40 protein-coding genes and 1 riboswitch (1 of these 41 running past the window's edge) are annotated in these 44,530 nt (G+C 63.4%); of the genes, 17 read left to right on the forward strand and 23 right to left on the reverse strand.

Going from position 1 to position 44,530, the window contains the following annotated elements:
• The 3 genes in view from LQ956_RS11030 to LQ956_RS11040 are tightly spaced (at most 37 nt apart) and all read right to left on the reverse strand, a layout consistent with a single transcriptional unit that may run on beyond the window.
• Positions 1-277 carry the 5' portion of a YggT family protein gene (locus tag LQ956_RS11030; protein ID WP_238630008.1) on the reverse strand. It extends 275 nt beyond the left edge of the window, so 277 of the gene's 552 nt are visible here — the first part of the coding sequence; the start codon lies at positions 275-277; its stop codon lies off the left edge, out of view.
• Positions 278-286: 9 nt separating this feature from the next.
• Positions 287-1,114 (reverse strand): pyrroline-5-carboxylate reductase, encoded by an 828-nt coding sequence (proC, locus tag LQ956_RS11035; RefSeq protein ID WP_238621526.1) that lies wholly within the window; start codon positions 1,112-1,114, stop codon positions 287-289.
• A gap of 37 nt (positions 1,115-1,151) precedes the next feature.
• Positions 1,152-1,838 (reverse strand): YggS family pyridoxal phosphate-dependent enzyme, encoded by a 687-nt coding sequence (locus LQ956_RS11040; RefSeq protein ID WP_238630009.1) that lies wholly within the window; start codon positions 1,836-1,838, stop codon positions 1,152-1,154.
• 132 nt (positions 1,839-1,970) lie between these two features.
• On the opposite strand from LQ956_RS11040, the gene LQ956_RS11045 reads away from it, so the two are divergent.
• The 3 genes from LQ956_RS11045 to LQ956_RS11055 are packed head-to-tail and all read left to right on the forward strand — an operon-like array spanning position 1,971 to position 5,425.
• Entirely contained in the window at positions 1,971-3,005 is a 1,035-nt protein-coding gene (locus LQ956_RS11045; RefSeq protein WP_238621524.1) for a type IV pilus twitching motility protein PilT, read from the forward strand.
• A 39-nt stretch (positions 3,006-3,044) separates the two neighbouring features.
• Complete coding sequence (locus tag LQ956_RS11050) at positions 3,045-4,211, forward strand: PilT/PilU family type 4a pilus ATPase (RefSeq protein ID WP_238621523.1); 1,167 nt, start codon at positions 3,045-3,047, stop codon at positions 4,209-4,211.
• 17 nt (positions 4,212-4,228) lie between these two features.
• Positions 4,229-5,425: a PilT/PilU family type 4a pilus ATPase gene (locus LQ956_RS11055; protein WP_238621522.1), complete on the forward strand. Its 1,197-nt coding sequence runs from the start codon at positions 4,229-4,231 to the stop codon at positions 5,423-5,425.
• A gap of 21 nt (positions 5,426-5,446) precedes the next feature.
• Here the strand turns inward: LQ956_RS11055 and LQ956_RS11060 are convergent, their stop codons facing one another.
• From LQ956_RS11060 to LQ956_RS11085, 6 genes are read right to left on the reverse strand one after another with little or no spacing between them, the layout of a single operon-like run.
• Positions 5,447-6,322: a dihydroorotate dehydrogenase electron transfer subunit gene (locus LQ956_RS11060; protein WP_238630010.1), complete on the reverse strand. Its 876-nt coding sequence runs from the start codon at positions 6,320-6,322 to the stop codon at positions 5,447-5,449.
• Between the two features lie 26 nt (positions 6,323-6,348).
• The gene (locus LQ956_RS11065; protein WP_238621520.1) at positions 6,349-7,641 is read right to left on the reverse strand and encodes a dihydroorotase; all 1,293 of its coding nucleotides are present in this window, start codon (positions 7,639-7,641) and stop codon (positions 6,349-6,351) included.
• Complete coding sequence (locus LQ956_RS11070; protein WP_238621519.1) at positions 7,638-8,660, reverse strand: aspartate carbamoyltransferase catalytic subunit; 1,023 nt, start codon at positions 8,658-8,660, stop codon at positions 7,638-7,640. The genes LQ956_RS11065 and LQ956_RS11070 overlap by 4 nt, the downstream gene beginning before the upstream one ends.
• A complete protein-coding gene (pyrR, locus tag LQ956_RS11075; RefSeq protein ID WP_238621518.1) occupies positions 8,657-9,166 on the reverse strand; it encodes a bifunctional pyr operon transcriptional regulator/uracil phosphoribosyltransferase PyrR in 510 nt (169 codons plus the stop codon). The genes LQ956_RS11070 and pyrR overlap by 4 nt, the downstream gene beginning before the upstream one ends.
• Positions 9,163-9,642, reverse strand: coding sequence for a Holliday junction resolvase RuvX (gene ruvX, locus LQ956_RS11080; protein WP_238621517.1), 480 nt, complete (start codon positions 9,640-9,642; stop codon positions 9,163-9,165). Before ruvX ends, pyrR begins: the two co-directional genes overlap by 4 nt.
• The gene (locus LQ956_RS11085) at positions 9,635-10,192 is read right to left on the reverse strand and encodes a YqgE/AlgH family protein (protein ID WP_238621516.1); all 558 of its coding nucleotides are present in this window, start codon (positions 10,190-10,192) and stop codon (positions 9,635-9,637) included. Before LQ956_RS11085 ends, ruvX begins: the two co-directional genes overlap by 8 nt.
• Before the next feature lie 287 nt (positions 10,193-10,479).
• On the opposite strand from LQ956_RS11085, the gene LQ956_RS11090 reads away from it, so the two are divergent.
• The gene (locus tag LQ956_RS11090) at positions 10,480-12,396 is read left to right on the forward strand and encodes a methyl-accepting chemotaxis protein (protein ID WP_238621515.1); all 1,917 of its coding nucleotides are present in this window, start codon (positions 10,480-10,482) and stop codon (positions 12,394-12,396) included.
• Between the two features lie 18 nt (positions 12,397-12,414).
• Here LQ956_RS11090 and LQ956_RS11095 read toward each other — a convergent pair whose 3' ends face one another.
• From LQ956_RS11095 to gshB, 5 genes are read right to left on the reverse strand one after another with little or no spacing between them, the layout of a single operon-like run.
• Positions 12,415-13,293 carry an energy transducer TonB gene (locus tag LQ956_RS11095; RefSeq protein WP_238630019.1) on the reverse strand — a complete coding sequence of 293 codons (879 nt, stop codon included), beginning with the start codon at positions 13,291-13,293 and terminating at the stop codon, positions 12,415-12,417.
• A 5-nt stretch (positions 13,294-13,298) separates the two neighbouring features.
• Positions 13,299-13,808: a Gx transporter family protein gene (locus LQ956_RS11100; RefSeq protein ID WP_238621514.1), complete on the reverse strand. Its 510-nt coding sequence runs from the start codon at positions 13,806-13,808 to the stop codon at positions 13,299-13,301.
• Entirely contained in the window at positions 13,808-14,170 is a 363-nt protein-coding gene (locus LQ956_RS11105) for a NusG domain II-containing protein (protein WP_238621513.1), read from the reverse strand. Before LQ956_RS11105 ends, LQ956_RS11100 begins: the two co-directional genes overlap by 1 nt.
• Positions 14,167-15,231: an FAD:protein FMN transferase gene (locus LQ956_RS11110; protein ID WP_430733419.1), complete on the reverse strand. Its 1,065-nt coding sequence runs from the start codon at positions 15,229-15,231 to the stop codon at positions 14,167-14,169. The genes LQ956_RS11105 and LQ956_RS11110 overlap by 4 nt, the downstream gene beginning before the upstream one ends.
• On the reverse strand, positions 15,228-16,193 hold the full coding sequence (gene gshB / locus LQ956_RS11115; RefSeq protein ID WP_238621512.1) for a glutathione synthase: 966 nt from the start codon (positions 16,191-16,193) through the stop codon (positions 15,228-15,230). The genes LQ956_RS11110 and gshB overlap by 4 nt, the downstream gene beginning before the upstream one ends.
• Before the next feature lie 248 nt (positions 16,194-16,441).
• Here gshB and LQ956_RS11120 point away from each other — a divergent pair, with 248 nt between their 5' ends.
• From LQ956_RS11120 to LQ956_RS11145, 6 genes are all read left to right on the forward strand, one after another.
• On the forward strand, positions 16,442-16,798 hold the full coding sequence (locus LQ956_RS11120) for a response regulator (RefSeq protein ID WP_050814207.1): 357 nt from the start codon (positions 16,442-16,444) through the stop codon (positions 16,796-16,798).
• Between the two features lie 115 nt (positions 16,799-16,913).
• Entirely contained in the window at positions 16,914-17,276 is a 363-nt protein-coding gene (locus LQ956_RS11125) for a response regulator (RefSeq protein ID WP_238621511.1), read from the forward strand.
• 11 nt (positions 17,277-17,287) lie between these two features.
• On the forward strand, positions 17,288-17,836 hold the full coding sequence (locus tag LQ956_RS11130) for a chemotaxis protein CheW (protein WP_238621510.1): 549 nt from the start codon (positions 17,288-17,290) through the stop codon (positions 17,834-17,836).
• Between the two features lie 64 nt (positions 17,837-17,900).
• Complete coding sequence (locus LQ956_RS11135; protein ID WP_238621509.1) at positions 17,901-19,967, forward strand: methyl-accepting chemotaxis protein; 2,067 nt, start codon at positions 17,901-17,903, stop codon at positions 19,965-19,967.
• A 50-nt stretch (positions 19,968-20,017) separates the two neighbouring features.
• On the forward strand, positions 20,018-25,465 hold the full coding sequence (locus LQ956_RS11140; protein WP_238630011.1) for a hybrid sensor histidine kinase/response regulator: 5,448 nt from the start codon (positions 20,018-20,020) through the stop codon (positions 25,463-25,465).
• Positions 25,462-25,935 (forward strand): chemotaxis protein CheW, encoded by a 474-nt coding sequence (locus tag LQ956_RS11145; RefSeq protein ID WP_238621507.1) that lies wholly within the window; start codon positions 25,462-25,464, stop codon positions 25,933-25,935. Before LQ956_RS11140 ends, LQ956_RS11145 begins: the two co-directional genes overlap by 4 nt.
• A 3-nt stretch (positions 25,936-25,938) precedes the next feature.
• Here LQ956_RS11145 and LQ956_RS11150 read toward each other — a convergent pair whose 3' ends face one another.
• The 3 genes from LQ956_RS11150 to ahcY form a co-directional block, all read right to left on the reverse strand.
• Positions 25,939-26,697, reverse strand: coding sequence for a 16S rRNA (uracil(1498)-N(3))-methyltransferase (locus tag LQ956_RS11150; protein WP_238630012.1), 759 nt, complete (start codon positions 26,695-26,697; stop codon positions 25,939-25,941).
• 67 nt (positions 26,698-26,764) lie between these two features.
• A complete protein-coding gene (gene metF / locus LQ956_RS11155; protein WP_238621505.1) occupies positions 26,765-27,628 on the reverse strand; it encodes a methylenetetrahydrofolate reductase [NAD(P)H] in 864 nt (287 codons plus the stop codon).
• A gap of 98 nt (positions 27,629-27,726) precedes the next feature.
• The gene (gene ahcY, locus LQ956_RS11160) at positions 27,727-29,142 is read right to left on the reverse strand and encodes an adenosylhomocysteinase (RefSeq protein ID WP_238621504.1); all 1,416 of its coding nucleotides are present in this window, start codon (positions 29,140-29,142) and stop codon (positions 27,727-27,729) included.
• 82 nt (positions 29,143-29,224) lie between these two features.
• A riboswitch (S-adenosyl-L-homocysteine riboswitch) is annotated at positions 29,225-29,298 on the reverse strand.
• Positions 29,299-30,546: 1,248 nt separating this feature from the next.
• Between ahcY and LQ956_RS11165 the strand changes: the two genes are divergently transcribed.
• The 4 genes from LQ956_RS11165 to LQ956_RS11180 all read left to right on the forward strand — a co-directional run bounded on the left by LQ956_RS11165 (position 30,547) and on the right by LQ956_RS11180 (position 33,687).
• The gene (locus LQ956_RS11165; protein WP_238621503.1) at positions 30,547-30,975 is read left to right on the forward strand and encodes a hypothetical protein; all 429 of its coding nucleotides are present in this window, start codon (positions 30,547-30,549) and stop codon (positions 30,973-30,975) included.
• A 173-nt stretch (positions 30,976-31,148) separates the two neighbouring features.
• Positions 31,149-31,883, forward strand: coding sequence for a hypothetical protein (locus LQ956_RS11170; RefSeq protein ID WP_238621502.1), 735 nt, complete (start codon positions 31,149-31,151; stop codon positions 31,881-31,883).
• A gap of 172 nt (positions 31,884-32,055) precedes the next feature.
• A complete protein-coding gene (locus tag LQ956_RS11175) occupies positions 32,056-32,988 on the forward strand; it encodes an endonuclease (protein ID WP_238621501.1) in 933 nt (310 codons plus the stop codon).
• 180 nt (positions 32,989-33,168) lie between these two features.
• On the forward strand, positions 33,169-33,687 hold the full coding sequence (locus LQ956_RS11180; protein WP_238621500.1) for a molecular chaperone TorD family protein: 519 nt from the start codon (positions 33,169-33,171) through the stop codon (positions 33,685-33,687).
• Here the strand turns inward: LQ956_RS11180 and bioD are convergent.
• Both bioD and LQ956_RS11190 read right to left on the reverse strand, forming a co-directional pair.
• A complete protein-coding gene (gene bioD, locus LQ956_RS11185; protein WP_238630013.1) occupies positions 33,662-34,360 on the reverse strand; it encodes a dethiobiotin synthase in 699 nt (232 codons plus the stop codon). The genes LQ956_RS11180 and bioD overlap by 26 nt on opposite strands.
• Positions 34,360-35,256: a phosphoribosylaminoimidazolesuccinocarboxamide synthase gene (locus tag LQ956_RS11190; RefSeq protein WP_238621498.1), complete on the reverse strand. Its 897-nt coding sequence runs from the start codon at positions 35,254-35,256 to the stop codon at positions 34,360-34,362. The genes bioD and LQ956_RS11190 overlap by 1 nt, the downstream gene beginning before the upstream one ends.
• 106 nt (positions 35,257-35,362) lie before the next feature.
• Between LQ956_RS11190 and purE the strand changes: the two genes are divergently transcribed.
• The 3 genes from purE to LQ956_RS11205 are packed head-to-tail and all read left to right on the forward strand — an operon-like array spanning position 35,363 to position 37,587.
• Positions 35,363-35,863, forward strand: coding sequence for a 5-(carboxyamino)imidazole ribonucleotide mutase (purE, locus tag LQ956_RS11195; protein WP_238621497.1), 501 nt, complete (start codon positions 35,363-35,365; stop codon positions 35,861-35,863).
• Positions 35,860-36,993, forward strand: a complete 1,134-nt coding sequence (locus tag LQ956_RS11200) for a 5-(carboxyamino)imidazole ribonucleotide synthase (RefSeq protein ID WP_238621496.1) — start codon at positions 35,860-35,862, stop codon at positions 36,991-36,993. The genes purE and LQ956_RS11200 overlap by 4 nt, the downstream gene beginning before the upstream one ends.
• A 3-nt stretch (positions 36,994-36,996) precedes the next feature.
• Positions 36,997-37,587: a class I SAM-dependent methyltransferase gene (locus tag LQ956_RS11205; RefSeq protein WP_238630014.1), complete on the forward strand. Its 591-nt coding sequence runs from the start codon at positions 36,997-36,999 to the stop codon at positions 37,585-37,587.
• Positions 37,588-37,720: 133 nt separating this feature from the next.
• On the opposite strand, the gene LQ956_RS11210 is transcribed toward LQ956_RS11205, so the two are convergent.
• From LQ956_RS11210 to LQ956_RS11225, 4 genes are all read right to left on the reverse strand, one after another.
• Positions 37,721-38,590 carry a DUF2189 domain-containing protein gene (locus LQ956_RS11210; protein WP_238621494.1) on the reverse strand — a complete coding sequence of 290 codons (870 nt, stop codon included), beginning with the start codon at positions 38,588-38,590 and terminating at the stop codon, positions 37,721-37,723.
• Between the two features lie 250 nt (positions 38,591-38,840).
• The gene (locus tag LQ956_RS11215) at positions 38,841-42,227 is read right to left on the reverse strand and encodes an EAL domain-containing protein (RefSeq protein ID WP_238630015.1); all 3,387 of its coding nucleotides are present in this window, start codon (positions 42,225-42,227) and stop codon (positions 38,841-38,843) included.
• 2 nt (positions 42,228-42,229) lie between these two features.
• Positions 42,230-42,643: a response regulator gene (locus tag LQ956_RS11220; protein ID WP_238623480.1), complete on the reverse strand. Its 414-nt coding sequence runs from the start codon at positions 42,641-42,643 to the stop codon at positions 42,230-42,232.
• Entirely contained in the window at positions 42,640-44,130 is a 1,491-nt protein-coding gene (locus LQ956_RS11225) for a PAS domain-containing sensor histidine kinase (RefSeq protein ID WP_238630016.1), read from the reverse strand. The genes LQ956_RS11220 and LQ956_RS11225 overlap by 4 nt, the downstream gene beginning before the upstream one ends.
• Between the last annotated feature and the right edge of the window lie 400 nt (positions 44,131-44,530).

A 44,530-nucleotide genomic window follows, 5' to 3' on the forward strand; every position in this document is an offset into this window, starting at 1 on the left:
TCACGGCCCCGTAGAGGGCCGCGATGATGACCAGTTCCAGCATCTTCAGGACCAGGATCAGGACCAGGGCGGCGCTGTCCACCGGCCCGATGGGTGGGATGACCCGGCGCAGGATACGCAGCGGCGGGGTGGTGATCGTGACCAGGAACTGGGAGATGGGATTGTAGAAATCCGCCCGCGACAGTGCCAGCAGGGTGCGCAGCATCAGGGCCAGGATGTACAGGCTGAACAGGGTGCCGATCAGGAATGCGGCAGCGTTTTGAAAGGCGTGTGACATGGATGATCCTCAGTCCCGACCCAGCTGGTCGGCCAGTTCATGGGAGCGGTCCCGGGCGGCGGTGAGGGCGCGCTGCATGAGTTCACGAAATTCACCGGCCTCCAGCACCGCCAGGGCTTGTTCGGTGGTGCCCCCCCTGGAGGTCACCCGGGTACGCAGGGTGGCGGCATCCTCATCGGATTCCAGCGCCAGCTTGGCGGCCCCGAAAGCGGTCTGCAGGGCCAGCAGGCGGGCCGTCTCCCGAGGCAGGCCCAGTGCGGCGCCGGCGTCTTCCAGGGCTTCGATGAAGAGGAAGCAATAGGCCGGACCGCTGCCGGACAGCGCGGTGACGGCGTCCAACTGGGCTTCATCATCCAGCCACACGGTCATGCCCACGGCGCGCAGGAGGGATTCCGCCAGATCCCTCTGCCGGGCATCCACCCGGGGATTGGCCGCCAGCCCGGTGGCGCCGCTGCCCACCAGGGCCGGGGTGTTGGGCATGCAACGGACCACGGCCAGGTCGCCGCCCAGCCAGCGTTCGATGTCCTCGCTGCGCACCCCGGCGGCGATGGAGACCACCAGCGGCTTGCGGGCCTGCACCTGGGGGGCGATGGCCCGGGTCACCTCGGCCATGACCTGGGGCTTGACCGCCAGCACCAGCACCTCGCAGTGGGCGATGGCCTCGGCATTGGCGGCGGTGACGTGGACGTCGGACCAGCGCCGGCTGATGAGGGCGCGCTGATCCTCGCCGGGATCTGCGGCCCACAGGGCACTGGGCTTCCAGCCGTCCGCCACCAGTCCGCCGATCAGGCTGCGGGCCATGTTGCCGGCTCCGATAAAGGCGATGTTCTCGTTCATCTGTGTCCTTGGACTGCGGGATGGGTGTGGGGCAATGTTAACCCGAACGGCTGCCGAAGATCGCCGTTCCCACCCGCACCAGGGTGGCGCCTTCGGCAATGGCCGCTTCCAGATCGTCGCTCATCCCCATGGACAGGGTATCCAGTCCATGGCCGCGCCGGATCAGGTCTTCCCGGGCCTGTCGCAGACGGGCAAATGCCCGGCGCTGGGTGTCGAAGTCTTCGCTGGGGGCGGGGATGGCCATCAGGCCGCGCAGCTGCAGGTGGGGCAGGGTCGCCACCGTCTCCGCCAGGGCCGGGAGGGCCGCCGCGGTGATGCCGGACTTGCTGGCTTCGCCGCTGACGTTCACCTGAATGCAGACCTGCAGTGGCGGGAGTGATTCGGGACGCTGATCGCTGAGGCGCCGGGCGATCCGCTCCCGATCCACGGCGTGGACCCAGTGGGCGATTTCCGCGACGGCCCGGGTCTTGTTGCCCTGGATCGGGCCGATGAAATGCCAGGTCACATCCCGGCCCTCAAGGGCATGCGCCTTTTCCGTCAGCTCCGAGGCATAGTTTTCCCCGAAGGCTTGCTGGCCGCAGGCCAGGGCCGCGGCGACGGTGGCGGCCGGGTGGGTCTTGCTCACCGCCAGCAGCCGGATGTCCTCGGGGCGCCGTCCGAACCGTTCGGCGGCTGTCTGGATACGGCCATGCATGGCCCGGATTCGTTCGCATATCTGGTTCATGGGGCTATGCTATATTCGCTTGAAACCTGCGTCACCTGTTGCGCTGTGCCCGTTTGTACTCCGCGGGTCCCTGTGGCCGGATCCCCGGGGCAAGGTGCAGGACAGGACGTCGAATTCAACATAGGGGGCTGGATGGATATCACCCAATTGCTGGCGTTCAGTGTCAAGAACGGTGCCTCCGACCTGCATCTGTCCGCGGGCCTGCCGCCCATGATCCGCGTGGATGGCGACGTTCGCCGGATCAATGTACCCGCCATGGAACACAAGGAAGTCCACGGCATGGTGTACGACATCATGAACGACAAGCAGCGCAAGGATTTCGAGGAGCATCTGGAAACCGACTTCTCCTTCGAGATCCCGGGGCTGGCCCGCTTTCGTGTCAACGCCTTCAATCATAACCGGGGTGCCGGCGCCGTCTTCCGTACCATTCCCACCAAGATCCTGACCCTGGAAGAGCTGGGCTGTCCCAAGATCTTCGAGAAGATCTCCGAATATCCCCGCGGCATCGTGCTGGTGACCGGACCCACCGGATCGGGCAAGTCGACCACCCTGGCGGCCATGGTCAATCACAAGAATGAGACCGAGTACGGCCATATCCTCACGGTGGAAGACCCCATCGAATTCGTCCACGAGTCCAAGAAATGCCTGTTGAACCAGCGCGAGGTGCACCGGGATACCCTGGGGTTCAACGAGGCGCTGCGTTCCGCCCTGCGCGAAGACCCGGACACCATTCTGGTGGGGGAAATGCGTGACCTGGAAACCATCCGCCTGGCACTGACCGCAGCCGAGACCGGCCATCTGGTCTTCGGCACCTTGCATACCAGCTCCGCCGCCAAGACCATCGACCGTATCGTCGACGTCTTTCCCGCCGCGGAAAAGGATATGGTGCGGGCCATGCTTTCGGAATCCTTGCGGGCGGTCATCTCGCAGACGTTGATGAAGAAGATTGGTGGCGGCCGCTGTGCCGCCCACGAGATCATGCTGGGCACCCCGGCGGTGCGCAATCTCATCCGCGAGAACAAGATCGCGCAGATGTATTCCGCCATCCAGACCAGCCAGGGCGTCGGCATGCAGACCCTGGACCAGAGCCTCAAGGAGCTCCTGCAGCGGGGTCTGATCAGCAAGGAAGAGGCTCGCCGAAAGGCCGCCAACCCGGACCATCTGTAGCCTGCGTCACTCGCCACCGACCGCACGAGGTGCTGTTCCATGGATCGCGACAAGGCCATACGTTTCATGCACGATCTGCTCAGGACTCTCCTGAGCAAGAAGGGGTCGGACTTGTTCATCACCGTGGGTGCGCCGCCGTCCATGAAGATTGATGGCAAGATGACGCCCATCACCAATCAGCCGCTGTCACCGGCCCATACCCAGGTGCTGGTGCGCTCCATCATGAATGATCGCCAGGCGGCGGAGTTCGAGCGCACCCAGGAGTGCAATTTCGCCATCAGCCTGCCCGGGATCTCCCGGTTCCGTGTGAATGCCTTCACCCAGCGGGGCTCTTCGGGCATGGTGCTGCGGGTGATCACCTCGGATATCCCCTCCCTGGATGATCTGGGTCTGCCCATACAGCTCAAGGATGTCTCCATGACCCGCCGCGGTCTGGTGATCTTCGTGGGGGGCACCGGCTCCGGCAAGTCCACCTCCCTGGCCGCCATGGTGGGTTATCGCAATCAGAACAGCTACGGGCATATCGTCACCATCGAGGATCCCATCGAGTTCGTTCACTCCCACGTTAACTGCCTGGTGACTCAGCGTGAGGTCGGGGTGGATACGGAAAACTACGAGATTGCCCTCAAGAACACCCTGCGCCAGGCCCCGGACGTGATCCTCATCGGCGAGATCCGCGACCGCGAGACCATGGACTATGCCATTGCCTTCGCCGAGACTGGTCATCTGTGTCTGACAACGCTGCATGCCAACAGCACCAACCAGGCCCTGGATCGCATCATCAACTTCTTTCCCGAGGAGCGCCGCCAGCAGTTGCTGATGGATCTGTCACTGAACCTCAAATCGGTGGTGTCCCAGCGCCTGATTCCCCTGGCCACCGGCAAGGGACGGGTGCCGGCGGTGGAGGTCATGATCAACACCCCGCTGATGTCGGACCTGATCTTCAAGGGCGAGATCCATGAGATGAAGTCGCTCATGGCCAAGTCCACCGAAGCGGGCATGCAGACCTTCGATCAGGCCCTGTTCCAGCTTTTCGAGATCGGCAGGATCACCTACGAGGACGCCCTGCGTAACGCCGACTCCGTCAATGACCTGCGTCTGCGCATCAAGCTGGACAGTAAGCGTGCCCGTGGACAGAACCTGCTGGATGACACGGGTGGACTGGAGGTGGAGGCCACCCCGGAGGAATCCGGGCTGCTCAAATAACCGGCGCCTGAACGACCATGCTCATTGAACCCTATCTCAAGTTGATGGCCCAGAAGAACGCCTCCGACCTGTTCTTCACGACAGGGGCTTCCGCCTGCGTCAAGATTGAGGGGGATATCCGTCCCATCAGTCGGCAGCCGTTGCAGCCGGGGGCCGTCAAGGAGATGGCCTATGACATCATGGATGAGCGTCAGATCAAGACCTTCGAGCAGGACAAGGAGATGAACCTGGGGATCTCGCTGGAGGGCTTGGGGCGTTTCCGGGTGAACATCTACGTGCAACGGGGCGAGGTCTCCATGGTGATCCGCTTCATCAAAAGCGAGATCCCCACCATCGAGCAGCTCAAACTGCCGCCGGTGCTCAAGGAACTGGTCATGCATGACAACGGCCTGATCCTGGTGGTGGGGGCCACCGGATCGGGTAAGTCCACCACCCTGGCCTCGATGATCGACCATCGCAACAGCACGACCACCGGCCATATCCTGACCATCGAAGACCCCATCGAGTACAGCTTTACTCACAAGAAGTCCATCATCGGTCAGAGAGAGGTGGGGCTGGACACCCTGTCCTATGACAATGCCCTGCGCGAAGCCATGCGTGAGGCGCCGGACATGATCATGATCGGCGAGGTGCGGGATCTCAATACCATGAAGGCCGCCATCGCCTATGCGGATACCGGCCATCTGGCCCTGTCCACCCTGCACGCGGTGAACGCCAATCAGGCCCTGGACCGCATCATCAACTTCTTTCCCCCCGAGTCCAAGCAGCAGATTCTCATGGACCTGTCGCTGAACCTGCGGGGCATCGTTTCCCAGCGCCTGTTGCTGGGTAAGGAGGGCAATCGGTTGCCGGCGGTGGAAGTGATGGTGAACACCCCCTATATCTCCGAACTGATCCGCAAGGGCGAGATCAATGCCATCAAGCAAGTCATGGAAAAGGGCGGGTCAGTGGGCATGCAGACCTTCGATCAGTCCCTGTTCGAACTCTACAAGGCCGGACTGGTGACCTTGCCGGAGGCCCTGGCCAAGGCCGACTCCCGAGGCGATCTGGAATGGCGCATCCACTTCGGTGGCGGAGTGAAGAGCCTCAAGAAGGACGATGACGACCTGGCCATGCCTGGAGACAGCGATCCTGCCATCCGCGGCAAGAACGACGGCCGCAAGGGCTTCGACGAAACCCTGCGGCCATTGTCCGAAACCAAAATCAAGGAATAGCGGAAAGCGGCTGTCTCTTGCTCAGCCGAACACCGACTTCGCCTCAAACACCGGCCCGTCCACGCAGACCCGCTTCATGCTGCTGCCTTGGTCCGTCTGCACCTTGACCACGCAGCCGGCACAGCCGCCCACGGCACAGGCCATGTATTCCTCCAGGGAAACCTGGCAGGGCAGGTGGTATTCCCGGGCCAGGGCGGCACAGGCCTCCAGCATGGCATGGGGCCCGCAGGCATAGACCTGGACTTGTCGACGCTGTTCCGGTGACAGGGCGTCCAGCCAGTGGCGGGCCAGATCCGTCACATAACCTTCATGGCAACCGGGGAAGCCTGCCAGGCTGGTGAGCCGGGAGGGCACACCCCAGTCTTCCAGCAGGGGCATGGCGGCAATCACCCCCTCCGGCATGCCCGGGACCAGGATGCGGGAGGGAGACGCCTTGAAAGGAAAGGGGACTTCGGAGCCCATGATCACGAACGGCTCGCTCACCGGGTCCTTGCGCATGGCGTCGGCCAGGAACACCATGGGCGGGATACCCACACCGCCGCCCAGCAACAGGGCGCGGGGGCGATCCCCATGGGGCAGGGTGAAGGGCTTGCCGATGGGTCCCATCAGGTTGATCTTCTCACCTACCTGACGTCGGGAAAGTAGCTGTGTCCCCTGGCCTAAGGCCTTGTAGAGAAATTCCACCCAGCCCTCATGGGCATCCACCCGCATGATGGACAGCGGGCGGCGCATGGGTAACTGGGGATCGCACTGCAGATGGGCAAAGCAGCCGGCCCGCGCATGGGCGGCACACTGGGGCGCCTTTACCCGCAGGACGTGCTGATCGCCCGCATGGGCGGTATGGGACAGGATCGGGGCATCTTCCACGAAGATGGTCCCGCGATGGGGTTTGTTCATCAGAGAGTCTCCACAAAAGGCCCCGCTTATACCTGTCGGGCCTGCAATTCAAAGATCACCCGTCCCGCCACCAGGGTGTGCGTTACCCGAGGCCGGAAGTCCCAGCCGAAGAAGGCGCTGTTGCGTCCGGCGCTGAGCCAGTTGTCCGGCCCCGGCGCATGGCCCCGCTCCGGGTCGACGATGGCGATGTCCGCCCGGGCGCCCACGCCCAGGGTGCCCACCTTCAGTCCCAGGATGCGGGCCGGCCCCGCCGTGATCCGCCTTATCGCTTCGGGTAGCGGCAGCACTCCCTCTTCCGCCAGCCGCAGTGCCAGAGGCAGCAGGGTCTCCAGGGTGGACATGCCCGGCAAGGTGGCCGGGAAGGGCGCCAGCTTGGCGTCCGCCTCCTGGGGCTGGTGGTCCGAACAGATGGCTGCGATGGCGCCCTCTGCCACGGCCTTGCGCAGGCCGTCCCGGTCCCGCAGGGTGCGCAGCGGCGGTATCACGTGACACAGGCTGTTGAAATCCGCCACATCCATCTCGGTCAGGAACAGCTGATGGGCGCAGACATCGGCGGTGACCGGCAGGCCGTCTTCGATGGCTCGGGCCACCATGGCGGCCCCGCGCGCTGTGGAGAGTCGGCAGACATGGATGCGCGCCTCGGTCTGGGCCGCCAGGGCCAGCAGCACGCCCAGGGCAGCGGTTTCCGCTGCTTCCGGGATGCCCGGCAGGCCCAGACGGGTGGCTACCGCCCCTTCATGGGCACAGCCCTGTCCCGCCAGGGACCAGTCGATGGGATGCAGGTACACGGTGATGTCATGGCTGGCGGCGTATTCCAGGGCTCGGCGCAGTAGCAGGTGACTGCCCATGGGCCGCAGGGCCTGGCTCATGCCCAGGGCACCGGCCCGTCTCAGGGCCGCCATGTCGGACAGCTGCTGCCCCTTGAGGCCCGCCGTCAGGGCACCCAGGGCATGGACCCGGACACCGCAGGCCTGGCGGGCACGGCGGTTGATCAGTTCGATCTGGGCCGGAGAATCCACCACCGGACTGGTGTCCGGCGGACACACCAGGGTCGTGATGCCCGCACTGGCCGCGGCGCGGGTTTCGGAGGCGATGGTGGCCTTTTGCTCATGTCCCGGTTCACCCAGTCGGGCGGACAGGTCCACCAGGCCGGGCAGTACCCAGCGGCCATGGGCATTGATGCGCCGGTCCGGGCTGTAATCCTCGGTCGGGGGGGCTCCCAGGGCAACGATCTCCTCTCCTTGGATGTATAGATCCGTGACCTGGTCCACACCGTTGTCCGGATCGATTACCCGGCCCTGTTCGATCAGCAGTTTCATGCCGAGCCCCCCTGATTCACGCTGCCGCCCATGATGGTGGACATCACCGCCATGCGCACGGCGATGCCGTTGCTGACCTGTTCCAGGATGACCGACTGAGGGCCATCCGCCACCCGGGAGTCGATCTCCACGCCGCGGTTGGCAGGTCCCGGATGCATGACGATGCAGTTCGGCGCAGCCAGGGCCAGGCGTTCTTCGGTCAGACCCCAGAGCTGGAAGAATTCGTGCTCGGAGGGCAGCAGGCCGCTTTCCATCCGTTCCTTCTGCAGGCGCAGCATGATGATCACGTCCACGTCCTTGAGGCCGGCGCGGATATCGTGAAACACATGCACCCCCAGATCCTCCACATAGGCAGGCAGCAGGGTCTTGGGGCCGATCACCCGGACTTCGCCGGTATTGAGCAGGTTGAGGGCGTGGATCTGGGAACGGGCCACCCGGGAATGCAGGATGTCACCCACGATGGCCACCTTCAGGCGGGTGAAATCCCCCTTGTGTCGGCGAATGGTGAACATGTCCAGCAGGGCCTGGGTGGGGTGGGCGTGGCGGCCGTCGCCGGCATTGAGCACGCTCACATGGGGCGCCACATGGCGGGCGATGAAGTGGGCCGCGCCGCTGTCCGCGTGGCGCACCACGAACATGTCCACGTACATGGCCTGGAGGTTTCTGAGGGTGTCCAGCAGGCTTTCGCCCTTCACCGTGGCCGAGGTGCTGATGTTGATGTTCAGCACATCCGCCGACAGGCGCTTGGCCGCCAGTTCGAAAGTGGTCCGGGTCCGGGTGCTGGCCTCAAAGAACAGGTTCATCACCGTCTTGCCCCGCAGCAGGGGCACTTTCTTCACCGACTGGGCATTCATGCCGGCAAAGGACTCGGCGGTGTCCAGGATCTCGGTGATCAGGGCCCCCGAGAGTCCCTCGATGGTGAGCAGGTGCCGCAGCCGCCCCTGGGCATTGAACTGCAGGGACGGTGGCAGGGGACCGGCGGCGGGTCGGGATTTGGCCGGGCTATCCTGATCGATCATGACGCAGGCTCCAGTTTGACGATGTCCAGACGCAGGGGGTCGGGTCCCCGCAGCTTCACCTGCTCGTCGGCACGCAGCTTGAGGTGCCGGCCCACCACCTGGGCCTGGACGGGCAGTTCCCGTCCGTCCCGTTCCACCAGCACGGCCAGCATCACGGAGGCCGGGCGACCATAGTCGAACAATTCGTTCATGGCGGCGCGGATGGTGCGGCCGGTGAACAGGACATCGTCCACCAACAGGATATGGCGCTCATCCACGGCGAAGGGCAGGGAGGACGGCCGCACCTGGGGGTGCATGCCCATGCGGCTGAAGTCGTCCCGATAAAAGGAGATGTCCAGTTTGCCCAGGGGTTCGTTCAGACCCAGGCGCCGGTGCAGCTGTTCGGCTACCCAGACCCCGCCGGTATGGATGCCCACCAGGGCGGGGTCCTTGATGTGCTGCTCCGACAGGTGGCGGCGCAGGGCCTCCGCCATGCGGTCCAGAAGGGTGCTGACAGGTTCGGTCATGAAACGATCTCTTGGGCAAGCCAGTGTTCCAGGAAGACGGCCGCTGCGACGGCATCGACGTCTTCCTTGCGAATGCGCCCCCGCCGGCCTTCCCGGCGCTGGGACTTGAGATGGGACTCCGCCTCGGCAGAACTGAACTGTTCGTCCACCTGCCGCACCGGCAGGGCGTAGCGGGCCCGCAGGCGGTCACAGAAGGCCTGGATACGGCGGGCCAGTGGGTGTTCACTGCCGTCCGGGGTGCCGGGCAGGCCCACCACCAGCAGGGTCGGCTGCCATTCTCGGATCAGGGTGTCCAGGCGCTGCCAGTCGGGGATGCCGTTGCGGGCAGGCAGGGTCTCCAGGGGGGTGCCGGTGCGGGTGACCCCATTGCCTACGGCCACGCCGATCCGTTTTTCCCCGTAGTCCAGGCCGAAGACCGTGCCGGGTGTGCCGATGTCCTGGTCCCTCTTGCGGCGCAGGGTGCGGGTATCAGGCATGACCTGCCTGGCCGCTCATGAGGGATAGGTCCACTCCGAGCTGACCGGCGGCAGCCTGCCAACGTTTTTCCGCCGGCTGCCGGAACAGGATGTCCACGTCCGCTTGGCAGGTGAGCCAGGCGTTTTCACCGATTTCCTGCTCCAGTTGCCCCGGCCCCCAGCCGGCATAGCCCAGGGCGATCAGGTAGGTGTCGGGACCGCCCCCTTCGGCCATGGCCTCCAGGATATCCCGGGAGGTGGTGACGGCGATGCCGTCGCTCACCTGCATGGTGGAGGTCCAGCGACGATCGGCCGGGTGCAGGATGAAACCACGGTCCGGCTGCACCGGGCCGCCGTTATAGACCCGGACCTGACCGGTGGGCACCTTGGCACTGATGCCCATGTGGTCCAGCACCATCTCCAGGGTGAGATCCGTGGGATGGTTGATGACGATGCCCATGGCCCCCTCATCCGTGTGCTCGCACAGGTAGGTGACGGCATGATGGAAGTTGGGGTCCGCCAGGGTGGGCATGGCGATCAGGAACTGGTCTGTGAAGTTCGCGCTACGCATAGGTCTGGGTGTCGCGGCTGAATCCGGCGTCTAGTGTACACTGTCCCCATGTCCGGTCGTAGCGTCACCGATGATTGTCGGCCTTGTCCGGTCCGGCCCTGGGCTGAGTGCCGTTGCCCACCGTGTGTCCTGCCGCTTCGGAATCGGCTGAACCCGAAATGCGATGGGTATTGCCTGAATCTCAAGATTCCGGCCGGGGGGCCGCCACCTTGAGAAGAATGTTTCGATAGCAAACTGCGGTCTTCGTGCCGCAATGTGTTGAGCGGCGCTTTTTTCAGGATGGTGAGATGCTTAACCGACTCCGGCTTCTGCCCAAAATGCTGGTCCTTTTCGGTGTGCCGATGGCGCTGGCTTTTGGATTGGTGGCCGTCATCGTCATTTCCCAGGTCAATCACCGGGTGGTGGCGATCATAGAGGACTCCGCCGCAACCATGGCGTCGGGAGGTGCCGAAAGCGTGGGCTGGTGGGTGGAATCCCACATGGCGGTGGTGCGCACCCTGGCTCAGACGCATGTCCTGAGTTCGGGAGATACCGATGCCATCTCGCAACTGCTGGAGCATTTCGGCGCACACATGAGCGATGAGTACGAGGTGCTGTTCTTCCTGAACACGGAAGGGGAAGCCTTTTACCACAATCGCCACCGTTCCAATCTGGCTGATCGGGCCTATTTTCAGCAGATTGTGCGCAGCAAGACCCGTGAAGCACTGGTGACCGACCCGGTCTATTCCCGCAGTACAGGGAATGCGATCACGGTATTCGCCCACGCCGTCAAGGACGCCCGGGGTGAAGTCATCGGTCTGGTGGCGGTGACGGTGACGCTGGATACCTTGACGGATATCGTCGGCGACGCCGTGGATCAGTCAGGCGCCATTGCCTGGGCGCTGGGTTCCCAGGGCGTTTACATCGCCCATCCTGATGCCGACCTGCGCATGACTTCCAATGCCCTGGAGTCCCGCGGGCAGGACTATGCGGGGCTGGCGCGGCGCATGGTGGACGGCGGGCAGGGACTGGCAGACTTGGCGCTGCATGACGGGCGTGCCTATAAGGTGGCGTATCACTCCATTCCCCATACGCCGGGTTGGTCCATGGCCGTGGCCATTCCTGCCGACTACCTGATGGCCACGGCTCGGGAGCTGACCCTGACCCTGGTACTGGTGTTCGTGATCACGTTGCTGTTGCTGGTGGGCATTATCCTTCTGGTAGCGCGGATGATCGTCAGCCCGGTGACGGAAACCCGCCTGGCTTTGGACCGGATTGCCGCGGGGGATGGGGACCTTACCCAGAGGCTGAGGGACAACCGCCACGATGAATTCGGCGATCTGGCGCGCAGCTTCAACACCTTCGTGAGCGGGGTGCACACCCTGGTGAGACAGGTCTCCGTGGCCACCGGCCAGTTGGGTGCGGCGGCGGAGCAGTTGGCGGTGTCCAGTCGCCAGGCCAGCGAACAGGTCCTGCAACAGCAGTCGGAGACCGAACAGGTGGCCACCGCCATGACTCAGATGGCCGCCACCGTCACCCAGGTGGCGGGCAACGCCTCCCTGGCCGCGGATGCGGCTTCGTCTTCGGATCGGGCTGCCCAGGATGGTGCTCGGGTGGTGCAGCAAACCTCCCGGGAGGTGGGTGAACTGGCCCGGGAGGTCCAGGAGGCGGTGGCGGTGATCCACCGCCTTCAGGACGATGCCGAGTCCATCGGCACTGTGCTGGAGGTGATCCGCGGCATTGCCGAACAGACCAACCTGCTGGCCCTGAACGCCGCCATTGAGGCGGCCCGGGCCGGGGAGCAGGGAAGGGGCTTTGCCGTGGTGGCGGACGAGGTACGCAGCCTGGCCACCCGGACCCAGTCTTCCACCCAGGAGATCAACGGGATCATCGAGAAGCTCCAGTCCGCGGCCCGGGCTGCCGCCCGGGTGATGGATGCCGGACATGCCAAGGCCACCGACGGTGTGGCCTCGGCCGAGCGAGCCGCCGAGGCCCTGCGGACCATCACTCAGACCATCAGCACCATCAACGACATGAACACCCAGATCGCCAGTGCGGCCGAGGAGCAGTCGGCGGTGGCCGAGGACGTCAACCGCTCCCTGGTCCGCATCAGCAGTGGGGTGGAGCAGGCAGCGGACGGTTCCACCCAGATCGCCGCCGCCAGCGACGAGCTGGCCCGGCTTGCCGCAGAACTGCAGGACCGGGTGGGACGGTTCCGGATTTAGCCCGCTGCGCCGGTCGCTTCAGCGGGTTCTGACGCCCTGGTTGCCCTGGAATACCCAAGTGCGGGTGATCATGAGCTGGTCATAGGTGCGGCGCATCTCGGCGGGGAAGGGCGCGTAGGGGCCGGCCAGTTCCACGATGCGCCGGGCGGCATCATCCAGCACCCGTTCACCGGAACTGGCGCCGACCTCGATGCTGAGGACCCGGCCCTCCCGATCGATGAGAACGCTCAGGACCAGAGAGCCGTTGAGCCGCTGACGGCGGGCCTCGTCCGGGTAGTTGAGATTGCCCACCTGTTCCACCTTGCGCACCCAGGCATCCACATAGGCCGCTTCCACCGCGGACTTGGCGCTTAGTGCATCCACGTAATGGGTGCGTGTGCGCGGGGCCTGGTAGCTATCCTGCTCGCTCAGTTCCGAGCTGAGCCGGGCCATCTCCAGGCTGCGTTCCATCAGCTCCCGAGCGCTCAGGGGGTGCTCGGGGGTGGGGGCTTCCGTGACCTTTTCGGGCACCGGCGGGGTCCGGGGCGCGAGCGCCGTGATCACCTCCATCTGTTCCATGGGCACCGGTTCGGGCGCGGCCGCCCGGCTCTGCTCCCGGGCCAGGCCGTCGGTGGGCAGGGGGATGGGCGCGGTGACGGGGCTGCCGGGGCGGCCTTCGGGATCTTCCCGGCCGCTGGCCGTCTGGTCTGCCTGGGCCAGCAGCTCCGCTGCTTCCGGAGGTGTCTCCGACTGCGTCCGGACCAGGACTACATCCACGGTCGGGTTCTGTGCCTTGGGCCGGCTGAAGGAAAATTCGAATCCCAGGCCGAAGATCACGATGCCGTGCACGGCGACGGCCACGAACAGGGCCAGACCCATTCGGTCGGTGGCGGTGATGGGGGCGGCGTTGGCCGTCATGGCGTTCACGAGGGTCGGGACACCTGCTGGTACATCATGGCGGCTATTGTACCGCTCACCAGCCCGAACACCAGGGAAAAGCTCAGCAGGACCGGCAGCAGCTTGAGCAGGGCCGGGTGGGGAATGAACAGCCACCAGGCCAGCAGGAATTGGCCCGTCATGTGGGCCAGGGCCGCCAGGACGCACAGGCCCAGGGGGCTCAGCCGGGTGCCTGCCAGTCGGTGGGCCAAGCCCAGCACGGCCAGACTGCAGCCGGCACCGGCGGCACTGAGCAGGAAGGTGGGGCTGAGGAAGGTGCCGATGACCAAGCTGCCCGCCAGCACCCGCAGCAGGGTGACCCACACCGCCATGCGCCAGCCGAACAGCATCAGCACCAGTACCGTGATGACGTTGGCCAGCCCCGGCTTGACGCCGGGCAGGGGGCTTGGAATCGCGGCCTCCAGGATATGCACGGCGATGGCCAGGGCGGCCAACCAGGCAATGCGATGGTCTTCGCGGGTGGTCGGCAGCTGCATCAATAATTCACGCTGTCGAACGCCCACTCGTCTCCCAGCACCTCGATGATGACCCGGTTGGGCAGGCTCACAGCCATGTCGCCCGCCCGGCGCAGCCAGCCGGCCTGCTGGCAGATACCTTGGGAGCCGGGTGAAGCGGCGCAGCGGGCTGCGCCATCGCGGATCTCCACTACGGTGATGCCGGCAGGTCCGGAGACTTCCAGTTGCCGGGGCTGATCCAGGGGCAGGCGGGCGATCTCACGGTCACCGGCCACGACCCGCACCTGGGTGGCAGGGGTGGACGGTGTCCACAGCCAGGCATAGCTGCCCACCACCAGCAGGGTGGCGAGCAGGATCACGAAGGCGTCGGCACGGGTCATCATGGCAGGGGGGTGATGCGTATCTCCGGCGGTGTGCCTTCGAATTTCACCCGTTTTTCCATGGCGGGGGTCAGGTGGGCAATGCCGTCGTCATCGATCAGCATCACCTTGTCGACCCCCAGTCGAGCCGCGATCCCGGGCCAGTCCCCGGGGCCGGCGATGAACAGGGCGGTGCTGGCCACATCGGCCTCGGCGGCATTGTGATGGATGACGGTCACGGAATGGGTGCCGCGGGCAGGCTGTCCGCTGCGGGGGTCCAGGATATGGTGATAGCGCTTCCCTTCATGAAGGTAATAGCGTTCGTAATCCCCTGAGGTGAAGATCGCCTCATCGCCGCGGGTCTCGATGGCGGCCTGGACGCCCTGTCCGTCCGGGGCGCGAACACCGATGCGCCAGGGGCGGTTGCCCGGGCGGCCGATGGCCCGCAGGTCGCCGCCGGCATTGAGGATGGCGTTTTCCACGCCCATCTCACGCAGGTGCTCCATGGCCTGATGAATACCGTAGCCCTTGGCGTAGGCGCCCAGGTCCAGCCGTACCGCCGGGTTACGGCTGCGCATGCGGATGCCGTCGATCTCGATATCGGCCATGCTCGGGGCCTGCTCCAGGATGGTCCGGATCTGTTCCGGGTCCGGGGGCGGCCCCCGGGGTTCGTCCGACTGAAAGCCCCAGAGGGCGAACAGGGCGCCCATGGCTGGATTGAACAGGCCCTCGCTGGCCTCGGACAGGCGCCGGGCATCCAGGATCAGGGGCAGCACGGAGGGGTTGGCGGAGAAGGGCAGACCGGTAGCCAGCAGTTCATTGGTCCGACCCATGGGGCCGGGTTCCCAGGCGTGCCAGGCCCGATGCATGTACTCCAGGTCGGTCCGCACCGACTCGGAGGCCCGGGCGGCCAGTTCCCGGTCCGCAGTGTAGACATTGAGTTCCACCAGGGTGCCGAAGGCGATGAAACGATCCCGGTGGATCTCCGGTCGCTCGCAGGCACCGAGCAGCAGGACCAGGCTCAAGGCTGCCAGTGCCTGGGCGAAGCGCATGCCCGGCGACATCTTGCTTTGGTAGCGGGTCATGGACGGGCTCCCAGGTAGCGGGCGATGGCATCCATCAGCTGTCCACCGATATCCAGCCCGAACCGGGCATCCAGTTCCCGGATGCAGGTGGGGCTGGTGACATTGATTTCGGTGAGGTAGTCACCGATCACGTCCAGACCGACGAAGATCAATCCCTTTTCCTTGAGGGTCGGCCCCACCTGACTGCAGATCCAGCGGTCCCGTTCAGTGAGCGGGACCCCTTCGCCACGGCCGCCGGCGGCCAGGTTGGCACGCCCCTCGCCTTCCGCCGGGATGCGGGCCAGGGCATAGGGGACGGGCTCGCCGTCCACCAGCAGGATGCGCTTGTCGCCCTGGCGGTACTCGGGCAGGAAGCGTTGCGCCATGACGCTGCGACGCCCGTGATCGGTGACGGTTTCCAGGATCACGCCGGTGTTGGTGTCGCCCGGGACCAGACGGAATACCGATGCTCCTCCCATGCCGTCCAGGGGTTTGACCACGATCTCCCCCTGTTGGGCCATGAACTGGCGGATGCGGGTCGGACTGCGGGTCACCAGACTGGGCGGGCAGCACCGGGGAAACCAGGCGGTATAGAGCTTTTCGTTGGCATCCCTCAGACTGTCGGGGCGATTCACCACCAGGCAGCCCTCGGCGGCTGCCAGTTCCAGCAGGTAGGTGCTGTAGACGTATTCCATGTCGAACGGGGGGTCCTTGCGCATCAGCACCACATCCAGCGCCGCCAGGGGATGTTCTTCCGGCCGGCCCAGTTCGAACCAGTGATCGGGGTCGTCCCGTACCGTCAGGCGACGGGAGGCGGCATGGACCCGGCCGGCCGTCATCCACAGGTCCTGCTGCTCCATGTAGTGAAGCTGCCAGCCGCGTCCCTGGGCAGCCAGCAGCATGGCCAGGGTGGAGTCCTTCTTGACCTGGATGGTCTGGATGGGGTCCATGACCACACCCAGGCGGGTCGGAGCGCCGTTCATCGGGCAACCTCGTACGATCTGGGGAAGAGTGGATGCAATTTGTTCGACATGCGCACAAGATAAATGACTGACAAAGATTTCTCACCACCCCGTGTTGTGAAACCATGCCGGCAGTTTTGTTTGATACCCTCCAGACCATGGAGTAAATTCAAGGCCCTGTCTGCAAACAATGATGTATCGGGGGCGGTGTGAACGAATACACCCAGGATGACAATGTCGGCCAAGAGGATCTCTCCGGTCTCAAGGTCATGGTGATCGACGACAGCAAGACCATCCGTCGCACTGCCGAGACACTGCTGAAGAAACACGGCTGTGAGGTGGTGACCGCCACGGACGGTTTTGAGGCCCTGGCCAAGATTGCCGAGCATAAGCCGGACATCATTTTCGTGGATATCATGATGCCTCGCCTGGATGGCTATCAGACCTGCGCGCTGATCAAGCACAACCGGGTATTTCGGCAGACTCCCGTGATCATGCTGTCCAGCAAGGACAGCATCTTCGACAAGGCCCGGGGCAGGATCGTGGGTTCGGAGCAGTATCTGACCAAGCCCTTCACCCGGGATGATCTGCTGGGGGCCATTCGCCAGCACGTCCGGAAACAGTAACGGTTCATGGTGTCGCGCCTGTGGCGGCCGGGAAGGCGCCCGGTGGACACCTGTCATGCATGCACAGGCCCCTCAGGATTCGATCCGGGGCAGGAATCAATTCGGAGACGTTGTCATGGCGCGTATCCTGGTGGTCGATGACTCCCCCACCGAGCTTCATGTGATCAGCTCCATGCTGGAAAAGCATGGCTATACGGTGGTCACGGCCTCATCCGGCGAGGAAGGCATGTCCCGGGCCCGTGAGGTCAAGCCCGATCTGATACTGATGGATGTGGTCATGCCGGGGCTGAATGGATTTCAGGCGACCCGCCAGCTTTCCCAGGACCCGCTCACCGCCGGCATTCCCGTCATCATGGTGACCACCAAGGACCAGGAAACCGACAAGGTCTGGGCCATGCGGCAGGGCGCCCGCGACTACATCGTGAAGCCGGTGCGCGAAAAGGATCTGATCAGGATTCTCAAGGAGATCCTGTCCTGAGGGGGGCTGTCGTGACCACGAACGCAATGGAAGACCCGTTTTCCTACCTGCTGGAAGTGGAGCGCAAGGGGCGTTCCCTGGGCGGGCAGTTTCCGATCCAGGATGAGCTTCGCGGGGCATGGAAAGGGGTCCTGTTCCAATTACATGGCCGGTCATTGCTGGCCCCGATGGATCAGGTGGCGGAAATCGTGACCCCGCCCCCGTTTACCCGTGTGCCGGGGGTCAAGCACTGGGCCCTGGGCATCGCCAACATGCGCGGCAATCTGCTACCCATGATGGACTTGCATGGTTTCCTGTTCGGCGGGAATCTCGCCGGCGAGGCGCGGCGGCACCGCCTGCTGGTGATGAGTCACCAGGGGGTCTACGCCGGTCTCATGGTGGAGGCCGTGATGGGGATGAAACACTACTGGAAGCAGGAGCGTACGGAAGAGCTACCGCCGGTGGACGAACCGTTCAGGCCGTATCTGGCGGGGGCCTGCCGACGAGGTGCCGAGCATCTGGCCGTATTCAGTCCCTGGAAGCTGGTGGATGATCCGGATTTCATGAATATCTCCGCGTGAGCCGCGGGTACATGCAGGGTGTTGAGCCGTCTTCAAGGGCGCAATGGGTCGAGGAATCAAGCTGATGAGATCGTCTTCAAGTGACGCAACAGGCCGGCTGGGCATCAGTCGGGGGATGCTGTTGCTTGCCGGCCTGCTGGTCGTCCTGATGCTGCTGACCGTGATGGCTTTCGTGCTCCATGCGGGGCAGGTGGGTAACAGCCGCGAGCATGCCGCCCTGGCTTCCGAGCAGCGACTGATGTCTCAGCGACTGGCGGCCCTGTCGCGGGATGCCGTGGCGGGTCAGTCGGCAGTCTTTGCGGAACTGCGCCGGTTGCGGGATCGCCTGGATCTGGGCATGAATCACCTGCGTGAAGGTGATGCCGGCCGAGGGTTGCCGCCCATACCGGCCGCCGTTGCCGATTCGTTGCACGGCGCCGAATCCATCTGGAGCGCTTATCGACGCCACATCACCGTCCTAGTGGATAACGAGACCGTCATTGCCACCGTCGCCACCCATGCCGCCGGCCTGGAGCAGGCGCTGCCCCGGCTGCAGCTACGGGCCGATACCCTGGCTGATCGGCTGGCGGAATCCGGGGTTGATTCCCGTCTGGTCTATCTGGCTTCTCGCCAGGCCATGCTGACGCAGCGCATGGAGCGGGATCTGGCGCGGATACTTGCCGGGGACGACCTGGCTGGGGCTGCCGGCCGCCTGGAGCGGGATGCCGCCGATTTCCAGACGGGGCTTGGCCGGTTGCAGGCCGGGGCCGGTCTTTCGGCCGACGTGTCGGCGTTGCTGCAGGAGATCGCCACCGTCTTCAGCGGGGCGCGGCCCGATATAGAGGCCCTGCTGGCCCAGACTGCCCGGCTGGCGCAGGTGGCCGAGGCCTCCCGGCGCATCCAGGACCAGTCCGCCGGTCTGCTCAGTGCGGCTGCAACGCTGCAGCAGGATCTGGATCAGCGGGCCAGGAGCGGTAGCCTCTGGATCTATGCCGGCTACCTGTTCGCCTTGGCCAGCGTGATGGTGTTGGGCCTGTTGGCCTACCTGTTCTACCAGGATGCCCAGCGTCGTCTGGCGGTAACCACGGAACAGAACCGGCGTAACCAGCGGGCCATCCTGCGTCTGCTGGATGAGATGACCAACCTGGCGGAAGGGGATCTCACAGTCCATGCCACCGTGACCGAGGACATTACCGGTGCCATTGCCGATTCGGTCAACTATGCCATCGATGCCTTGCGCAGCCTGGTAACCACGATCAATCAGACCGCCATGCAGGTTTCCACTTCCGCCATCAAGACCCAGGCCACCGCCCTGCGCCTGGCGGACGCCTCCAACCTCCAGGCCCGTGAGATCGCCTCCGCCTCCAGTGCGGTTACCGATATGGCCGATTCCATCGAACAGGTTTCCCGTTCCGCGGAATCCTCCGCCGATGTCGCTAAGAAGTCGGTGGACATCGCCTCCAAGGGCGCCCTGACCGTGCGCAAGACCATCGACGGCATGGATACCATTCGCGAGCAGATCCAGGAGACTTCCAAGCGAATCAAACGCCTGGGCGAGTCCTCCCAGGAGATCGGGGATATCGTGAGTCTGATCACGGATATTGCCGACCAGACCAATATCCTGGCCCTCAATGCCGCCATCCAGGCCTCTTCCGCCGGCGAAGCGGGGCGCGGTTTTGCGGTGGTGGCGGACGAGGTCCAGCGACTCGCCGAGCGATCCTCCAACGCCTCCAGACAGATCGAAGCCCTGGTCAAGACCATCCAGGCTGATACCAACGAGGCGGTCATCTCCATGGAGCATTCCACCGCCAACGTCGTCAGCGGCGCCAAGCTGGCCTTTGATGCCGGCGATGCCCTGGCCGAAATCGAAGGGGTGTCCCATCAGCTCGCAGAGCTGATCGCCACCATCTCCAAGGCCGCCCGCCAACAGGCCGAGGCAGCACAGAACATCTCCAATACCATGACGGTCATCCAGGAGATCACCATGCAGACCTCCGACGGCACCAACGAGACGGCGGTGTCCATCGGTAATCTGGCCAATCTGGCCTCGGAGCTGCGTAAATCGGTCTCCGGTTTCAAGCTGCCGCAGTCGGAACAGCTGGAAACGGTGGTGCTTGAGCCGACGGATACCGCCGCGTCCAGACAGTCTTAAAGTGGGGTCTGGAGCGGCATAGGCCCATGATCATGGGCACAGGGTGGACCATGACTGTAGACAGCCAACAATTTACTGCACTGCGCTGGGTCAAGAAGGAGCTGGACGCCCTGCTGACGGAAGCCCGGGCTGCCCTTGAGGCATTCATTGAAGATACCGGCCGGACGGAAAAGCTGGAAGAGGCCCGCAGGTTGCTCGATCAGGGGGAGGGCACCCTGCAGATGCTGGATCTCCACGGCGCCGCCATGCTGGCGCGGGAGATGTCCGCGCTCACCGGGGCGTTGCTGTCCGGTGAGGTGACCGGGCGGGAAGAGGCCCTTGAAACCCTGATACGGGCCTTCCTGCAGCTGCCGGACTATCTGGAGCATCTGCGTGCCGGCCATCGGGATGTCCCGCTGGTCCTGCTGCCTTTGCTCAATGATCTTCGCACCGTTCGCAAGGCATCGCTGCTGAGCGACACCGTCTTCTTTTTCCCTGATCTGGCCACGATCAGCGCCAGGCCTCTGGAAGATCCTCTCCTGCCTTCCGAGGAGGGTGTGGACATCCAGACCCTGGCCCGTGTCTACCGGCATCAGTATCAGCTGGGTCTGGTCAGCCTGCTCAGGGGGGCACAGGTCGAAGCCGGGGCGCAGCGTATCGACAAGGCGGTGGGCGGGTTGCGTCGTTGCGCTCGCCGGGCCGAGGTGCAGCGCTTTTTCTGGGTGGTGGGTGCGGTCAGTGAGGCGCTCCGCGCCGGCGGACTGGAGCCGGGGGCCACCATCAAGCAGTTGCTGGGCCAGGTGGATCGTCAGATACGTTTTCTGATCGAGAACGACGAATCCACCATGGCGGCACAGATTCCCGACGAGCTGTTGCGCAACCTCCTCTATTACGCAGGACGGGCCACTTCCCCGGGACCCTTGGTCACTGCAGTGCAGGAGGCCTACCGTCTCAGGGAACTGTTGCCTGACGAGGCGGAGCTGCGCGCTGCCCAGGAAGGCCTCAGCGGACCCAATCAGGAACTCATGCTGACGGTATCCAGCGCCATCCGCGAAGATCTGGCGGACGTCAAGGACAGCCTCGACGTGTTCATGCATACCGGTGGCCGGCGACCGGAGGCATTGCAGCCCCTGGTGGGCAGGCTGCGCAACATGGCGGACACCCTGGCCATGGTGGGCATGACGGCCCCCCGCGAGATCGCACTGCGTGAGGCGGACATCCTTGAATCCATCATGACCGGGGATATTGCTCCGGATGAGGCGGTCCTGATGCAGGTCGCCGCCGACATGCTGAACATGGAAGCGGCGATCCGTTCTTCGGTGGAAGGTCCGGGAGACGATGGCGCGAATGATGGTCTGCCCGGCACACTGGGGGCTCTGTCGCCGACGGAGTCCCGTGCCCTCATGTCCTCCCTCATGGGCGAGGCATTGGCCGATCTTGCCCGCGTCAAGGATGCCGTCGATACCTTCGTGCATGAGCCCGGAAACACCGCTGCCATGGAGGAGGCGCCCGGCATTCTGGATGGTCTGTCAGGGGCCCTGGCCTGGTTGTCCCTGGATGGCGAGGTGGCCCTTTTGCAGGGTTTGCGGGACGTTATCCTGTCTCGTTGTATTGATGATTCCCGCCCCCTGCAGGCGGCTGAGGAAACCTTGCTCGCCGATGTCCTGACCGCCCTGGAATGCGCCCTGGAGGCGCGTGACAGCGGCCATGGCAGTGTCGATGACCTGCTGGCGCGCGGCCGTGCCGCGCTGGCAAGGCTCGGGGGCGTGGATGATGTTGAAGCGCGGTTGTCCCTGGATGCGTTGCCGCTGGATGATCCGCCCGAGCTGGAACCGTTGCCGGAACTGCCCGAGGATATTCAGTGGGAGCCGTTGTCCGGACTCGATTCGGCGGCGGAGTTTGTCGAGGGGGATCAGGATCGGACCTTGCAGCTGGAACTGCCGGAGGATTTCGTCCGGCCGGCGCCGGAAACGGCTGACGAAGAGACGCCGGCGGCCATGCCCGAATCCGGGGAGGATGTCCCGGAAGGGGATCGCACCTTGGTGATCCCGCAGCGAGTCCCGGAATTCGACGACCTTGAGGCACCGGGGGAGGAACCCCTTGCCGCGCCGCTGACCGAGAGCGATCAGCTCGTTTCCGGGCCGGCCGTGCTGGCCGATGATGCGGACCCGGATATCCTCGAGGTGTTTCTGGAGGAGGCCGACGAGGAGGTGGCCCGGATCGGTGAGTATCTGCCGCGCTGGCGGGCCGACCCGGGCAATGAGGAAGCCCTGCTCACGATCCGCCGATCGTTCCATACCATCAAGGGCAGTGGTCGCCTGGTCGGGGCGCACTTGCTGGGTGAATTTGCCTGGGCCAACGAAAACCTGCTCAATCGACTGATTGATGGCCAGATTGTTCCGGGTCCGGACGTGCCGGCCCTGCTGGAGGCCGCCAGTGAAATGTTGCCTCATCTGGTGGCCCAGATACGGGGTGAGCCCTTCCCCATGTCCCGGGTGCAGTCCCTGATACAGCGACTGCAGGCTCAGGGCAATCCCGCCGTCGACATGCCCCCGGTGGCGCCTGAGCCGGAAGTGCCGGCTGTCGAACCGTCGATGCCTGAGCCGCCTGAACCCGTGCCGCGCATGGATCCGGTCCTGCTGTCCATTTTCGCTGCGGAAACCCGCCAGCATCTTCAGACCCTGGAAACCTTACTCAATGACGTACCGCCGGGGGCTGTGGGCCTTGTCATCAACCCCGAACTGCTGCGGGCGATGCATACCCTCAATGGCAGTGCCCGCACTGCGGAGGTCCCCGAGATCTCCTCGGTCTGCGGCATCTGCGAGCGCTATCTGAGTCTGCGTGCGGAAGCGGATACCCCGGTTCCCGTGGAGGTGTTGCCGGATTTGCGTGCGGTGACGGTGCATGTGTCCGCGGTTCTGGATGCCCTGGAGGGGGGGGATGCCTCACTGCCCGTTGCAGAGGCGCTGGAGGCACGTTTCCGGCAGCTCCATGAGCAGGAACAGACGCATCAGGATGCCTTGCGTCGGGCACGGGAAATCGAAGCCGCCGAAGTGGCGCAGGCCCCGTCGTCGGATGAGAGCGAATACGCCGAAGTACCGGAGTCGGGGCTGTCCGCGGATGAGCCGGATCCGGAGTTGGTGGAGCTGTTCCTGGAAGAGGCCGTGGATATCCTTCATGCCGCCGATGCCTCACTGGATCTCTGGTCGGAGTCCCTGGGTGATCCGGAGCCGGTTCAGGCCTTTCAGCGTCAACTCCATACCCTCAAGGGAGGGGCGCGCATGGCGGGCATGACCCCTATCGGGGATCTGAGTCACGCCCTGGAAAGTCTCATGATCGCCCTGACCGAGGGGGGGCGGGCACCGGAAGCGCCCATGATCGAGGTGGCCCGGCAAGCCCTGGACCAGCTCAATACCATGGTGGAACAGGCCCGGCAGGGTGGCCCGGTGGAGGCCGTGCCCCGGTTGGTGGCGCGTTTGCAAGCCTTCATCGAGGGGGGGGAGAGCACCGCGGTGGGCGAACAGGTCGCATCGCCGGAGGCGGTGGTGCCCGAAGCCGACACGGAGATTCGCCGCAGGCCGGTGCTGGAACGCCCCGCCGAGCCGGTGATTCCTCTGCGCGTGGAAGCCGAGCCGCCTCGGCCTGTGCCCCAGCCGACCCGCGGCGGCACCGCCGGACACGAAGTGGTCCGTGTCCGTGCCGATGTGCTGGACAACCTGGTGAACTACGCGGGCGAGGTCAACATCTACCATGCCCGCATGGAGCAGCAGATCACAAGCTTCGGTTTCAACCTGAGTGAGCTGGAACAGACCATCCAGCGTCTGCGTGAGCAGTTGCGCAAACTGGAAATGGAAACCGAGGCCCAGATCCTGTTCCGGCATGAGCAGGAACAGGGGGAGGCCAGGTGGCAGCAGGATTTCGATCCCCTGGAACTGGATCGCTATTCCAATATTCAGCAGCTGTCCCGGGCCCTGGCTGAAAGCGTCAGCGACCTGTCCAGTATCCAGGGTCTGCTAACGGACCAGGTGAGGGATACGGAGACCCTGCTGTTGCAGCAGACCCGGGTGTCCACTGATCTTCAGGAAGGGCTCATGCACACCCGCATGGTGCAGTTCGCCACCATCGTGCCCCGGTTGCGACGGATCGTCCGGCAGACCGCCGCGGAGCTGGGCAAGCGGGTCGAGCTGGAGGTGGAGGGCGAGGGCAGCGAGCTGGACCGCTCGGTACTGGAACGCATGATGGCCCCCATGGAGCACATGCTTCGCAATGCCATCTCCCATGGGATCGAGGCGCCTCCCGGGCGCCGTGCCCAGGGTAAGGACGAGACCGGCCAGGTACGCCTGCGCATGCGTCGCGAAGGTTCGGAAGTGGTGCTGGAAGTCTCCGACGATGGTGCCGGTGTGGACCTGGAGGCCGTGCGTGCGAAGGTGGCACGGCAGGGGCTGTCCGGTGACCCGGCCCTGCTCACCGAGCAGGGCCTGATGCAGTTCATCCTGGAGTCGGGGTTCTCCACCGCCACCCATGTGAGCCAGATCTCCGGGCGCGGTGTCGGCATGGACGTGGTCAACAGCGAGATCAAGCAGCTCGGTGGCGTACTGGCCATTGACAGTACCCGGGGCAGGGGAACCTGCTTCACCATCCGTCTGCCTTTTACCCTGGCCATCAGTCAGGCCCTGCTGGTACAGACCGGCGATGAGGTCTTTGCCGTTCCCCTGTCCAGTATTGAGGGCATCCTGCGTATGCAGGGCCGTGATCTGGCGGATTTCCACGCCTCTGCTGATCCCACCTACGAGTATGCGGGCAACACCTACGAGGTGAAGTACCTGGGTAGTCTGCTGAAGGTGTCCCGTCCTCTCCTGCAGTCCCCGGATGCCATGTTTCCGGTCCTGCTGGTGCGTTCGGGCGATCATCGCATCGCGCTGCATGTGGATGCCCTGATGGGCAGCCGCGAGGTGGTGATCAAGCCGGTGGGGCCTCAGGTTTCCCGGGTGAAGGGGATTGCCGGCGCCACCATCCTGGGGGATGGGCGGGTGGTGATGATCCTGGATATCCCGGCCCTGGTACGTGCCGGCGCCGGTGTGCGCCTGGCTTATCACGGTGCTCAGGCTGAACCGGCGCCCGAGCGGCAGCGGGTCACCGTCATGGTGGTGGATGATTCCATTACCATCCGTAAGGTCACCGCCCGTGCCCTGGAGCGCCAGGGCTACCAGGTCCTGACCGCAAGGGATGGCGTGGATGCGGTGGCCCAGCTGCAGGAGCAGGTGCCGGACCTGATGTTGCTGGATATCGAGATGCCGCGCATGGATGGCTTTGAACTGGCCACCCATATCCGCAATGACGCCCGCCTGCGCCGCATGCCCATCATCATGATCACCTCCCGTACCGGCGACAAGCATCGGCAGCGGGCCATGGAGATCGGTGTCAACCGTTATCTGGGCAAGCCTTATCAGGAGATGGATTTGCTGATGCAGATTCGCGAGGTCCTGGGTGGGCGCCACGGCGCCGGGGGGGAGGCATGACCGACATGGTCAATAACGATAGCGTCCATGCCTTCATCATTTCCCTTCAGGAGCAGAATTTGGTGCTGCCTCAGTCCGCCGTGGTGGAGGTGGTGACCCAGCAGGTGGTGCGTGAAGTGGCCGGGGCGCCTTCGTGGCTGCGCGGGGTGTTTGAATGGCGTCAATCTCAGGTGCCCATCGTTTCCCTGGATACCCTGCTGGGTGTACCCAGGGAGCGTCAGACCCGTATCAACCGCTTTGTGGTCATGCACGGGGTGGAACGCCTGCCCGGGCTGGATTACTACGCATTGCAGGTGCGGGGCATTCCCCACCCGGTGAAGCTGACCCCGGCGGACATCCAGAGTCTGCCCCGGCGCGAGGATGACCCGACGGCGGTGGCGGCCCGGGTCAGGGCCAGCGGGGTGCTGTGCATGATTCCCGCCTTTGAGGGCATCGAGCACATGCTCCAGGACGTGCTTCAGGTGCTCTGAAGATCAGTGTCCCAGGTCGCCCCAAAGGGCCTGGATCACCGCCAGTGCCGCCACGCCGGCGGTCTCGGTGCGCAGTACTCGCGGACCCAACCGGACCGGTGTCATGCCCTCATGGATGGCTTGGCCGATCTCGTTCTCGTCCAGGCCGCCTTCGGGACCGATCAGCAGGATGACCGACGCCGGTTCGTCGCCGATGTCGGTGAGGCCGTGGGTGGCCCGTGGGTCCAGCACCAGGCCCAGGCCGCCGTGCCTGTTTGCATCCAGGCAGGCCCGGTAGCCCCCCAGCCACCCCGCCAGGGGGGCAGGCGGCAGCAGCTCGGGAATGTCGTTGCGTCCGCACTGTTCACAGGCGCTGATGATCACCCCCCGCCAGTGGGCCATGCGCTTGTCCAGGCGTCGATCGTCATCGCCGCCCACGGTGCGGCGGGTGATCACCGGCTGGATCCGTGATACCCCCAGTTCCGTGGCTTTTTGCAGGCTGTAATCCATCCGATCCCCCTTGGCGATGCCCTGTGCCAGGGTGATGGGTAGGACGGGGCGGGTCTCCCGGGAGGCATGGGTCTCAATGCGCACCGCCGAGGTCCGCCGCTCGGCCTGGGTCAGCGTGGCCGTGTATTCACCACCTTCACCGTTGAAAAGGATCAGCGGCGCGCCGGTACGCAGGCGCAGGACCTGAACCACATGGCGATGCGCCCGTTCATCCAGGGAAATTTCCCGGCCGACGGCCAGGGGCTGATCCAGGTAGCAGCGGGGGATTCTCATGGTCGGATGATAGCAGTCTTGCCCCTCTTCCCCGAAGGGGAGGGGCAGGTCCGCCGACGGCTTCAGCTCACTCGGGCTGAGGCGTCAGGCCCAGGTTCTTCCAGATGGCCGAGACGGGGCCGGCCTGGTTCATGGTGTAGAAATGCAGTCCCGGCGAGCCTTCATGCAGGAGTTGGTCGCACATGCGGCTCACCACCTCTTCACCAAAGGCCCGGATGGCGTCCAGGTCGTCTCCGTAGGCCTCCAGGCGCTTGCGGACCCAGCGGGGGATCTCGGCGCCGCAGGCGTCGGAGAAGCGGGCCAGCTGCTTGTAGTTGGTGATGGGCATGATGCCCGGCACGATGGGGATGTTGATGCCCATGCGCTCGCAATCATCGACGAAGCGGAAATAGGCATCCGCCGAGTAGAAGTACTGTGTGATTGCCGAGTCGGCACCGGCTTCCACCTTGCGCTTGAAGTTCTCCAGGTCTTTGAAGGCGCTGGGGGCCTGGGGATGGAATTCGGGGTAGGCGGCCACTTCCAGGGTGAAGTGATCGCCGGTCTCCCGGCGGATGAACGCCACCAGTTCGTTGGCATAGCGGAACTCACCGGGTTCGCGCATGCCGGAGGGCAGGTCCCCGCGTAGGGCGACGATATGGCGCAGGCCGTTGTCCATGTAGGTCTTGAGGATGGCCCGCATCTGTTCCGCGGTGGAATCGATGCAGGACAGGTGGGGGGCGGCGGCGATGCCCGAGTGTTTGTGAATGTCCAGCACCGTATCCAGGGTGCGTGCCTGGGTGGAGCCGCCGGCGCCGTAGGTGACGGAGAAAAAGCGCGGCTCCAGCTTGGCCAGCCGGGTCCAGGTCTTGCGCAGTTTTTCCGCGCCCTCCTCGTTCTTGGGTGGAAAGAACTCGAAGCTGAACGTGCGTTCGTGTCGAAGTTGGGATTTCATGCACACTCCTCGCAAGGACTGCGGGAAGAAGGGTCGGATGGACGGTGAAAGCCCCTCTCCCCGTGGGGAGAGGGGTCGGGGCGGGGAACCCCGTCCGATCAGTACCGGTAATGTTCCGGCTTGAACGGCCCGTCCACCGACAGGCCCAGATACTTGGCCTGCTGTTCGGTGAGGCGGGTCAGCTGGGCGCCGATCTTCTGCAGATGCAGGGAGGCCACCTTCTCGTCCAGGTGCTTGGGTAACACGTAGACGTCGTTCTGGTACTTGTCGCCGTGCTGCCACAGCTCGATCTGGGCCATCACCTGGTTGGTGAAGGAGTTGGACATGACGAAGCTGGGGTGGCCGGTGCCGCACCCCAGGTTCACCAGGCGGCCTTCGGCCAGCAGGATGATGCGATGGCCGTCGGGGAAGATCACGTGATCCACCTGCGGCTTGATGTTTTCCCACTGATACTTGCGCAGGCCGGCCACGTCGATCTCGGAATCGAAATGGCCGATGTTGCAGACGATGGCCTGGTTGCGCATGCGGGACATGTGCTCGGCGGTGATGACGTTCAGGTTGCCGGTGGCGGTGACGAAGATGTCGGCCTTGTCGCAGGCCTCATCCATGGTGACCACCCGGTAGCCTTCCATTGCCGCCTGCAGGGCGCAGATGGGATCGATCTCGGTGATCCACACCTCGGCGGACAGGGCGCGCAGGGACTGGGCGGAACCCTTGCCCACGTCACCGTAGCCGCAGACCACGGCGGTCTTGCCGGCGATCATCACGTCGGTGGCGCGCTTGATGGCGTCCACCAGGGATTCGCGGCAACCGTAGAGGTTGTCGAACTTGGACTTGGTGACCGAGTCGTTGACGTTGATGGCGGGGAAGGGCAGGGCGCCTTCTTTGGCCATCTGGTAGAGGCGATGCACGCCGGTAGTGGTCTCCTCGGTCACGCCCTTGATGTTCTTCAGGATGTTGGAGTACCAGCCGGGCTGCTGCTTGACCCGTTCCTTGATCTGGGCGAACAGCACCTGCTCCTCCTCGTTGGTGGGGTTGTCCACCACGGACAGGTCCTGTTCGGCGCGGGCACCCAGGTGGATCAGCAGGGTGGCGTCACCGCCGTCATCCAGGATCATGTTGGGGGTGCCGCCGTCGGACCATTCGAAGATCCGGTGGCAGAAGTCCCAGTATTCTTCCAGGTTCTCGCCCTTGAAGGCGAACACGGGGGTGCCGGTGGCGGCGATGGCGGCGGCGGCGTGATCCTGGGTGGAGAAGATGTTGCAGGAGGCCCAGCGCACATCGGCGCCCAGGGCCTTGAGGGTCTCGATCAGCACCGCCGTCTGGATGGTCATGTGCAGGCTGCCGGCAATGCGGGCGCCCTTGAGCGGCTGGGACTTGGCGAATTCCTCCCGGGTAGCCATCAGGCCGGGCATTTCGGTTTCGGCGATGGCGATTTCCTTGCGACCGAAGTCGGCCAGGGACATGTCCTTGACGAAGAAATCCTGATTCTTGGTGTTTACGACAGCATTCATTCAACACACTCCTCAAAAAGCGTTGGGGCGAGGGTGCGAAGCGGTCGGGGGAAATCACGTCACTCGCCGACCGCTATCGCGGATACAGCGAGCGCCGTTTTAGGAGGTGTCTGAGCCTGGCGAACCGGATGGTCCGTTGCAGCGCTCCTCAGACTGGACGGATCATTATAGGGGAAGCCGCCGTGCTTTTCATCGCTGACAGCAGTCTGCCCCTCGATTCGGCCTTTTCCCTCGACGTGGAAGAATCCCGGGAATGAGGAAGTATCGCCGGTTGCTGCGCCGGTGTCGGTTCATCGGTAACGCCGAGTCCCTTGTAGTGCAATCAATCACTGACGTGCCTGTGTTGATGCGGGTGATGTGGGTGAGATTCTCCTGTCTCATGAGGCGTCTCCGGCCTCATGTCCTGATGGGGATGGCGTGCGGATTAAACCCGGTGTTACCGGTTCTGATCGGGCTGATTGACTTGCATCTAAATCATAAGGCTTTGTCGGTATTGGGTGTGTTGCGAATGTTTTGGTGAGTGCTCATTCAGGCTTTTCGGGTCGGTCGTCTTCGGTGTCTTGGCTGAATTGCCCGTGCCGCAGATCAGTCCTGCGCTGGTTGAGCCGTAGTCCAGCAGAGTCGGCAATGCTCAAGTGGCCGTTGCCTGTCTCTTCGCTGATGCGGGTCGTGTCATCGCAGTCCTGGCCGGGGGGGGGGGCTGCAACGGACAGGGTTTTGGCAAGTCTTTGCCTTTAAAGTATTTTGACGATTCTTCCGCCAGAGGGCGTGGCGTTGTCTGATCCGGGAGGACATGGGGCAGTGTGCCGGCCTGTTGCCTGCAGGCGCGGCGTTTTTGTTTGAAGCTTATAAGTGTGTGTCGGACCCGGAGTTATTAGTCCGGTAAGCACATGCCGTTTGGGCCGAGTCCGTCGAGGTCCGCTCATAAGCAGATCCCTTCGACAAGCTGCCTGTATGGTTGCCGGATTAATAATTAAGCATGTTGCTCTAGTGCGCGTGGGGTCTCGGTGCTATGAAAGATTTCACCATGTGATGTGAAAATCTTGTCTATCTTATGTCATAATCGCGGCGTGATATGAGCGGTGTGATTTTTCTTGTGTCCGGACTATGGGCGGTTGGTTGAGCTTGCTCTGTCCCCGGTTCGGCAATGCTGCTGTGCGGCATTGCTCTGATACGGCAATGACTCTTGGCATGTTCCGAACAAGTCATTCCCGTGAAGGTGGGAATCCAGTGGCGGACAGACTGACAATCCTGGGCACGCGTCTCCGCGGGGGTGACGGCAAGGGGGGCGGAAATTCCCTTGCAAGTAATCATCCATGGCGGAATGTTTTGTTTGCTAATTAAGTAAAAATGAGCCAGGCACCTTTGCTGAGAGCTCGCTGTGCAAGTCTTCGGGAGATATGAATGACTGAAATAATCAAGAACCCTCTGGAAATGTCGGCCCAGGAACTCTACGCCCTGGCAAAGAAGCGGGAAGAGCAGGAGGTCGCAGCCAAGGAAGAGGCGGTGCGTGAACAGCGTCAGGCCCTGCGCGAACAGCGTCGGGAACTGGTGCGCCGGCATCGCAAGGAGCTGGCGGCCCTGGATCGAGAGATCGGCAAGCTGGGCGGCAAGGTTTCCAAGACCCGTGCTTCCCGTGGCGGGGATGATGCTGGTCCCAGCCAGGTGATTTGTGAGATTGTGGCCTCGGAGCCCGAGATGTCCATCGGAGAGATTCGGGAGCGGGCTGCTGCGGCAGGCCTGAATGTGAAGAACATCAGCCAGACGCTCGGTTACCTCAAGAAGCAGGGGCGCCTGGATTCGCCTCGGCGGGGCGTTTACCGGGTCGACTGAGCCGTTTCTCCGGGCGCTGCAATTCCACGTCCGCGGCTCTGTGATCACCCGTGCCCGCGATGTCTTTCGCGGGCGCTTGACATTTGGGTGCAGCATTTGTTCCCCAACTCATGTAGAATGCGCGCCCAAAATCTCTACCCCTCCAATCTGAAATTTCCGTGCAGGAGTTATATGTGAATCAAGCTGAAGCAGAACTGCAGTTGAAGGTCTGGAAAGAACTTGCCGTCAGCAAGCAGATGTTGATGAAGGGCGCCACAGATGCCCTGGGTCTGGACCCTGAGTGCAGTACCGAAGAACTCAAGTCCGCTCTTGACGTTGCCATCCAGAGAGGCAACGAAGCGGATGTAAAGATCAAACAGGCCAACGAGCAGGCCAGGCAAGCCATTGATGCCATGGAAAAGAAGGTCAAGGCCAGCGAGAAGGCCCAGATCCTGGCGGATGCCGCCCGCAACGAGGCCCTTGCCCGGCTGCAGAGCGGTGAGCAGGACATGGCGGCCGAGCGTGTGGCTCACACCAAGGAAATGAAGTCCATCAAGGAGCTGCTGGCCGAAAAGGACAAGGCCCTCAAGACCATCAACAAGGCCTTGGCCGATACCCCTGAAAACGTCATGAAGAAGCTGCGGCAGCTCAAGAAGCAGAAGCATGACGAGGCCACGGCCCGCAAGCAGCTGGAAACCCAGCTCTCCGCTTTGCGCAAGGAAAAGCGTGAACTGGATGAAAAGCTTGGCGTCCTGCAGGCCTCCCTGGAGAGTGGTGCCAAGCTGGTGGAACAGTATCGGGAGTTGCGCAAGGTCTCCGAGCAGTTGCTGGAGCAGGCCAAGGGCGCTGTCGGCGAAGAAGCGCCTGCATTGCCCGAGCTGGATGCTCAACTGCTCGAGGGTATCGAGCAGGCCGCCGCCGCCAAATAACCTGCTGCCACGGCCGCTGTTGCGGCCGTCACCACGGGCATCCGGGCTGCACGAAATGCGGCTGCGGCATGATCCCCGCAAGGATCACGGGCAGCCTTTTGCCGAGGCTGCCCCTGGTCGGCATCGGTATTCCGTGTGTGCGCCGTTTTTGGCCCTCGCCGCGACCTGATTCATGGCCCGCCGCAATACGCCTCAGAGAAAATCCGCCGTTTCCCGTCCTGTCCTGCGCCGTTCCCGGTTATGGTTGCTGGGGGCGGTCATGGCCTGTGTCTCCGTGCTGGGTGTATTCCAGATGCCCCATTGGGCGCTGAATCTTCTGCCGCCCGAGCTTCGTCAGGGTATCCAGCAGACCCGCAATAGTGTGGAGCCCCTGCTGCCGGAAGCCTGGCGTTACCGCTATGAGCCGTTGCCGGCGGAAGTGCTGCCCGTGACGGCCGCGAACTGGAGTCTGGCCCGCAGGACGCTCTACGAGCGCGTGTATCAGGATCAGGCTTATACGTTTTACTGCGGGTGTCGCTATGACAGCGATCTGAGGACGGACCTGAATAGCTGCGGTCTGGAGTCCCTGGTGACCGAGTCTCGCGCCCTCAGGATCGAGGCCGAGCATGTCTTTCCCGCCTCTTGGTTCGGTCAGTTCCGACGCTGTTGGCAGGAGCCGGAGCGTTATGAGGCTTGCCGCTCTGCTTCGGGACGGACCCTGTCGGGGCGTGAATGCTGTCAGCGGGTCGATCCTGCTTTTGTGGCGGCTCACAACGATCTGCACAATCTTTACCCCAGCGTCGGCTACATCAACGGACGCCGGTCCAACTATGGCTGGGGGCGGGTGTTCTGGTTCGGGGATCGCTACGGCGATTGCGAGATTCGCATCAGCCGCTGGCTGCGTCTCGCCGAGCCCCCTGACGCGACCAAGGGCAGTATCGCCCGCACCATGCTCTATATGCGGGACACCTACGGTTTTCGCTTGAGTCGCTGGGATGAGCGTCGTTATTACGCCTGGAACAACCAGTATCCCCCCGATGCCTGGGAACTGGAGCGAAATCGTCGTATTAGGGCAATTCAGGGTCTGGGAAATGCCTACGTGGAATCCTGGGGGCCGCTGCCTTGAGTTCCCTTCCCCCCCCGACCCTGTTGCGAGGTCGAGGTTTTTAATTGATTCGGCTCAACTTAGAGAGGCTTTTCCGTTTCTTGGGTGCATCGCCGGGGTCATAGTCCATTCTGTGAAGATGATGAGATGATGAAGTTGCGACTTGGGGGCATATCAATCGGGGCGGTTATGGAAAATCCCTTGCCAGGAGAACAGCTTGATGTTGATGAGCTCTGCATTCTGAGCGGGCTGCTGTCACCTCCGACCATGGATACACTGGAGGCCATGGAGGAAATGGCAGACAGCTGGGGCTGGCTCAAGCCGGCCCTGCCGGAACTTCGGATGTTGGGACTGCCGGTGCTCCGTCATGAATATCAGCGACTGTTTTCCGATGGGGAGTGCCCGGCCCGGGAGTCGGCTTGGTCTGCGCAGGTGCTGGCGGGCGGGGCTCACAACCTGCTGGTTCTGTACCGACAGGCCGGCATCGCGCTGCAGGGACGGGCGCCGGATTCTCTGGCCATGCAGCTTATCTATGCGGCCTGGTACCTGGAGCAGGATTTGCCCAACTCTCCCTATGGCTGGCAGGACCTGTGGGGGCATCTGTGCGGCTGGGTGCCTCGGTTCGCCCGCTGTCTGCAGGAAAAGGCCTCTCTGGAGATCTACCGGGTGCTGGGGCGGCGTCTGGAGGTGCTGTTCAGTCCCTGTGAATCCCGGGGCTGATGTGTTGCACGATCTGGTCGGCGACCGTTTCGGACCATGGATCCGATTCCTGCGGAAACCGCATGACGGGAATCGGCAGACGTCCGGCGATGTCGGCCCCATTGTCCATGCCGTCGGGTGCGGGTGCTTCGCAGTGATTGAGAACCACCGCCGCCAGTGACAGGTTCCGATGCCGGATGGCCTCGGCGATCAAAAGCACATGATTGATGACCCCGACCCGATCCGGGGCCACCAGCACGATGGGCAGCCCCAAGGCTTGCGCCAGGTCGGCATTGAGCCCGTCTTCGGCCAGAGGGGAGTAAAAGCCCCCGGCACCTTCTACCACCACAAAACTCCTCTCCGTGTCCGGGGCGTGACAGGCCCCGATCAGATCCGCCAGGTACAGAGGGCGGTCTGCCAGCCGGGCCGCCCGGTCCGGTGCCAGGGCGTGTTCGAACCTGTGTGGCGTGATTCGTGCCAGTCCCCGGCTCCCCGCTGCTTCCATCAGGCGTGCGCCGTCCGCGGGCCACAGCCCCCCCTCGTGCCGCTCACAGCCGGATTCAACCGGCTTGCGGACGACCACTTGCCGGCCCTGTCGCACCAGGGCGCGAACCAGGGCGCATCCCACCACGGTCTTGCCGATGCCGGTGTCGGTACCCGTGATGAACAGGCCCGGGCAGGCAGATGCGGGCATCAGTCCAGGGTGCTGCCGGTGAGCCGTTCCAGGGCCTCCCGGTATCTGCCCGCCACCTGGGCCGCCACGTCTTCGGGCAGTTCGGGGCCGGGGTCGGTCTTGTCCCAGTCCAGGGTTTCCAGATAGTCCCGCAGATATTGCTTGTCGAAGGAGGGTGGGCTCATCCCGGGGGCATAGGTGTCCGCCGGCCAGAAGCGGGAGGAATCGGGGGTCAGCGCCTCGTCGATCAGGTGCAGCACCCCGTGCTCATCCAGACCGAACTCGAACTTGGTGTCGGCGATGATGATGCCCCGCTCCAGGGCATAGACTGCCGCCTCATTGTACAGACGCAGCGCGGTGTCCCTGACCTGGGCCGCCACCGCCGGACCCAGCGTGCGCTCGGTGTGGGTAAAGTCCACGTTCTCGTCGTGTTCGCCCACGGCGGCCTTGGTGGAGGGGGTGTAGATGGGTTCCGGCAGACGATCGGCCATGCGCAGGCCCGGGGGCAGGGCGATGCCGCAGACGTTGCCGTCCACCTGGTAGCTCTTCCAGCCGGAGCCGATCAGATAGCCCCGCACCACGGCTTCCACCGGCAGGGCCTTGAGGCGCTTGACCACGATGCTGCGACCTTCCAGCGGTGCCCGCTCCACCGGATCGGGGATCACGTCGGCCAGGGTCAGGTCGCAGAGCTGGTTGGGCACCACATGGGCCAGACGCTCGAACCAGAACTGGGAGATCTGCGTCAGCACCCGGCCCTTGCCCGGGATGGGGGTGGGCAGGATCACATCGAACGCGGAGAGCCGGTCAGTGGTGACGATGAGCATGTGCCGCTCATCCACGGCGTAGATATCCCGCACCTTGCCCCGGTGGATCAGGGGCAGGCTCTTGATCTGGCTTTCGAAGAGGGCGGCGGTCATGGCAGGCTACCGAAAAATGGCTGAACAATCGGTCATTCTACTATAGACAGGGGCTTTCACACCCTGTGAACTTGTCCCCCATGGCCGCTTCACTTAAGCTTCGCCGATGAAAAATCAATCCCCTCTCGTAGGCGTGGTCATGGGCAGTCAGAGCGACTGGCCCGTGATGCAGCACGCCGCCGCACAACTGGAAGACTTCGGCGTGCCTTTCGAGGCTCGCGTGGTTTCGGCCCACCGCACTCCGGACCTTTTGTTCGAGTATGCCGAGCAGGCTGTCGAACGGGGTATCCGCTGCATCATCGCCGGTGCCGGCGGTGCCGCCCATCTGCCGGGCATGCTGGCGGCGAAGACCATCGTGCCGGTGCTGGGTGTCCCTGTCCCGTCCCGGTATCTCAAGGGTCAGGATTCGCTGCTGTCCATCGTGCAGATGCCCAAGGGCATCCCCGTTGCCACCTTCGCCATCGGTGAGGCCGGTGCCGCCAACGCGGGCCTGTTTGCCGTGGCCATGCTGGCCAATCAGGATCCTGCACTTGCCGATCAACTGGACCAGTTCCGCCGTCGCCAGCGCGACGCAGTGCTGGCCATGAGCCTGTCTGAACCATCATGATCCTGCCGGGTAACACACTGGGAATGCTGGGGGGCGGCCAGTTGGGCCGCATGTTCACCGTGGCCGCCCGCACCCTGGGCTACCGGGTGCTGGTGCTGGATCCGGATACAGGCAGTCCCGCCGGGCGCATGGCCGACGAGCATCTGCACGCCGCCTATGGGGATGCCTGGGCCCTGGAACAAATGGCCACCCGCTGTGCCGTCGTCACCACCGAGTTCGAGAACATCCCGGCGGACACCTTGCGCACTCTGGCCCAGTTCATCCCGGTCCGTCCCAGCGCCGAGGCCCTGGAGAGTACCCAGGACCGAGCGCGGGAAAAAGGCATGATCCGGTCCTGTGGTCTGGAGACGGCCCGATTCCGGGTGGTGACGGATCCGGATGAGGTCGAGCCGGCCTTCACGGCCGTGGGCGGGCCTGCCATCCTCAAGCGTGCCGCCTTGGGCTATGACGGCAAAGGCCAGATCGGTGTGGATTCGGTAGAGACGGCCAGGGCCGCGTTCGAGCAACTGGGGCAGGTGCCCTGCGTGCTGGAGCAGCGTCTGGCGCTGGAGCGCGAGATCTCCGTGGTGCTCGCCCGCAGTGCCGAGGGGGAAACCCTGTGCTATCCCGTGGCCGAGAACATCCACCGGCACGGCATTTTGCACATGAGCATCGTTCCGGCGCGAATCTCCGACGACATGGCTCAGGCAGCCCGCCGTGCTGCCACCCAGTTGGCCGAAGCCCTGGATTACTGCGGCGTGATGGCGGTGGAATTCTTCATCACCACGGCCGGTGAGCTACGGGTGAACGAGATCGCGCCCCGGCCCCATAACAGCGGCCATTACACCCTGGACGCCTGCGTCACCTCCCAGTTCGAGCAGCAGGTGAGGGCGGTCTGTGAGCTGCCCTTCGGCGATACCCGCTTGTTGTCGCCGGTGGTGATGGTGAATCTGCTGGGGGATTTGTGGGCCGAGGGCGAGCCCCGCTGGGCGGAGTTATTGGATCATCCCGGTACCAAATTGCATCTGTACGGCAAGAGTGAGGCCCGGCCTGGTCGCAAGATGGGGCATTTCTGCGTGCTGGGTGATGATCTGGAAGAGGTCATCACCGATGCCGAAGCCCTGTTTGCCGCGCTGGAGCCGGGATACTGAATCATGGAACGTGACACCTACATCCAGTCCCTGCGTGAAGACATCGTCTTCGCCGATACCCTGCGGGGCCAGTCCCTGAATTTCCACACCACCTGGGGGCTGTTTTCGCCCCGGGGCATCGATGCCGGTACCCGCCTGCTGTTGGATTTCATCGAGGTGAACGAGACCGATGACTGTCTGGACCTGGGCTGCGGCTACGGCCCCATCGGGCTGACCCTGGCCCGTCTGGCATCCCGGGGGCGTACCTGCCTGGTGGACAAGGACTTCGTGGCGGTTAAATACGCGGAAAAGAATGCTCGCCTGAACGGGATCGCCAACACCGAGGCCTTCCTGAGCAACGGTTTTTCCGCCGTCGGGGACCGCCGCTTCCATCTGGTGACCTCCAACCTGCCGGCCAAGGTGGGCAAGGAGATGCTGTACCTGTATCTGTACGATGCTCTGGCCCACATGCACCCCGGCGGCCGGATCTACGTGGTGACCATCACCGGGTTGCGGCGATTCATCGAGCGGGCCTTCAAGGAAGTCTTCGGTAACTACGACAAGGTCAAGCAGGGGCGGGAATACACTGTGGGCATGGCCGTCAAGCCCGAATAAAAGGAAACCACGGTCTCCAGGGCGGAAACCGGCCGGACAGCCGATGCTCGCTCCCCCCACGCTGCAAACAACGCACGACAGGGGGGCTGCCGAGACTGTTTCCCGAGGTTCACGCGGCCACAGGGACTACTTTCTACGCCCCGATGGGGTTTGGCGCGTCGGGAGGTATCGAGTCGTCGTCGTGGGCCACCATGTCACGGTATCCATGCCACATGGCGAAACCGATCCAGGGAAAGACCACGATCAGCGCGACGAGGGCGGTCAGCACGGACAAGCCGAACAGCGCGGTGATCAGTGCCGCCCAAATCAGCATCGGGCCGGGGTTACGGCTAAATGCCTTCAAGCTGATCGCCATGGCATCCACAGTCCCCGCGCGGCGATCCAGCATGGCGGGTACGGTGACCACACCAAGCGCGAAGGCGGCGACGGCCAAAGCGGCACCGGCCACCACGACCCCGATCAGGGAAATGATGCCCCGGAAACTGGCCAGCATCGTGCCGAGCAATTCTCCCAGGCTCTCCGGTCGGCCAAGGGCACCGACATTCATCACGCCGATCCAGAGGGCCATGTAGCCGGTCCAGAACAGAAACATGACAGCCAGCAGTGCCGCGAACAACCATAGGGAAGAACCCAGTGCCGGTACGGCTCCGAGGCTTTGTCCGATGCCCAGGTCATCCCGATCCCCGTGTTCGAGTCGGCGAGCGAGTTCGTTAACCCCCACCGCCAATGCGGGACCCACCAGCAGAAACCCGGATAGCAGCGCCATGGTGAGCCATGGGTGGCCCCAAGTGAGCCAGAGAATCCCCAGCCCGAAGGCGGTGACCAGGAACCCGTGAACCAATCCCACCGGTGCCCGCCAAAGATCTTTCCATCCCTCCGAAAGCCATCGCAGGGGCGCCCTGCCGGATATTCGTCGGATGGACGGAGTTCCGCTGTCCAACGTCTGCCGCGGCTGAATTTCATCGGGATCTTCTGGATAACGGCGCTTGATCAGGTTGTCCACGATGACATCTCCTTGGGCTCAGTTCGGATCAATGTTGACCCTCAACTTAACCTAGCAGATGGATTTGAAGATTTCCTTGACTGTTTTCTTTCAGAAATCACCAAGCTGCAGCGGCATCTGCGCGAATCACCGGCTAAAGTGTAAGACTTTCCGGCAGGGTTTGTCGGCACGGTGGCCGTCCGGAAGACGGCTGCGCGATGGCGAACCCGGCGGAGGCCCCTCTGCGACCTTTGCGAGAAGCTGCGGGCTACTACCCGTACGAGCTTCGGGCGCTGGATGGTTCTGAGCAGCACTTGTGCAGAAACCCAGGCACTTGTTCTGCCGGCAGCGGTCGGCTGATCAGGAAGCCTTGCAACTCGTCGCAGTGGTAACGCCTCAAGGAAGCCGCCTGATCCTCGGTCTCCACGCCCTCGGCGATGACCTTCACATCCAGTGAATGAGCAAGAGAAGTGATCGTCGAGACGATGCTCATCCCCTTGGGGGCCACCGCCATCGTGGCAATAAACGATCGATCGATCTTCAGTGCATTGATCGGTAGTCTTGCCAGGTATCCGAATGACGAATAGCCGGTGCCGAAGTCATCAATCGCAATCTCGACACCCATGCGCTGGATGTCCGAGAGTTTCCGTATCGTACCCTCCATGTCCGTCATGATCAGACTCTCCGTGATCTCCAGATCGAGTCCCGGGTGCTCACGTCCGGCGGCGCTCAGCGCGTGCTCGACCCGGTCGACAAAGTCGGTCTGCTGCAGCTGCAATGGCGAAACATTGACAGCGATACGTGGCGGCCTGACGCCCTCGGCCTGCCAGCGGCGGGCATCGGCAAGCGCCTGGTGAATCACCCAGGTACCGACCTGAATAATCATCCCGGTTTCCTCGAGCAGCGGGATGAAGCTCCCAGGTGGCACCATGCCATTCTCGGGATCATGCCAGCGGATGAGCGCCTCCAGTCCTGTCACCCGTCCGGTCATGCTGTTGATCTTGGGCTGATAGTGAAGCACGAATTCGTCGCGTTCGAGTGCCAGCCGCAGCTTGTTTTCGAGCATGAGCGTGCCGGCGATCAGGGCGTTCATTTCCGGGTCGTAGAACAGATACCTTGCTCCGGATCGTTTCGCCTTACGCAGCGCGGCCTCGGCGTTGCGGATCAGCACATCGGCGTCGGCGATGCCATTGCTGACGGCGATTCCGGCCGACGCGTCGATGCGCAGTTCGTGTCCGCCGACCGCCATCGGTGGTGCGAGCACGTCGCTGGCGGTGCCCTCTATCAATCGTGCAATGTCGCCCAGTTCGTGCCGACCGCTGATGACGGCAGCGAACTGGTCGGACGTGATGCGTGCTACATCGCTCTTGTCCGGCCAGGCCTGAGCGAGACGCCGCGCCATTTCCCGCAATACGTTGTCTCCAACTTGGCGTCCAAAGGTATCATTGATGCTACTGAAACGGTTCAGGTCCCACAGCACGACAGCGATCCGCTCATCCGGATGGTGACGAACCGCCTGCAGCGCCACGCCGAGCCGGTCGGTCAGGTGTGCCCGATTCGGAAGACCGGTCAATGCGTCGTAGTATGCCAGGTAGGAGATGAGGTTTTGTTTGCCGATGTATTCCAGCGCAAACGACACATCATTGGCCAGCTCTTCCAGCAGTGCGCGTTCCTCATCAATGAAAAACGCACGCTCATGGGCGTAGAGGACCATGACGCCAACCACCTTTTCCCCAACCACCAAAGGGAGTGCAACCAAGGACTGGTAACCACGCCGCAGCGCCTCCTCACGTCGCCTGCCCACCGGTTGATGCGCGATCAGGTCATCAATGAAACAGGGTTGCCCAGTGCGCAGGGCCTCTCCCACCGCGCCCTGTCCGGCCGCGACGTCGTGTCGGAACGAGAGCCTGTCCGCACCGATTGCGTCATCCACGCCCGCCCATGCCACCGGAATCACCTCCCCGGTTGCCTGATCCACATCACCGATCCAAGCGATTCCGAACTGACCCTCGTTGACGGAGATGCGACAGGCTTCCTTGAACAACTGCGCGCGATCGTGAATGCGCACGATTGCCGAATTGATACCGCTCAGCACTGCATAAACGCGCGTGAGCCGCAGAATTCTTCTATGTTGGGTAGTGCGTTCAAAAAACTGGCCTATCTGGGTGCCCAGCGTCACCAGGGTGTCGGCCAAGCGCACATCCAGTTCAAGGTGGTCGCGACTGAACACGTCGAGCACGCCGATCACCGCACCGCCGACCACGATCGGGACCGCACCACCGGAGGCAAGGTCTGCATCGCGTGCGGCTTGTCCCCTCACGAAACCCGTGCTTGCCTCAAGATCCTGGGACCAGTGCGGTGATCCGCTTGCCCAGGCTGTGCCCGGGAAGCCCATGCCCGGAGCCAGTGTCATGGCTCGCGACTGTGCGACAAAATCGCCGCACTGCTCGTCCGATTCGCAGTGAACGTCGACGCACTTGAGTACGTGATCCCGAAGATCGACGGACCACAAGGTGGCAGCCGAAAACCCGAGCTCGATGCATATCGCCCTGAGGATCCGCGGTGCGGCGTCTTCAAGGCGGGTGGCCTGGTTGAGTATCCTGGCGACCTCACACTGGGCAGCAAGGCTTTGCCGGGCGCGCTCGCGCTCAATGATTCCGGCCTGGAGTTCGTCGGCATATTGCTGCATTCTCGTGAACAGGCACCCGTTCTCGTACATGCGCCCGGTCTGCGCGCCGAGGATCTTGATCAGTTCGACATCCGCCTGAGCGAATCCGCCACGGTCTTGTGAATTGCTGAGCACCACCCAGCCATACCGGGCAGATGGCGACTTGACCGATGCCGCAAGCAATTCGCGCAGTGCGGGGTAGCCGGCCGGAAGACCGCTGTCAAAGTCCTGCCCTTGGGCAACACGCGTCTTGAGCACCTGATCATCGCGATAGACCCGACCGAGCTCCCCGTGATCCACGCTCACCGGGTCGATGGCCGCCAGGACGTCCGGGTCGATTCCGCTGTGACTGATATGGACCGGCATGTCATGGGACTGCTGCACGGCAATCGTGCAGTATTCCGCACCCGTCAATGCCCGCGCACCACTGCATGCATGTGCCAGCAAACGCGTCCTGTCGTGCTCGGACGCCAGTTGTAGGTTAAGCTCGACCAGCGCGGCCAGGCGGTCGTGGGCGATCTGCAACTCGTCGACCTTCTCGGACAGTTTGCTGCTGACGAGGTGGAGGTGCTGGCGGTCGAAATCACGGCCCGGCAACGGCGCTTGCGGTGCCTCTTGCGGCCCTTCTTCAATGATCGCCGTGACGACGCGAATCAGTTCCTGAGGGTCGATTGGTTTGATCAATACTTTGCTCACACCACAGACGTCGGCCAGTTGCCGTGCCTCCGGTTCGAGGAAATGCGCCGTGCAGAAAATGACCGGGATGTGTGCGACGTTGGCCTCCGTACGCAGGCGGCGCACGAATTCGAAACCATCGACGTCCGGCATCAGAATGTCGCAAATGATCAGATCCGGTCGCTCGTCGCGCACCACCTGCAAGGCGGTCGCGCCATTGTCGGCTTCGGAAATGCAGTGACCCTGCGCGTGCAGGATGGTGGTGAGTAGCTCTCGGTTGACCGCGACGTCATCAACGACGGTAATCTTGGCCATGACTAGGTTCCATTGCGCGTCGCGCGAGGCAGGCGAGTGGCGAGTAGGGAGGGTGGAAGATGCTGTTCGAGGTCTCGCACGAAGCAGGTGGCATCGATGGGTTTGGAGAAATAATCGTCGAATCCGGCAGCCAGGACCTTTTCGCGGTCACCCAACATCGAGAAGGCGGTGACCGCAATCAGCGGAATGTCCTTCGTCCGAGGGTCACTCTTGACGGCCTCTGCGACCTCAAACCCGGTCTTTGCGGGCATTTGAAGGTCGCAGAGGATCAGGTCCGGGCGCTCACTGTGCGCGAGCGCCAGCGCGATCTCGCCATTCTCGGCGGGCAGGATATCGTAGCCGTGGGCGCGTAGCAGATAGGACATCAGCTCGAGGCTGGCGGGGTGGTCTTCGGCGATGAGGATTCGAGCGCTCATGGTGAAGCCTCCCACAGGCTGAGGACGAATCGGCTCCCCTGATCGGGAATGCTATGACAGTTCAGCTGGCCCCCGAGCAGTTCAGCCAGCTTGCGACTCAGGTGCAGACCGAGTCCGGTTCCTTCGACCCCTTTGTGCTTTGCGGCCTGCCCCTGCACGAATGCGCCGAACAACGCCGCCTGTTCGTCTTCGCTCATGCCTGGACCGGTGTCCTCGACGGCAAATTGGATCCCGCGCCGTGCGCCCGATTCATGGGCCAACAGTTCAAGGCGCACGTGGCCCGCAGCGGTAAACTTGATCGCATTGTTGGCCAGATTCAGCAAGATCTGGTTGAGTGCGCGCCGGTCGGTGTCAACAACCACGCGCCCGGGTGGCACATCAACGATCAACGCCAGTCCCTTTGCCAGGGCTTGGGGCTCAAGGGATGCGGCGACTTCATTCAGCAGAGTGCAGCAGTCCGTTGGTTCGCGGTTCAGTTCGATCTTGCCCGCCTCGATCTTGGCCAAGTGCAACAAGTCATTGATCAGGGAGAGTAAATGCATGGCGTTGCTGCGCACGATCTCCAGTTGATGGGTCTGTTCGTCGTTCAAATCACCCGGCAATTTCATCAGCAGCGTGCCGGTGAATCCGATCACCGCATTGAGTGGCGTGCGCAGTTCGTGGCTCATGCTGGCAAGAAAACGGTCCTTCGCCAGGTTGGCCTTTTCCAGTTCGATATTCTTCTCCCGCAGTGCCTGTTCAAAAAGCTTGCGTTCGCTCACATCACGAATGGCGCTCATCACCAGCGGCGTCTCTTCCGTTCTGATCGGACTCAGGCTGATCTCGACGGGAAACTCGGTCCCGTCCTTGCGCAAGCCGTAGAGTTCCAGGCCTGCCCCCATGGAGCGTGTGCGCGGCTGCGCGAAATAATGCGCGCGATGCCCTTTGTGCGCGGCGCGAAAACGCTCAGGGAGCAGTCGTTCCACGACTGTGGCGCGCATCTCACCGGGTCCGTAAGCGAACAGGCGCTCGGCTTGACTGTTGGCAATGAGGATGTGCCCGGTGGGATTGACGATGACGATGCCGTCTGGGGTCGACTCGAGCAGTTCGCGGAAACGGGCCTCGAGCGTCTTGCTGTCACGCTCGACCTTGAGCGAGGTCACGTCCTTCTCCGAGAACAGTAGCCGCTGTTCCGTTGGCGTCGTGGATGGATTCACCACCTTGCCGGTGATGTCCACGTAAATGAGGGTGCCGTCCTTTCTGCGCCTGAGCGTCTCGAAAGTGTCGTGACCGCGCAAGAGGGTATCCGCGATAAAACGACGCTGTTCGTCCCTGCGATCCTGAATCACCACCAGTTCGTCCATCGACGCGTCTACGGCTTCGGCGCCCGTATAACCGAACATGAACTCAGCCCCGTCACTCCAGCGGTGTACGGTGCCCTCACCGTCGAGCAACATCAACGCATCGCAGAGATCGGACATCCAGTGGCAATCGGGGGCGGCAGGCACAGCAGTCACTCCTCTATTCGGCCTCCCGCACCACAATTGTCAAAGATTTTGATCGATGGTGATCTCTTAGATGTGGTGCCGATTGGACACGCCCTCCAGTGACAGCATATTCAATAGGCTCCATTTGAGTATAACAGGCATCCCGGATTAAAACCGACTAAAATAGTCAGGTAAGGCGCTTGTAACGGCGCCATCGTCGGCTTGGTGACCCTTCGTGCCAGCTCTGCTGGTGGGCTGCGGGATCGGGCTGAACGGCAACTCCGCGGTTTACCGAGTGTTATTTCAGGTTCTCGATGATCTCGGCCGCTTCAAGGGAGTATCCGCTGAATCCAACCGACGAGGCGTCGTCGTGTGTGCGACGAGAAGAGCTTACCAGCGCGAGTTCAGAGTACACCGGCCG

Origin of the sequence: Ectothiorhodospira lacustris (genome assembly GCF_022227845.1) — a bacterium.
Classification (GTDB): domain Bacteria; phylum Pseudomonadota; class Gammaproteobacteria; order Ectothiorhodospirales; family Ectothiorhodospiraceae; genus Ectothiorhodospira; species Ectothiorhodospira lacustris.

Coding starts and splice junctions, on each gene's coding strand:
- proC (WP_238621526.1), bottom strand. CDS start 1,114: ATGAACGAGAACATCGCCTTTATCGGAGCCGGCAACATGGCCCGCAGC.
- LQ956_RS11040 (WP_238630009.1), bottom strand. CDS start 1,838: ATGAACCAGATATGCGAACGAATCCGGGCCATGCATGGCCGTATCCAG.
- LQ956_RS11045 (WP_238621524.1), top strand. CDS start 1,971: ATGGATATCACCCAATTGCTGGCGTTCAGTGTCAAGAACGGTGCCTCC.
- LQ956_RS11050 (WP_238621523.1), top strand. CDS start 3,045: ATGGATCGCGACAAGGCCATACGTTTCATGCACGATCTGCTCAGGACT.
- LQ956_RS11055 (WP_238621522.1), top strand. CDS start 4,229: ATGCTCATTGAACCCTATCTCAAGTTGATGGCCCAGAAGAACGCCTCC.
- LQ956_RS11060 (WP_238630010.1), bottom strand. CDS start 6,322: ATGAACAAACCCCATCGCGGGACCATCTTCGTGGAAGATGCCCCGATC.
- LQ956_RS11065 (WP_238621520.1), bottom strand. CDS start 7,641: ATGAAACTGCTGATCGAACAGGGCCGGGTAATCGATCCGGACAACGGT.
- LQ956_RS11070 (WP_238621519.1), bottom strand. CDS start 8,660: ATGATCGATCAGGATAGCCCGGCCAAATCCCGACCCGCCGCCGGTCCC.
- pyrR (WP_238621518.1), bottom strand. CDS start 9,166: ATGACCGAACCTGTCAGCACCCTTCTGGACCGCATGGCGGAGGCCCTG.
- ruvX (WP_238621517.1), bottom strand. CDS start 9,642: ATGCCTGATACCCGCACCCTGCGCCGCAAGAGGGACCAGGACATCGGC.
- LQ956_RS11085 (WP_238621516.1), bottom strand. CDS start 10,192: ATGCGTAGCGCGAACTTCACAGACCAGTTCCTGATCGCCATGCCCACC.
- LQ956_RS11090 (WP_238621515.1), top strand. CDS start 10,480: ATGCTTAACCGACTCCGGCTTCTGCCCAAAATGCTGGTCCTTTTCGGT.
- LQ956_RS11095 (WP_238630019.1), bottom strand. CDS start 13,293: ATGACGGCCAACGCCGCCCCCATCACCGCCACCGACCGAATGGGTCTG.
- LQ956_RS11100 (WP_238621514.1), bottom strand. CDS start 13,808: ATGCAGCTGCCGACCACCCGCGAAGACCATCGCATTGCCTGGTTGGCC.
- LQ956_RS11105 (WP_238621513.1), bottom strand. CDS start 14,170: ATGATGACCCGTGCCGACGCCTTCGTGATCCTGCTCGCCACCCTGCTG.
- LQ956_RS11110 (WP_430733419.1), bottom strand. CDS start 15,231: ATGACCCGCTACCAAAGCAAGATGTCGCCGGGCATGCGCTTCGCCCAG.
- gshB (WP_238621512.1), bottom strand. CDS start 16,193: ATGAACGGCGCTCCGACCCGCCTGGGTGTGGTCATGGACCCCATCCAG.
- LQ956_RS11120 (WP_050814207.1), top strand. CDS start 16,442: ATGGTGATCGACGACAGCAAGACCATCCGTCGCACTGCCGAGACACTG.
- LQ956_RS11125 (WP_238621511.1), top strand. CDS start 16,914: ATGGCGCGTATCCTGGTGGTCGATGACTCCCCCACCGAGCTTCATGTG.
- LQ956_RS11135 (WP_238621509.1), top strand. CDS start 17,901: ATGAGATCGTCTTCAAGTGACGCAACAGGCCGGCTGGGCATCAGTCGG.
- LQ956_RS11140 (WP_238630011.1), top strand. CDS start 20,018: ATGACTGTAGACAGCCAACAATTTACTGCACTGCGCTGGGTCAAGAAG.
- LQ956_RS11145 (WP_238621507.1), top strand. CDS start 25,462: ATGACCGACATGGTCAATAACGATAGCGTCCATGCCTTCATCATTTCC.
- LQ956_RS11150 (WP_238630012.1), bottom strand. CDS start 26,697: ATGAGAATCCCCCGCTGCTACCTGGATCAGCCCCTGGCCGTCGGCCGG.
- metF (WP_238621505.1), bottom strand. CDS start 27,628: ATGAAATCCCAACTTCGACACGAACGCACGTTCAGCTTCGAGTTCTTT.
- ahcY (WP_238621504.1), bottom strand. CDS start 29,142: ATGAATGCTGTCGTAAACACCAAGAATCAGGATTTCTTCGTCAAGGAC.
- LQ956_RS11165 (WP_238621503.1), top strand. CDS start 30,547: ATGACTGAAATAATCAAGAACCCTCTGGAAATGTCGGCCCAGGAACTC.
- LQ956_RS11175 (WP_238621501.1), top strand. CDS start 32,056: ATGGCCCGCCGCAATACGCCTCAGAGAAAATCCGCCGTTTCCCGTCCT.
- bioD (WP_238630013.1), bottom strand. CDS start 34,360: ATGCCCGCATCTGCCTGCCCGGGCCTGTTCATCACGGGTACCGACACC.
- LQ956_RS11190 (WP_238621498.1), bottom strand. CDS start 35,256: ATGACCGCCGCCCTCTTCGAAAGCCAGATCAAGAGCCTGCCCCTGATC.
- purE (WP_238621497.1), top strand. CDS start 35,363: ATGAAAAATCAATCCCCTCTCGTAGGCGTGGTCATGGGCAGTCAGAGC.
- LQ956_RS11200 (WP_238621496.1), top strand. CDS start 35,860: ATGATCCTGCCGGGTAACACACTGGGAATGCTGGGGGGCGGCCAGTTG.
- LQ956_RS11205 (WP_238630014.1), top strand. CDS start 36,997: ATGGAACGTGACACCTACATCCAGTCCCTGCGTGAAGACATCGTCTTC.
- LQ956_RS11215 (WP_238630015.1), bottom strand. CDS start 42,227: ATGGCCAAGATTACCGTCGTTGATGACGTCGCGGTCAACCGAGAGCTA.
- LQ956_RS11220 (WP_238623480.1), bottom strand. CDS start 42,643: ATGAGCGCTCGAATCCTCATCGCCGAAGACCACCCCGCCAGCCTCGAG.